The sequence below is a fragment of the Acinetobacter sp. F16 genome, assembly GCF_052712855.1.
The window spans coordinates 1-57,671 of record NZ_JBRATK010000008.1; the positions used below are offsets into that span (position 1 = coordinate 1).

48 protein-coding genes and 1 riboswitch (1 of these 49 running past the window's edge) are annotated in these 57,671 nt (G+C 43.1%); of the genes, 13 read left to right on the plus strand and 35 right to left on the minus strand.

What is annotated here, in order from left to right:
* Positions 1–122: 122 nt before the first annotated feature.
* On the minus strand, positions 123–1,820 hold the full coding sequence (locus tag ACU0NF_RS06350; protein ID WP_445660516.1) for a GGDEF domain-containing protein: 1,698 nt from the start codon (positions 1,818–1,820) through the stop codon (positions 123–125).
* A 154-nt stretch (positions 1,821–1,974) separates the two neighbouring features.
* Positions 1,975–2,829, minus strand: a complete 855-nt coding sequence (gene blaOXA, locus ACU0NF_RS06355; RefSeq protein ID WP_445660517.1) for a class D beta-lactamase — start codon at positions 2,827–2,829, stop codon at positions 1,975–1,977.
* Between the two features lie 1,101 nt (positions 2,830–3,930).
* On the opposite strand from blaOXA, the gene omp33-36 reads away from it, so the two are divergent.
* The gene (gene omp33-36 / locus ACU0NF_RS06360) at positions 3,931–4,869 is read left to right on the plus strand and encodes a porin Omp33-36 (RefSeq protein WP_445660518.1); all 939 of its coding nucleotides are present in this window, start codon (positions 3,931–3,933) and stop codon (positions 4,867–4,869) included.
* 76 nt (positions 4,870–4,945) lie between these two features.
* Here the strand turns inward: omp33-36 and ACU0NF_RS06365 are convergent, their stop codons facing one another.
* From ACU0NF_RS06365 to ACU0NF_RS06380, 4 genes are all read right to left on the minus strand, one after another.
* Complete coding sequence (locus ACU0NF_RS06365) at positions 4,946–6,916, minus strand: BCCT family transporter (protein ID WP_445660519.1); 1,971 nt, start codon at positions 6,914–6,916, stop codon at positions 4,946–4,948.
* A gap of 174 nt (positions 6,917–7,090) precedes the next feature.
* Positions 7,091–7,783, minus strand: a complete 693-nt coding sequence (locus tag ACU0NF_RS06370) for an ion channel (protein WP_445660520.1) — start codon at positions 7,781–7,783, stop codon at positions 7,091–7,093.
* Positions 7,784–8,114: 331 nt separating this feature from the next.
* Positions 8,115–9,830, minus strand: coding sequence for a cation acetate symporter (locus ACU0NF_RS06375; RefSeq protein WP_171536288.1), 1,716 nt, complete (start codon positions 9,828–9,830; stop codon positions 8,115–8,117).
* 1 nt (position 9,831) lies between these two features.
* Positions 9,832–10,164 carry a DUF485 domain-containing protein gene (locus ACU0NF_RS06380; protein ID WP_370983699.1) on the minus strand — a complete coding sequence of 111 codons (333 nt, stop codon included), beginning with the start codon at positions 10,162–10,164 and terminating at the stop codon, positions 9,832–9,834.
* Positions 10,165–10,349: 185 nt separating this feature from the next.
* Here ACU0NF_RS06380 and ACU0NF_RS06385 point away from each other — a divergent pair, with 185 nt between their 5' ends.
* Together ACU0NF_RS06385 and ACU0NF_RS06390 are read left to right on the plus strand one after the other, a co-directional pair.
* A complete protein-coding gene (locus ACU0NF_RS06385) occupies positions 10,350–13,841 on the plus strand; it encodes a hybrid sensor histidine kinase/response regulator (protein ID WP_445660521.1) in 3,492 nt (1,163 codons plus the stop codon).
* A gap of 417 nt (positions 13,842–14,258) precedes the next feature.
* On the plus strand, positions 14,259–15,026 hold the full coding sequence (locus ACU0NF_RS06390) for a hypothetical protein (RefSeq protein ID WP_370983701.1): 768 nt from the start codon (positions 14,259–14,261) through the stop codon (positions 15,024–15,026).
* A 99-nt stretch (positions 15,027–15,125) separates the two neighbouring features.
* Here ACU0NF_RS06390 and ACU0NF_RS06395 read toward each other — a convergent pair whose 3' ends face one another.
* The gene (locus ACU0NF_RS06395; protein ID WP_370983741.1) at positions 15,126–15,776 is read right to left on the minus strand and encodes a response regulator; all 651 of its coding nucleotides are present in this window, start codon (positions 15,774–15,776) and stop codon (positions 15,126–15,128) included.
* Between the two features lie 377 nt (positions 15,777–16,153).
* Here ACU0NF_RS06395 and msuE point away from each other — a divergent pair, with 377 nt between their 5' ends.
* The 3 genes from msuE to ACU0NF_RS06410 all read left to right on the plus strand — a co-directional run bounded on the left by msuE (position 16,154) and on the right by ACU0NF_RS06410 (position 18,791).
* Positions 16,154–16,888, plus strand: coding sequence for an FMN reductase (gene msuE, locus ACU0NF_RS06400; RefSeq protein WP_131384889.1), 735 nt, complete (start codon positions 16,154–16,156; stop codon positions 16,886–16,888).
* A 29-nt stretch (positions 16,889–16,917) separates the two neighbouring features.
* On the plus strand, positions 16,918–18,036 hold the full coding sequence (sfnG, locus tag ACU0NF_RS06405) for a dimethylsulfone monooxygenase SfnG (RefSeq protein ID WP_445660522.1): 1,119 nt from the start codon (positions 16,918–16,920) through the stop codon (positions 18,034–18,036).
* Positions 18,037–18,176: 140 nt separating this feature from the next.
* Positions 18,177–18,791 carry a riboflavin synthase subunit alpha gene (locus tag ACU0NF_RS06410; RefSeq protein WP_445660523.1) on the plus strand — a complete coding sequence of 205 codons (615 nt, stop codon included), beginning with the start codon at positions 18,177–18,179 and terminating at the stop codon, positions 18,789–18,791.
* Positions 18,792–18,877: 86 nt separating this feature from the next.
* Here the strand turns inward: ACU0NF_RS06410 and ACU0NF_RS06415 are convergent, their stop codons facing one another.
* Together ACU0NF_RS06415 and acs are read right to left on the minus strand one after the other, a co-directional pair.
* Entirely contained in the window at positions 18,878–20,059 is a 1,182-nt protein-coding gene (locus tag ACU0NF_RS06415) for an acyl-CoA dehydrogenase family protein (RefSeq protein WP_445660524.1), read from the minus strand.
* A gap of 131 nt (positions 20,060–20,190) precedes the next feature.
* Complete coding sequence (gene acs, locus ACU0NF_RS06420) at positions 20,191–22,134, minus strand: acetate--CoA ligase (protein ID WP_445660525.1); 1,944 nt, start codon at positions 22,132–22,134, stop codon at positions 20,191–20,193.
* A gap of 242 nt (positions 22,135–22,376) precedes the next feature.
* On the opposite strand from acs, the gene ACU0NF_RS06425 reads away from it, so the two are divergent.
* Both ACU0NF_RS06425 and ACU0NF_RS06430 read left to right on the plus strand, forming a co-directional pair.
* Positions 22,377–23,003 (plus strand): DUF805 domain-containing protein, encoded by a 627-nt coding sequence (locus ACU0NF_RS06425; RefSeq protein WP_235943479.1) that lies wholly within the window; start codon positions 22,377–22,379, stop codon positions 23,001–23,003.
* A 110-nt stretch (positions 23,004–23,113) separates the two neighbouring features.
* Positions 23,114–24,094, plus strand: coding sequence for a mechanosensitive ion channel family protein (locus tag ACU0NF_RS06430; RefSeq protein ID WP_131384899.1), 981 nt, complete (start codon positions 23,114–23,116; stop codon positions 24,092–24,094).
* Here the strand turns inward: ACU0NF_RS06430 and ACU0NF_RS06435 are convergent.
* The 5 genes from ACU0NF_RS06435 to prfB all read right to left on the minus strand — a co-directional run bounded on the left by ACU0NF_RS06435 (position 24,068) and on the right by prfB (position 29,121).
* On the minus strand, positions 24,068–24,781 hold the full coding sequence (locus tag ACU0NF_RS06435; RefSeq protein WP_445660526.1) for a 16S rRNA (uracil(1498)-N(3))-methyltransferase: 714 nt from the start codon (positions 24,779–24,781) through the stop codon (positions 24,068–24,070). The genes ACU0NF_RS06430 and ACU0NF_RS06435 overlap by 27 nt on opposite strands.
* Positions 24,782–24,984: 203 nt before the next feature.
* Positions 24,985–26,265 (minus strand): 3-deoxy-D-manno-octulosonic acid transferase, encoded by a 1,281-nt coding sequence (locus ACU0NF_RS06440; RefSeq protein WP_445660527.1) that lies wholly within the window; start codon positions 26,263–26,265, stop codon positions 24,985–24,987.
* A gap of 110 nt (positions 26,266–26,375) precedes the next feature.
* The gene (locus tag ACU0NF_RS06445; protein ID WP_445660528.1) at positions 26,376–27,452 is read right to left on the minus strand and encodes an alkene reductase; all 1,077 of its coding nucleotides are present in this window, start codon (positions 27,450–27,452) and stop codon (positions 26,376–26,378) included.
* A gap of 38 nt (positions 27,453–27,490) precedes the next feature.
* A complete protein-coding gene (locus tag ACU0NF_RS06450) occupies positions 27,491–27,793 on the minus strand; it encodes an ArsR/SmtB family transcription factor (protein ID WP_131267738.1) in 303 nt (100 codons plus the stop codon).
* A gap of 232 nt (positions 27,794–28,025) precedes the next feature.
* A protein-coding gene (gene prfB / locus ACU0NF_RS06455) for a peptide chain release factor 2 (RefSeq protein ID WP_370983711.1) occupies positions 28,026–29,121 on the minus strand; the annotation gives its coding sequence in 2 pieces (ribosomal slippage) (positions 28,026–29,048 and positions 29,050–29,121; 1,095 coding nt in all).
* A gap of 81 nt (positions 29,122–29,202) precedes the next feature.
* Here prfB and ACU0NF_RS06460 point away from each other — a divergent pair.
* The 3 genes from ACU0NF_RS06460 to ACU0NF_RS06470 all read left to right on the plus strand — a co-directional run bounded on the left by ACU0NF_RS06460 (position 29,203) and on the right by ACU0NF_RS06470 (position 31,560).
* Positions 29,203–29,472: a hypothetical protein gene (locus tag ACU0NF_RS06460; protein WP_445660529.1), complete on the plus strand. Its 270-nt coding sequence runs from the start codon at positions 29,203–29,205 to the stop codon at positions 29,470–29,472.
* Between the two features lie 323 nt (positions 29,473–29,795).
* Entirely contained in the window at positions 29,796–30,584 is a 789-nt protein-coding gene (locus ACU0NF_RS06465; protein WP_445660530.1) for a putative porin, read from the plus strand.
* 175 nt (positions 30,585–30,759) lie between these two features.
* Positions 30,760–31,560 (plus strand): putative porin, encoded by an 801-nt coding sequence (locus tag ACU0NF_RS06470; RefSeq protein WP_445660531.1) that lies wholly within the window; start codon positions 30,760–30,762, stop codon positions 31,558–31,560.
* 44 nt (positions 31,561–31,604) lie between these two features.
* On the opposite strand, the gene recJ is transcribed toward ACU0NF_RS06470, so the two are convergent.
* From recJ to ACU0NF_RS06520, 10 genes are all read right to left on the minus strand, one after another.
* The gene (recJ, locus tag ACU0NF_RS06475) at positions 31,605–33,308 is read right to left on the minus strand and encodes a single-stranded-DNA-specific exonuclease RecJ (protein WP_445660532.1); all 1,704 of its coding nucleotides are present in this window, start codon (positions 33,306–33,308) and stop codon (positions 31,605–31,607) included.
* Positions 33,309–33,965, minus strand: coding sequence for a pyridoxamine 5'-phosphate oxidase (pdxH, locus tag ACU0NF_RS06480; RefSeq protein WP_445660533.1), 657 nt, complete (start codon positions 33,963–33,965; stop codon positions 33,309–33,311).
* A 16-nt stretch (positions 33,966–33,981) separates the two neighbouring features.
* Positions 33,982–35,313, minus strand: a complete 1,332-nt coding sequence (glmM, locus tag ACU0NF_RS06485; RefSeq protein WP_131384917.1) for a phosphoglucosamine mutase — start codon at positions 35,311–35,313, stop codon at positions 33,982–33,984.
* Positions 35,314–35,439: 126 nt separating this feature from the next.
* The gene (guaB, locus tag ACU0NF_RS06490) at positions 35,440–36,906 is read right to left on the minus strand and encodes an IMP dehydrogenase (RefSeq protein WP_131267746.1); all 1,467 of its coding nucleotides are present in this window, start codon (positions 36,904–36,906) and stop codon (positions 35,440–35,442) included.
* 176 nt (positions 36,907–37,082) lie between these two features.
* Positions 37,083–37,448 (minus strand): YkgJ family cysteine cluster protein, encoded by a 366-nt coding sequence (locus tag ACU0NF_RS06495; protein ID WP_445660534.1) that lies wholly within the window; start codon positions 37,446–37,448, stop codon positions 37,083–37,085.
* Positions 37,449–37,544: 96 nt separating this feature from the next.
* Positions 37,545–38,342, minus strand: coding sequence for an MBL fold metallo-hydrolase (locus ACU0NF_RS06500; RefSeq protein WP_445660535.1), 798 nt, complete (start codon positions 38,340–38,342; stop codon positions 37,545–37,547).
* A 182-nt stretch (positions 38,343–38,524) separates the two neighbouring features.
* Complete coding sequence (locus ACU0NF_RS06505; RefSeq protein WP_131267749.1) at positions 38,525–39,100, minus strand: TMEM165/GDT1 family protein; 576 nt, start codon at positions 39,098–39,100, stop codon at positions 38,525–38,527.
* 72 nt (positions 39,101–39,172) lie between these two features.
* A riboswitch (yybP-ykoY riboswitch) is annotated at positions 39,173–39,315 on the minus strand.
* A gap of 191 nt (positions 39,316–39,506) precedes the next feature.
* The gene (locus ACU0NF_RS06510; protein ID WP_445660536.1) at positions 39,507–41,555 is read right to left on the minus strand and encodes a 2-oxo acid dehydrogenase subunit E2; all 2,049 of its coding nucleotides are present in this window, start codon (positions 41,553–41,555) and stop codon (positions 39,507–39,509) included.
* A 2-nt stretch (positions 41,556–41,557) separates the two neighbouring features.
* Positions 41,558–44,272 carry a pyruvate dehydrogenase (acetyl-transferring), homodimeric type gene (gene aceE, locus ACU0NF_RS06515; protein ID WP_445660537.1) on the minus strand — a complete coding sequence of 905 codons (2,715 nt, stop codon included), beginning with the start codon at positions 44,270–44,272 and terminating at the stop codon, positions 41,558–41,560.
* 327 nt (positions 44,273–44,599) lie between these two features.
* Positions 44,600–45,280: a M23 family metallopeptidase gene (locus ACU0NF_RS06520; protein WP_131267752.1), complete on the minus strand. Its 681-nt coding sequence runs from the start codon at positions 45,278–45,280 to the stop codon at positions 44,600–44,602.
* A 108-nt stretch (positions 45,281–45,388) separates the two neighbouring features.
* On the opposite strand from ACU0NF_RS06520, the gene ACU0NF_RS06525 reads away from it, so the two are divergent.
* Positions 45,389–45,829: a DUF721 domain-containing protein gene (locus ACU0NF_RS06525; protein WP_131317146.1), complete on the plus strand. Its 441-nt coding sequence runs from the start codon at positions 45,389–45,391 to the stop codon at positions 45,827–45,829.
* Positions 45,830–45,926: 97 nt separating this feature from the next.
* Here the strand turns inward: ACU0NF_RS06525 and lpxC are convergent, their stop codons facing one another.
* The 9 genes from lpxC to gshB form a co-directional block, all read right to left on the minus strand.
* The gene (gene lpxC / locus ACU0NF_RS06530) at positions 45,927–46,829 is read right to left on the minus strand and encodes a UDP-3-O-acyl-N-acetylglucosamine deacetylase (protein ID WP_445660538.1); all 903 of its coding nucleotides are present in this window, start codon (positions 46,827–46,829) and stop codon (positions 45,927–45,929) included.
* Between the two features lie 122 nt (positions 46,830–46,951).
* Positions 46,952–48,142, minus strand: coding sequence for a cell division protein FtsZ (gene ftsZ, locus ACU0NF_RS06535; RefSeq protein WP_131384039.1), 1,191 nt, complete (start codon positions 48,140–48,142; stop codon positions 46,952–46,954).
* A gap of 161 nt (positions 48,143–48,303) precedes the next feature.
* Positions 48,304–49,566: a cell division protein FtsA gene (gene ftsA, locus ACU0NF_RS06540; RefSeq protein WP_131267756.1), complete on the minus strand. Its 1,263-nt coding sequence runs from the start codon at positions 49,564–49,566 to the stop codon at positions 48,304–48,306.
* A gap of 71 nt (positions 49,567–49,637) precedes the next feature.
* Positions 49,638–50,492 carry a cell division protein FtsQ/DivIB gene (locus ACU0NF_RS06545; RefSeq protein WP_445660539.1) on the minus strand — a complete coding sequence of 285 codons (855 nt, stop codon included), beginning with the start codon at positions 50,490–50,492 and terminating at the stop codon, positions 49,638–49,640.
* Positions 50,493–50,495: 3 nt separating this feature from the next.
* Complete coding sequence (locus ACU0NF_RS06550) at positions 50,496–51,425, minus strand: D-alanine--D-alanine ligase (RefSeq protein ID WP_445660540.1); 930 nt, start codon at positions 51,423–51,425, stop codon at positions 50,496–50,498.
* Between the two features lie 56 nt (positions 51,426–51,481).
* Positions 51,482–52,930, minus strand: coding sequence for a UDP-N-acetylmuramate--L-alanine ligase (gene murC / locus ACU0NF_RS06555; RefSeq protein WP_131384045.1), 1,449 nt, complete (start codon positions 52,928–52,930; stop codon positions 51,482–51,484).
* A gap of 13 nt (positions 52,931–52,943) precedes the next feature.
* Positions 52,944–54,044: an undecaprenyldiphospho-muramoylpentapeptide beta-N-acetylglucosaminyltransferase gene (gene murG / locus ACU0NF_RS06560; protein ID WP_370983727.1), complete on the minus strand. Its 1,101-nt coding sequence runs from the start codon at positions 54,042–54,044 to the stop codon at positions 52,944–52,946.
* Positions 54,045–54,389: 345 nt separating this feature from the next.
* Positions 54,390–55,511: a phytanoyl-CoA dioxygenase family protein gene (locus tag ACU0NF_RS06565; RefSeq protein ID WP_445660541.1), complete on the minus strand. Its 1,122-nt coding sequence runs from the start codon at positions 55,509–55,511 to the stop codon at positions 54,390–54,392.
* 14 nt (positions 55,512–55,525) lie between these two features.
* Positions 55,526–56,467 (minus strand): glutathione synthase, encoded by a 942-nt coding sequence (gshB, locus tag ACU0NF_RS06570; RefSeq protein ID WP_445660542.1) that lies wholly within the window; start codon positions 56,465–56,467, stop codon positions 55,526–55,528.
* A 117-nt stretch (positions 56,468–56,584) separates the two neighbouring features.
* Between gshB and ACU0NF_RS06575 the strand changes: the two genes are divergently transcribed.
* Positions 56,585–56,782, plus strand: a complete 198-nt coding sequence (locus ACU0NF_RS06575; RefSeq protein ID WP_445660543.1) for a DUF3565 domain-containing protein — start codon at positions 56,585–56,587, stop codon at positions 56,780–56,782.
* Positions 56,783–56,784: 2 nt separating this feature from the next.
* Here the strand turns inward: ACU0NF_RS06575 and ACU0NF_RS06580 are convergent, their stop codons facing one another.
* Together ACU0NF_RS06580 and pyrE are read right to left on the minus strand one after the other, a co-directional pair.
* Entirely contained in the window at positions 56,785–57,462 is a 678-nt protein-coding gene (locus tag ACU0NF_RS06580; RefSeq protein WP_445660544.1) for a hypothetical protein, read from the minus strand.
* A 72-nt stretch (positions 57,463–57,534) separates the two neighbouring features.
* Positions 57,535–57,671, minus strand: partial view of an orotate phosphoribosyltransferase gene (gene pyrE, locus ACU0NF_RS06585; RefSeq protein ID WP_445660545.1) — the end only. It continues 514 nt past the right edge of the window; only the last 137 of its 651 coding nucleotides appear in the window; its start codon lies beyond the right edge, outside the window — the gene reads right to left on this strand; the stop codon is at positions 57,535–57,537.

Sequence of the window (57,671 nt, forward strand, 5' to 3'; positions counted from 1 at the left end):
CGTGACATGTTGGAAAATTTAATTTTAGAAGGGAGATATAAGATATTTTAATTGAATAGATGAGAAGAATGAAATATGTACATCAAATGAGGACACACCCTAGTGTTTTAAAAATTAATTTCTCACCCCGCCACTTTATTTTTCCCATTTTCTTTTGCTTGAAATAAAGACTTGTCGGCTGTTTCAAGTAATGTCATCCAAGATGCCGCACCAACCGCCACACCCGCACTCACCGAAATCTGAATATTTTGATTGATCTCGGCAATGTAGAGTTCAGAGCTACAAATCTCCTCAAGAATTTTATTCGCAACAACCAAAGCATCCTGAAAATCAGCCTGTTCAATTAACACCAAAAATTCATCACCGCCATAACGCACGATCAAATCCGAAGTACGCACATTAAATTGTAATTTTTCCGCGACTAGCCTAATAACTTCATCACCAACAATATGCCCAAATGTATCATTTACATATTTAAAATCATCAATATCAAAAATAATCAGGGCTGTTTGAGTAAATTTTTCAGGTTTCTTTTCCAAATACTTAATGTATTCATCCAAAGCCAAACGGTTAGATACACCCGTCAAATTATCAGTATTGGCAATGTTTCTGAGCTGAAATTCTAAAGCATCGCGTTGCTGCAGTACGCGTTTCAATTTTTTAATTGCTTGTAACAAAGTCACCGGATCATTAGATAATTCATTATATTCACTATCAACTTTATGCTGTGCCAAACGAAGAATTGTATTTCTGGCTTTAATTAAAGGTTTAAAGACCCCATTTCGCGCATAGATCATGGTAAAACCTGCGGTAACCAGACAAATGATTGCCACCAGCAGCGTTAGAACAAATTGTCGTTGTGCCTGCTTTTTCTGGTTCTGAGCAACGCTAACACTGTAATCAAGAATATAGGTTTGCAAATTCACCACCGTTATGAACTTATCAACTATGGCTTCTGTGAGTTGCGTACCCGTTAAGGAATAAGCCTGATTGTGCATACTTTCATTAATCAAGCCAGCAACCAGTGGAATACCTTGATCTAAAAACTGATCTTTTACTTGTTGATGCAGAGCTAAATATTCTGGGGTCTTACCCTGCTCAGGTTGTATGGTATTGATCAAGCCCCATAAATAATGTGCCTGATGTTGAGTCTGTAATGATCGGGCCAGATTATCTTCAGGTATTTTTTCTGCAAAAGTGATGGATGCCATGATATTAGATGCAATTCGTCCTGCCTGATCGCGTAAATCTGCCAGAATTAAAATCAGGGTGTAGGACTCAGAAGAGGTCCCCTTCGCTACCGAGTGCACCAATACATTTTTTAAAATTTCATGACAACTATCCCATGCCGTGAACATCTTCTTAATCGCATCATCAAGCTGTTTTGAATTATGTTCAGATCGGGGCAAAGCAGCATACGCATCTACAGCTTGACGACCTTGCTGTAAGGTCACCTTTAAATTGGAAGATAAGCCTTGTGTCGGAGCCGAAAATCCTGCTGTGGTTAAAATCTCTAAGGTTTGCTCAATTTGTAAATCGACTTCTTTTCGATACTTATGCAACTCGTTTAGATTTGCCGCCAACTCATCAGGGGAACTTGACATCACCTTATTCGCAGGCGCCCGTTCGCGCGAAACTTTATTGGCTAAATCGGCAACCGCACGCAGTGCAGAAATTTCTGTCAAGGCGCGATCTGCTTTTTGATAACTCTGATAACTACTGACAATCAAAGGAACAGAAAGAAAAAGCAGTGAGAAGATAATGATGACCATCGACAAGTAAAGCCGTTGACTAATCTGTTCCGAACGTAATTTATACATAGATTCAGTACGCCCCACACAAAAACAAATGGTCAATCATCATCATGTTTCGCTTATAATACAAGCGTATATATTACATGATTTTTATATTAATAATTCTTTCTTATCAACCGTTTATCCTTTTTTTATAAAAATATATTATTGGTACTTCTCTCTAACGAAGATAAAACAATAAGCCGAGCTTATCTAAAATATTTAGACTCAATTGCTTGCGCTCCCCCACATCATCATGATCCTGCATTTCCAGATTTAAAACGAAAGCGATGATCTGTCCATTTGGCTGTTCCACCCAACCTGTATACCAGCCGACTTGTGGCTGTACATCCATTCCCCAGCCAGTTTTAGCATACAGTTTTGTATCCCCGCGACGCTCTATAAAAAGCATCTCTTTCACCTGTTGCTGTACAGCAGCATCAAAAGGCAATTGTTCTGTTGCCAGTTGATAGGCAAATTTTGCTTCCTGTTCAGGGGTGATTTTTAAAGGGCCCACCAGCCAAAAATTATCAACCTGTTGACCAATCTGTTGATTGCCAAAACCAACACGTTTTACTTCTTGCTGCATTAATTGTAGACCAATACGTCTGGCCAGCTCTTGATAAACAGGAACCGCAGACGCCTGCATTGCCTGCCCCAAAGTCATGTCTTTTTCCCATGCAGCAAAACTACGTTTCTTGCCATCCCATTTAAAAACTTCTGTCGTAGTCACTTTGTGATGCTGTAACCCAATCAAGGCATTTAACATTTTGAAGGTTGAAGCTGGAATATAGGGAGAATTGGCACGTGTTAAAGAATTTCCATAACGATTCAACTGATGACCATCGTAAGTCATAAAGACTGCTTGTTTATTTGCCTGATTTAACAGTGTGGCAATATCTTCTGATCGTGCAGAGGTTAATTTTGATTGAGATTTCATCACCGCTTTACTCAAATTCTGTTCTGTTCCCGTCTGGCAGGCACTTAATTGCATCAAGACAATTAAGCAGCTTAAGTAAAACAATCCCTGTTTCATCTCAAAATTCCGAAAGAATAAATTCTCTATTTTTATCAAATCTGGGCACATCATTTTGTATAAATTACGCATCGCTAAAATATTTTTATTATAGGTGTAAGAAAATATTTACACATGCCACAAATAAGTGCATAATGCACCGCATTAGGGCAAGTCAAAATCATTCCTCAGCAGGTTTTTTGATTTTTCCGAGATTTTTGGCTAAAAAACCCCAGTTTTCATAGGAAACTGGGGTTTTTTATTACTAAATTTAAGATATGACATAAAGCTTATATCAATAACGCACTTTATTGGTGCAATAAATTCTAAAAATAATTCAAAATGAACATTTTTTCAAATCTTCTGTTTTATAGTAAAGCAGTGATCAAAAAATAAAAATTAATAGTCTGTGGGTTTTGAGGTTGTGCTGATATTTAGCTAATTTTTATTAAATATGAGAATTATTAAATATGAGAACTCAGCCAGAGCAAGATTATTTTGGGTAAAAAAAAGCCCAACCTTGGGGAAAGTTGGGCATATAAAAACAAAACTTGTTTATGGAGAATCAGATCATCATCACATTATTCCAATGCAATATGACTTGATAGATATATTATGGTAAAAATCATAAAATAAGTAAAGCCTATTAAAGTAGTATGGTTTTATATAAATCACAGTAATCTCAAACAAATGTGAAATATTTCACATATTAGAGATTGATATGGGTATTTTTTAAACAAAAAAATAGCCATTTCAAGGTACCTTTATTGATTTAGTTCATAAAATATTACAAATATGATAATAAGCTCACCTTATACCAACATATATAAATTATTTTTTTACAATTAACGAATACAAGATAACCTAATTTTACATTGTAAAAAGTAACTTATTCCGTTTATTAATTTTAATCAAAATAAACAATTTTAATCCATATAATCCTTTGTTATAAAAAAGTTTTTGGAATTTATAAGGTAAAAGTCGGATTGTATAATTATCACTCTACATGAGGTTTATAGTAATATTCCAATAAAATAATGTTCTTTTAGTTCATTGACTTAATGTATTGTTACAATACAATGCCTACTGTTTAATCCATTTTTAATAGAACTGGTAATTATTATGAAAAAACTCGGTTTAGCCACTGCTTTATTATTAGCCATGACTGGTGCTCAAGCTTATCAAGCGGAAGTTCAAGGGACTGTAGGCTACTACGATGCTGAATTAAATGATGGTAACTATAATGTAGGGGCACAAGGTACTTACTACTTTAAAGATATCGATACATCTAAAGGACCGTTGGCTGAAGCTGCTTTCTTAAACCAAGCAAGCAGTATTTCTGCTGGCTATAACTTTGGACAGCTGACAGCTGACATCAACTCTATTACTGTTGGAGGCAACACAGCAGCAGTAAATGAAGAATTTGATGTAGAACAACATTCTTATGGCGTTAAGGGTGAAACCTACATTCCTACAAGTGTTGTACCTGTATACGCAAGCGCATCTTACAACCATTCTAAAACTGATGCTAAAAACGATTTTACAACTTTGCGTCAAGACGATGACTCTGGCGATCGTTACGCACTTGAGCTTGGTGCTTTAGTTGCGCCAAACTTCTTGGTGGCTGTTGGTTACACCAGTGCTACAGAAAGGGATTCATTCGATACTTTTAACATTTTAAATAACGGCCTAATGAGCGCTTCTATGGAAGCTCGTTCAATCAATAGCGATCAAGATGCAATTACTGCACGTACTAAATATGTAGGTCCAATCGACGGTACTAACATGTCTTTGGGCTTTGAAGCAGGTATCGTTTACGGTGAAGATACTCTTTACAACTTAAAATCTGACCTTTACTTAACACCTAAATTCAGTGTAGGCGCATCTTATGCTGAAGGTAGCTACAAGAGCCCAACTCTTCCTACCTCTGCAACTGGTGTCAATGTAAATTACTTCGTTACACCTGCTATTGGCTTAGGTATGAGCTATGTATATGCAAATGGTGAAAATGGCGCAAACGATGCTCAATTGGGTGGCGTAAACGCTAAATTCCGTTTCTAATTGCTGATTAGATTCTGAATAGAAAAAAGGACGCTTTAAGCGTCCTTTTTTATGACTGCTTTATGACTAGCTGAATTTATTCTGGGGTGCGCACCAGACTTAAAAAGTGTAGATGGCGTTCATATTGATCAATAATGTCTTGTAATAGATCATCTGAAGTCCAATCCATCACATCATAGTTCTGACCGCCTTCTTTTAAAAAGACTTCCGCCTGATAATAGCTTATTTCATCCGCAGTCATTTCTGGCATAAAACTCGGCGGAACCGTTTCTCGTATCACCACCTGGTAGATAAAATTAATTTCATCATGATGATCGACTCTTAATTCCAGGCCATCGGCAACCGAGCGAATGGTCACTGTTAACTTACGACGCTGAAACTCTTTTTGCACGCTTTGAAAGGCCTTGGATACTTCAGTTTGAATATACTGGTTCACCTCTGTTTCAGTATGCGGATAATGCATAATCAGGCCTAAACGCTGCTGCCAACTACGTGGGTTTTGAATCGCTCGTGGGGTAATACGTGCTTCTTGCAATGCATTCATTTTGATGACATCCAGACGCAAGGCTTTCACTAAACCCCAACAGATCAACAGCATAATAAAAGTAACCGGCAAGGCACTCATCATGGTGGCTGACTGTAATGCACCGAGTCCACCCACCAGCAGTAACACAATCGCCAATACCGCCATCAATACGGTCCAAAACAGTCTTTGCCAAATGGGAGAGTTTTCAGATTTTGCAGTTAAATAGTCGGTCACCAGTGCACCGGAATCTGCAGAAGTCACAAAAAACAGCATCACCAGACAGGTTGCCAATAAGCTCATGACGCTTGAAAAAGGCAAGCTGTGCAAGAACGCGAATAGTGCGACCGATGAATCTCGTTGAACTGCCACAACCAGAGAATGATTGGCTTCATGCAGAATGCTATATAGCGCGGCATTTCCCATGAAACCCATCCAGATCAGGGTAAAACCAGTCGGAATCAGCAAAACACCGACAATAAATTCACGAATAGTGCGTCCTTTGGATACCCGGGCGATAAACATCCCCACAAATGGTGACCATGAAATCCACCATGCCCAGTACATAATGGTCCAGCCGCCAATCCAGCCATTAGGTTGATAGGCATATAGATTAAAGGTCATCGCAAATAAATTTGAGACGTATTGCCCGGCATTTTGAATGGTGGTTTGCAGTAAATAAATAGAAGAGCTGGCAAAAAATACGAACAGTAATAAAGTCAGCACCAAAATTAAATTCAGTTCAGATAGCCGTTTAATTCCCTTATCTAGGCCTAAAAATACAGACATTGAAGCCATGGTGCTGACCACAATAATCAGGATCACTTGGGTACTGGCTGACTGTTGAATTCCAAACAGGTAGTTCAGCCCCGAATTAATTTGGGTTACCCCAAAACCCAAGGTGGTGGCCACACCGAAAACTGTTCCAATCGTGGCAAAGGTATCTACTGCATCCCCGATCGGACCATAAATTTTTTCACCAATGATCGGATATAAAGCAGAACGAATTTTAAGTGGCAGATTATGGCGATAAGCAAAATAGGCCAGTGCCAATCCCACCACGGTATAAATTGCCCAGGCATGAAAGCCCCAATGAAAGAAAGTCACGCGCATGGACTGCTGTGCGGCTTGAATCGTTTCGCCCGCCCCTTCCGGCGGTGAGACATAATGCATTACGGGTTCGGCAACCCCAAAGAACATCAGGCCAATCCCCATGCCTGCTGTAAATAACAGAGCAAACCAGGAAGCATTGCTATAATTGGGCTGGCTATGATCGGGGCCCAGCTTGATTTTCCCCATGTCCGATAACGCAATATAAATCAGTAAAATAAGAAATATCGCGACCGATAACACATAGAACCAGCTAAAGGAATCTGTGACCCATTGATTGAGATTTTTGGTAATCAGCTCAAATGAGTTTGGGGCTAAAACAACCACAACCAGAAAGATAGAAATAATAGCGACGGTACTAAAAAACACATTTGGATTGACGTTAGCAAACCAGGATGGATTTTTGGAAGGCATACATCCTCCATTTTATATTTTAATTAATGGGATAGACCAAACGGTCAAACAGAGCATTTATCGAAAGATAAATAAAAGACGAGTTAAGCAGAACTAAATTAAAACTCAAACACATCATAAATTAATGACATAAGGCATGCAGTTACATTCCTGTAACATAGTCACAATTTTAGATTATTTATTGGTTTTATTCTGATTGGGTAAATGGGCAATGTATTGCAGGGCGATTAAACGCGAAACAATCAGTGCCAAGTACATGACACCAAAAAACATTTGCAGCATTGCCAGCACACGTGCAGGTGCACTCATCGGCATTAAATCGGACAAGCCGGTTGCCGACTGCAAACTAAAACTTAAAAACAATAAATTCAGCCAGCTTTGTAAACCGCTCATATTTGGATTATGAAAACTATCCGGCACCAGTAGCTGACAAATGTTATATAAAAAGGCAAAACCCCAAGCAAGCAGCGTAAATACCGCAGCGGCAGCGAATAGCTCATCCCGGGTTAAGTAACGGTCTTCAAACATATAACGCAATAAACCATAGGCGGCACTAAAATAAGCGGCAGCCTCGAAACCATGCGCAGTCACTTGAATCATAGGATGATCCAGGCCCAGTAAAATCATTGAAGAAAAAATGACCGCACCACCGACAAAACTCATTCCTAAAATCGTAAACATCGGTGTTTGCCGGATAACCTTGGCAATGACCAGTAAAACCAGAACCCCTAAAAGCCAGGTCAAGGTTCGATAAGTGGTACTGTAATTGCCCGCTACAGATAATATTAAAATGATAAATTGCAGCAAGATCAGCCACGCTGAAGGTAATAAGCGAAAAATCTTCCACACATCAATAAGCGCCTGCATTTACCACTCCAAGAGATTGCCGTTTTTGTTTATCATGCTGTTTTCTTTCTTTTTGATCGGATCAACTTAGCATGAATGAGCGAGCATACGAATGACACATTTGTATGAATATCTGGATGAAGAGTTGGATGAAAAGCTAGATAAAAACCATCGAAAAGAATTCGTCAGCTCATGCGCTAGATTAAATTTCGGGACAATATGTGGAAAATAAAAAAGCAGCTTCAAAAAACGAATTAAATTCAAAACCATATTCTTTAATAAAGCTTAGCTTCAATCTCCAGACAATAAAAAAGTCCCCGCAGGGACTTCTTTATGGTGTCAATTTTGAGTCTTAGTGATCAGATGCACCTGATGCGCCAATACCCGTCATTGAACGAACATACTGTGCGTCAAACGCCTTACGCTCTGCTTGTGCACGTGCTGAATTATCAGTCACCGAGAACAACCAGCAGCAGAAGAACGACAATGGCATTGCAAAGATTGCAGGACCATTAAACGGATTGATTGGTGTATCAGAGATGCCTAATGTATCTACCCAAACGGCTTTAGACAGCACAATCAGCAGCACTGCAAGCCCAAGACCTACCACACCGCCAATCACCGCACCGCGCGTGGTCAAGCCTTTCCAGAACATTGACAGCACAAGTACCGGGAAGTTGGCACATGCAGCTACCGAGAATGCCAAACCGACCATGAAGGCAACGTTTTGTTTCTCGAACAAAATACCCAAAATCATCGCAAAAATTGCAAGACCTAAAGTCGCGATTTTTGACATGCGAAGTTCAGATTCAGGCGTAGTACGACCTTTTCTGAATACGTTTGCATACAAGTCATGTGAAATTGCTGAAGCACCAGACAAGGTCAAACCTGCCACTACGGCAAGAATCGTTGCGAATGCCACCGCTGAAATGAAGCCCATGAACAGGTCACCGCCAAGCGCATCACTCAAGTGCACCGCAGCCATGTTGTTACCACCCACTAGCTCTAATTTGCCAGTAACGGCCATTTTCGCTACATCAAGGAATTGCGGGTTATTCGATACATACATAATCGCACCGAAACCGATGATGAAGGTTAAAAGGTAAAAATAACCAATGAAACCTGTTGCAACAACCACTGATTTACGTGCTTCTTTCGCATCTTTCACTGTAAAGAAACGCATTAAAATGTGCGGTAAACCTGCAGTACCAAACATCAATGCCAGACCGAGCGAGATTGCATCAATCGGATTTGCCGCTAACTTACCTGGTCCCATGATATTGCCGGCTTCAGCCAAACTAACATCATGTACTTTAGAGAAGATCTGGATCGATTGTTCAAACATTTCAGTGAAGCTAAAGCCCACGCCTTTCATGACCATAAATGCCATAAAGGTCGCACCTGAAAGTAACATCACCGCTTTAATGATCTGTACCCAAGTGGTTGCCAGCATACCGCCGAAAATCACGTAAGCCATCATTAGTAGACCAACAATCACGACTGCGATGTTGTAGTTCAAACCAAACAGCAGTTTGATCAGCTGTCCTGCACCAACCATCTGAGCGATCAGGTAGAACGCAACCACAACCAATGAACTGATCGCAGCCAAAGTACGTACTGGCTTTTCTTCCAAACGGAAAGACACCACGTCAGATAAGTTGAATTTACCTAGGTTACGCAGACGTTCAGCAACCAGGAACAATACGATTGGCCAACCCACCATGAAACCAAGGGAGTAAAGTAAACCGTCAAAACCTGAACTGAACACAAGTGCAGAAATACCAAGGAACGACGCGGCTGACATATAGTCACCGGCAATCGCTAAACCGTTTTGAAAACCTGAGATCCCGCCACCGGCAGTATAGAAATCGGTAGTACTGGTGGTTTGCTTCGCGGCCCATTTGGTAATCACCAATGTGAAAGCAACAAAGATCACGAACATGATGATCGCGTGCCAGTTGGTTGCCTGCTGTTCAGCAGCTCCGAGATCCGGGCCAGCCATAGCCATACCCGACATCAGCAGTGTTGATGCTGCAAGGGCTTGAGCCTTCAATGAATTCCATTTCATATTAGTGCGGTCCTTTTTCATTCGCAATTGCTTCCACTTCTCTCATTGCTTCTTGTGTTAATGGATCTAGCTTGTTGTTAGCAATATAGGAATACACACCGCAAAGTAGAAATGATAATACGATGATGCTTAGACCCAGTGGCATTCCCCACGTTGTTACACCACCGCTAAAAGAACTCATTAAGAATTCTTTGTTATAACCGACAAGCAGCATAAAACCCACGTAGACGAACAACATAATTGCTGTAAGTGTCCAGCTCAGTGTGCTTTTTTTACTGACCATCTGTTTAAATTTCGGATTCTGTAGAATTTGCTCTACCTGTCTCTCATCCATAACCCATGCTCCTGTTTGCGCCCAGCCTTAGGCACTATTTTTTAATTCGAATTATTACGTTGTATAACTTAACAATCTTGTTGGGTAGTTGTAATTAATACTTTGGTCGTTAAATTTTGATCAATTAAAGCGGTCAGATTATCAGATAGGGTATCATTACGACATAGTTTCACACTGTAGGCAATATGAACAGCTGGCTCATCATCGGGGTTCTCGCCCTCTATATCGCATTACTTTTTATCTGTGCATTTTTTGGGGAAAAACACGCGAGTCGATTAAGCACCCGTGGTCGCATGCTACTTTTTAGTTTAACTTTAGGGGTTTATTGTTCATCCTGGACATTCTATGGCGCAACCGGTGCCGCTGTTCGTGAAGGCATTATCTTCCTGCCCATTTATCTGGGACCCTTGATCTTTGTCGGAGTCGGATACGATATTTGGCGACGCTTGGGCCGAGTGCGTCAGCATCATGCCATTTCCTCCATTGCCGACTTTGTTGCGGCCCGTTATGGCAAAAGCGGGACATTGGCCTCTCTGGTCACCATTCTTGCCGTCATCGCCATTATTCCCTATTTGGCCTTGCAGCTCAGAGCGATTGCCTTAAGTGCTGCGGTGATTCTGCAACAGGACTCTGGCATAGAAAGCACCACCAATGGCGTGCTGTTCTTGACTGGGGTATTGGCCATTTTGGCCATGATTTTTGGCACCCGGCAAATTGCCAATACCGAACAACATGGCGGTTTAATGTTGGCGGTTGCGTTTGAATCCTTTGTCAAATTATTTGCTTTACTCTGTGTTGCCTTGTTTTTTGTGTTTGATTCTCCGGACAATTTAAAACAAATTTCAAGTGATGTTGCTGATACCTTTAAAGAAGTTCAACTGTTTGGTGTGCCGGAAACGTTTTGGGTACAAACGGTATTGGCAGCACTGGCGGTCATTTGTTTGCCGCGCCAATTCCATGTGGCTGTAGTTGAACTACGCGATGAAAAACATATTCGTGGGGCACGTCGCTGGTTTGCCACTTATCTGATTCTGACCACCATCGCGATTATTCCCATTGCCAGCTGGGCATTACATGCCGCACCGCAATTTTTAGCCATTCCCGATGTGGCTGTTCTGTCCTTGCCGCTCAGTTATAACCAGGACTGGTTGACGTTATTGGCTTTCCTGGGTGGTTTTTCTGCATCAACAGGCATGCTGTTGGTGTCCTCGGTCGCTTTGTCGATCATGCTCAGTAATGACCTGATTATGCCGGCACTCTGGCGCACGGGCATACTTTCACGTCACGATAAACGTCTGCCTTTGGTACTGAAATTTACCCGTCGCATCTGCATTTTAGCCGTCATGTTATTGGGTTTCCTGTTCTTCCATTTCTTTAATGACATAGACCAGCTCTCTGTTTTTGGTTTGCTCGCGTTTAGTGCCGTGGCTCAATTCTCCCCTGCCCTGATTGGTGGACTGTATTGGCGTGGCGGCAGTAAGCAAGGGGTCTATGCCGGTCTGATTACCGGCTTTGTGATGTGGGCATATACCTTGCTATTTCCAACTGTGCTGCGTAGCTTGCCTGCGGAATATAGCCAGTTTACCCAGCAATTGCTGAGTCTGGGACCTTTTGGGATTAACTGGTTACGCCCAGAAGCCTTGCTCGGTTTTCAGTCCTTTGCGGCATTGACTCATGGTGTGGTCTGGTCTTTAGGTCTGAATATTCTGCTCTATGTTTGGGTATCTCGAATTTTCCGCCCAAGTATTGCAGAACAGATTCAAGCGGAAAGTTTCTTCTATTATGAAACCAAGCCCTTACCTTCCCACAGCACGACCAGTGACATTAATTACCTGCAGCATGATGTTGCCCGTCTGAAAGTGGGCGATTTAATTGCCCTCGCCAAACGGATTACTGGCGAAGGCCCCACAACAAAAGCCTTCCGCCAATTCTGTGCACAAAACAATGTCATCCTGAATGAAAACAGCAGTGCCAATGGCATGTGGTGGCGCTTCACCGAGCAATATCTGGCAGGAACCATCGGTTCAGCTTCCGCACGTACCCTGCTCACCACTGCAATGGTGAATAATGGTTTAGCCCTCGGTCAGGTGGCGAATATTCTGGATCAAGCATCACAATGGCAGCGTTTTAACCAAAACCTGATCATGACCATGATCGACCATATGACCCAAGGGGTCAGCGTGGTGGATGAAAATATGTGTCTGGTGGCGTGGAATAATCAATATCTAAAACTGTTCGATTATCCAAAAGACATTGTCTATGTCGGCTGCCCAATTGCAGATTTAATTCGCTATAACGCAGAACGTGGTGAATGCGGTCCGGGTTCCGTTGAAGAACACGTGCGTAAACGGATTCACTGGATGGCGATGGGCAGCGCGCATGAATTTGAACGGATCCGTAAAGATGGCCGGGTGATTCAGATGCGTGGCAACCCGATTGAAGGCGGCGGTTTCGTCACCACTTTTGCCGACATTACCGCATTCCGTGAAAATGAAGCCGTGCTTGAAGGACGCGTTCAGGATCGAACCCAACAGCTTGCCAATGCACTTTCCGAGCAACAACTGGCACGCGAACAAGCCGACCGCGCCAATATGTCAAAAAGTCGCTTTATTGCAGCAGCCAGTCATGACCTGTTACAGCCTATGCATGCCGCGCGTTTGTTTAGTACAGCTTTAGAACAAAGCGTGCAGTCGGATGAAGACCGCAAGACATTACAACAACTGGATCGTGCCTTGCATGGTGCAGAAAGCATGTTGTCTGCCCTACTGGATATTGCGCGTTTAGAAGGGGGTACCATTCAACCCAAGCGTCAATCATATCCCCTGCATGATTTGCTCAGCGATTTAGAACTGCAATTTAAATCCATTGCGGCGCAACGTGGCATTAAACTCAGTGTGCATGATGCCCAGTTCTGGATTGATACCGATCCGCAGTGGATTCGCCGTATTATTCAAAACTTTGTCAGCAATGCCTTGCGTTATACCGCTAAAGGCAAGGTGATTGTCGGCGTACTGCGTTCTGCAGAAAAACCTAACAATATTCGTATTGGTGTATGGGACACCGGTCCCGGTATTGCAGAAGAACAGCGCATTAAACTGTTCCAGGAGTTTGAGCGCTGCGGTCATACCTCGCCTTGGGGTGAGCAAGGTCTGGGACTCGGCTTAGCTATTGTGCAACGTATGACCAGCCTGCTGGACTACCCGGTACATGTCTATTCTGAATATGGCAAAGGTTCTTGCTTCATCATTGAAGTGCCGATTGTGGAAGCTCCAAAAGTGGTGGCCACTCCGGTTCAGGCGACTCCGCTGAAAAGCAAGGCCTATAAAATTTTATGTTTAGATAATGATGAAACCATTCTGGAAGGGATGTCTACATTATTGACTAAATGGGGCTATCAAGTGTTTAAGGCGACTGAGCCTGAACAGGCGCTAGAACTGATTCAGCAAGAAAACATTCAAGTGTGGCTGGTCGACCAGCATTTGAATAACGGCAAGATTGGTCTCGATTTCATTCTGGACAATCGTCAAGAGCAAGTTCCTGTGGCATTGATTACCGCAGATTCAGATCCTGAACTGCCCCAACATTTGAAAGAACAGAATATTGTGCTGCTGAAAAAACCGTTAAAACCGGCCTCACTTCGTTCATGGTTATCGGGATTAAAAATCTCCAGTCCTTAAGCCTAAACTGTAAAATCAGACGTCCATTTCACCTTACTGAAATGGACGTTTTTTTACACAAATACACCTATAATTACGAGTACTGGCAATTTAATTTTCCATTTAGGCAAAACTGTTCAAAAAGTCTTATTTTAAAGGCTGTTATATTGACCAAAAACTCCACCCTGGTGTTTGCTATGGCAAAGAACATCAAAATTAAAATATACACTTGTATAACTAGTTACAATTTAATAACCAATTATTATTAAAAGCATTTTTTTGACAAAAATCCACTCTATAACTTTAGTCGTATTCCGTTCGTCGCCATCCTGGCTCATATATGAGAGCAACAAATGATCAGTTTAATCGCTCTATCAGTATGCATGTCAAAACGCTGCCCAAGGAACTGATCATCATAGAAAAATACAGGAGTTTAAGATGAACATTTCTGAAGCCGGAAGCCATGGCGTAGATCAATCGCAACAATTTTACCGTCAATATGGTGCCAATGCGCTGCTGCCTGAGATTCAATGGACGGAACTATTTAAGCCCAGCCACTTAAAAGACACGCATATTCAGGCATTAAACACCTTGTATCAAAGTGCTGTTCCGCTTGCATTACAGGTATTCGATGAATTGAATTTTGATGTATTCAGCCCTGCAGCCTATAAACCGCAAGGCTTGGGTTTATTTGACCGACTTGCTGAACAAGAAGATAAGCTGATCCAGTCCTTAAAAGCCGAATCTCAAGACTTAAGCGACGCAGTACGTCACCAGATTTGGAGCATGCTATTGCGTGGGGGGGCGGTGCTAGTGTTTAAGGCATGGCTGGGCAAAGTCAAAACCGATGAGGATCTGCTTGACACCACTCAATTTGATGAATTGTCTGATCTGCTTTTTATCAAGACCCCACCTTTGGAATTGGCACAACACTTAGATGTAAATGCCCATGCCAATGAAGATCATATCTTCCTGCTCTATGGCAGTGATGTCTATTTAGACCGTTTTAACAGCTTGGAAACTGCGGCTTTATTTGTCGATTTAGGCGTATATGATGCGGCATTTTTAAGTTTACGAGATGAAAGCGTGGCTGAGTATCTAAAAGAAAAAGCATATGTCTCTCAAGAGCAAATTGATGATCTGCAATGTGCATTAAATCCATTATTTTGCACAGACCATACTCCCAGACAAAGCTATGTCGCCTAATATAAAGCGCTAAAGACTTTGACTTTTAAAATATCCATCCCAATAAAAAAGGCACTTAAATCAAGTGCCTTTTTTTTGTTCAATGCTGTGTTCAGCAGATTACATTTTCTTTTCTTCAATATTTAAAGCACTGATTGCCAATACCGCCTGGGTACGGTTTTGCACACCCAATTTACGGAAAATGGCAGTGACATGCGCTTTAATGGTTGCTTCAGAAACATCAAGCTCATAAGCAATCTGTTTATTCAGTAAACCTTCAGCCACCATCATCAATACACGGAATTGTTGCGGTGTCAGCGATTGAATACGTTCTGCCAGCGCAGTTTCATCTGCTGCACGAGGGTCAAAATTCAGATTGGCAGGCAAGTTTGGCGGTAACCAGATGTCACCTTCCAACACTTGGCGAATCGCCTCACCAATATGACTTGGATGTGCCGATTTAGGAATATAGCCCATTGCGCCATGCGCAATGGCACGTTGAATAATTGAAGTTTCTTCATGCGCAGAAACCACAATAATTGGGATTGAGGGATATTGTGCACGGACGTGAACCAAAGCTGAAAAGCCCGAAGCGCCTGGTAAATTTAAATCCAATAAAACCAAATCCGGTTCTGGTCCGTTATCTAAGCGTTCGTACAACTCATTTACTGCAGCTGTTTCATGAATTTGAGCTTGCGGTAAGCTGTAACGAACGGCCTGAATTAAGGCATGACGAAACAGCGGATGGTCATCAACGATTAAAATATTCATAAGCGACATGAAGGATCTTGTGCACAGTGGTTACTATTCTAACCATAGTCACGCATTTAAGGATATGCAAGATCTCACTATTTTTGCATTTAAGCCGATATTCGCAGTAACAAACCGCTAAAATTCTGCATTTTCTTAATTTCTTTAAATCTAATCACTTTTTCATATAAATTTTATCGTATAAAGCAAAATGCTTATTAATAATCAAGATAAACCTATAAATCAAAGCATTAACTACTCTTTAGCGGTGAGTTAAGCACAATTTTCTGTATATCTTAAAATCAGATAACTTTTCTGTATTTGCTTATTTTACAGCATATGCCAACTGTTGATTAATAAACACATTCCGAGATTTTATTGTTTTAGGTTGTTCCGAGATGTCTATTTCAACTGCACAAAAACCACTTAACATTGTTGCTGTATCTGGCGGCTTAAATAATCCATCCAAAACTGAAGCACTGGTTCAAGCCATTCTGGACGAATTGGGTGAAGCAACTCCGATTAATGTCCATTTCATTAAATTTAGCGAAATTGGCCAGTTAATGGGCGGTGCGATTTACCGCAATCAATTACCACAGCGCGTACAAGATGACTTGGCTGCCGTAGAAGCAGCAGATGCGCTGATTGTAGGTACGCCAGTATACCGCGCATCATTTACCGGTTTATTTAAACACTTTTTCGATTTTGTAGAACAAACCGCATTGGTAGATGTGCCTGTGCTACTTGCAGCTTCAGGCGGTTCTGAACGTCATGCCTTGGTTCTTGAACACCAGTTACGCCCATTGTTTAGCTTCTTCCAGGCGCAAACTTTGCCAATCGGTGTTTACGCGACTGACCGCGATTTCACGCCTGAATACACCATTCACAGCGAATTCTTGCGTGACCGTATCACTTTGGCAGTGGCTCGTGCGCTTCCAATCCTTGAATGGGCGCCGGCAAAAGGTCAACGTGCAGAAGTAGTCAAAGAGAAAACCCAACAAGCCAACCAAAATCTGGGCATTAATAAACAAATCGAGCAGGAAGAAGTGCTTCCTTCTGCGGCAGTGCCAAGCCTAGATGCAGCAGAATCACGCTTGCACAGCAAAAAATCGCCGAAGACTCAAGTCGCTTAATCAGCGGCTTCCAACTCGAGGGTTTAAATATGTCACAACAACAAGCACAGCAAGACAACAATGTAAAATTTGCCTATTGGGTACCCAATGTCAGCGGCGGTTTCGTGGTCAGCAACATCGAACAGCGCACCGACTGGAGCTATGAGTATAATGTCCGCTTAGCCCAAGCGGCAGAAAAAAGCGGTTTTGAATACGGCTTGACCCAGATTCGTTTTGCTTCAAGCTACGGCGCAGAAAACCAGCATGAATCGGTCAGTTTCAGTCATGCGCTATTGGCGAAAACTGAAAAAATCAAACTGATTGCAGCAATTCTACCGGGACCTTGGAAACCTGCTCTGGCAGCAAAACAATTGGCCAGCATTAACCAAATGACCAATGGCCGTATCGCGATTAACGTGGTCAGTGGCTGGTTCCGGGGTGAATTTGATGCAATTGGCGAAGAATGGCCAGAACACGATCAGCGTTATGCCCGTTCAGAAGAATTTATTCGCAGCTTACGAGGCATTTGGAATACAGATCACTTTAATTTTGATGGCAAGTTCTATCAGTTTAAAGATTACACGCTACGTCCCCAGCCATTACCAAACAAGCCGGTTGAGATTTTCCAAGGCGGCAGTTCACGTGCAGCGCGCGATATGGCAGCAAGCGTATCCGATTGGTACTTCACCAACGGCAACACGCCTGAAGAGCTGAAAAAACAGATTGACGATATTCGTGAAAAAGCCAAAGTGAATAACCATCAGGTAAAAATTGGTGTCAATGCCTTCATCATTGCCCGTGATACCGAAGAAGAAGCCAAAGCCGTGCTGCAAGAAATCATCGACAAGGCCAACATCAAGGCAGTAAAAAAATTCGGTGATGCCACCCGCGAAGCCGGTGCGTCCACTGCTGAAGGTGAAGGCAACTGGGCAAAATCAAGCTTTGAAGATTTGGTGCAATATAACGATGGCTTTAAAACCAACCTGATTGGTACACCGCAGCAAATTGCTGAACGTATTTTGCTGCTTAAAAATATCGGTGTCGACCTGGTTCTTTCTGGCTTCTTGCACTGTATTGAAGAAGTGGAATATTTTGGTCAGAAGGTATTGCCTTTGGTGCGTGAACTCGAAGCAAAGCAGGCCGAACAGCTGCAGGCGAAATCAGCTTAAGCCATCCCATTATAATAATAATGCTTTACCCCACTTCATCTCCTCAGGACTCGGCCTGAGGGTTTTTTTTTATGCAAACACAGTAGTCAGATTCCAGATTGCTCCTTACAATCGAAGTCATCTGAATAAGGAAAATGTCAATGTATACAGGTATTGTTCAAGGCTTGGAAAAAATCATTGAAATTAAAAAAGGTGATGGTTTTATTACGATTGTGGTGAGCAACCAGCATCACTTTTTTGCCGATGTCTTTATTGGTGCAAGTGTTGCCATCAATGGCACATGTCTGACAGTCACCACCATTGATGCTGCACTGAATCAAATTCATTTTGATATTTCTGATGTCACTTTGGCACTCACCACCTTAAAGAATTTAAAAGTCGGTGATGCGGTCAATATTGAACGCTCTGCCAAAGTCGGTGCAGAAAATGGCGGGCATAACCTGTATGGACACATCGAAGGCACTGCAATTGTTAAAGCCCTTGAACAGCGCGGTGAGACTTTCCACATTGACCTGCAGATTCCAGGCAGTAATATCAAATACTTCTTTCTAAAAGGTTTTATAGGGCTAAATGGTTGCAGCCTCACCGTCAACCGTGTCGATCGTGAAGCGAGTGAAATTTCGATCGATTTGATCCCCGAAACGCTGCGCTTAACCACATGGAAAGATGCCAAAGTCGGTGATGAAGTAAATTACGAAATTGACCAAATGACCCGAACCTTGGTGGATACACTGGAAAATATCCATCAGCGTTAAGCTTTTTTGTTTTCATTTGTCTTGCTTCGAAATATAAAAAAAGCCTTTCTCTAAAGGCTTTTTTGAGTTTTGGATAGGCAGCTACATCAAGAATAGAAACTTGGATCAGGCACTTTAGCGGTCAACACCCACTCGCCCACTTCCTGATATTTATAATCAATCGGGTCATGCAGCGTCTGGGTACGGACATTGCGCCAGAAACGGTCTAGATTCAGTTTGGCTGTGGTGGCACGTGCGCCCATCACCTGAAAAATATTTTGTGTGATATATAGCGATGTATTGGTCGCAGCAATTTTTGCAGTGGCAATGGTAATACTGACTTCACCGCGTTGCTCGGCTGTTAGGTTCTCGCCTATATCCCAGGCTTTCTGCAAAGTCTCTACCGCTTTATTGGCCAGTAAACGTACCCCTTCCAATTGCACATAAAACTCGGCAAAGTGCTTTTGCGTGAATGGATCATTGACTGCATTTTCAGCCAAAGATTTTGACCAGGCTTTCTGGTTTTGCACAGTTTGCTTGGCCGTTTCAAAAGCACCTTCGGCCACACCCAAAAACATATGCACAAAAATCAGCTGTGCCACCAAAGGTCGTAAGCTCGAATACGGCGTACTCAGCGGTCCCGGATTGAGCAGCAATTCATCTTCTTGAATTTTGACCTGCTCGAAATGACTACTGCCACTGTCGGTTTGGCGTTGTCCCATATTGTTCCAGTCACCCAAGAAACTGACCCCGTCACGCGCAGTCGGAATCACCCCAATCAGTAATTTTCCATCCTCGTTATAACCTGAGCAAAGCAGTACATCTGAATCCATGGAACCTGAACAAAAGCTTTTATCGCCATGAAAGATATATTCATGTTCAGAGATTTTAACTGCTGTGGTGCGTCGGTCCAGCGGATTTAAAGTATTGCCCCAAAACAGGTTTTCTTGAGCAGTTTGCTGAAACCATTTGCCATATTGTTCAGGTTGTGAAAACAGTTGCACCGTCGCAATCAGTAAATGATGAAAACCATAGACATGCGCGAGTGAACTATCGACTTGAGCAATCGTCTGAATGGTTTGAAAAATTGTTTTCCACTGTGCCCCTTGCCCACCATACTGGGTTGGAATAGACAGACCCAATAAGCCACTTTGACGAATTAAATCACGCTCGGATTTTGGGTTGCCGCCCTGCTTGTCACGTTCTGCAGCAGTGGTTGCAAACTGTGCGGCCAGTTGTCGGGCGATCTCAATCGGTTGAGCGGAGGTTAGCGGTGTTGAAGCATTCATAATATTGTCTGATTATTCCTGTATTTTTAGCTTAGCAGATGATGTTTTGCTGCTTTATCTCAATGCCTGAAGTGCTTATACGCAAAATAAAAATACCGCCTGCAAAATACAGGCGGTATGAATAAAATGACTTACTTGTCGGGGTAGACGGTCGCAATCAGATTGTCCACCACTTGTGGATCTGCCAAGGTTGAAGTATCACCCAAGCTATCCAGTTCATTGGCGGCAATCTTTCTTAAAATGCGGCGCATGATTTTACCGGAACGGGTTTTCGGTAAAGCGGGTGCCCAATACAAAGCGTCCGGTGTAGCGACGGGTCCTAATACCTTGCGTACCCAGTTGACCAGTTCTTTACGTAGCTCGTCAGATTCCTCAAAATCGGCCTGCAAGGTCACAAATGCACAGATGCCCTGACCCTTAATATCATGAGGCATGCCGACCACGGCAGCTTCTGCAACATGCTCATGCGCCACCAGGGCACTTTCGACTTCTGCCGTGCCTAAACGGTGTCCGGAGACATTTAACACATCATCAACGCGTCCGGTAATCCAGTAATAGCCATCCCGGTCACGGCGTGCACCATCTCCAGTGAAATAGGTTCCCGGATAAGTCGAGAAATAGGCTTCAATAAAACGTTCAGGATCGCCCCAGATGGTGCGCATCTGACCCGGCCAGGAATCCTTGATAATCAGGTTGCCTTCCGCCTCGCCTTCCAGCTCTTTCCCTTCAGCATCGACAATCGCCGGTTGGATGCCAAACAATGGTCGGGTGGCAGAACCCGGTTTTAAATCGGTTGCACCCGGTAAAGGTGAAATTAAAATCCCGCCTGTTTCGGTTTGCCACCAGGTATCGACAATTGGACAACGGCTTTCACCGACCACGGTGTAATACCAGTTCCAGGCTTCGGGGTTAATCGGCTCACCGACAGATCCGATTAAACGCAAGCTACTGCGGTCACTCTCACGGACAAAGGCATCGCCTTCACGCATCATGGCGCGAATTGCCGTTGGGGCGGTATAGAGGATGGTGACATTGTGCTTGTCGACAATATGGCCGGTACGTGCCCAGGTCGGATATTGCGGTACGCCTTCAAACATGACGGTAGTCGTGCCGTTAGACAATGGCCCGTATAGCACATAGGAATGCCCGGTAATCCAGCCGACATCTGCAGTACACCAGAACACATCATCCTGCTTGATATCAAACACTTCACGGAAAGTCGAGTTCACATAAGTCAGATAGCCACCGGTGCTATGCAGCACACCTTTTGGCTTGCCGGTTGAACCCGAGGTATACAGGATAAATAAAGGATCTTCCGCATTCATCGGTTCAGGCGGGCAAATTTCATTGACCGACATGATTTCCATGTGATACCACAGGTCACGTCCCTCTTTGAGTTGAACCGGATTGCCGGTACGGTGCACCACAATTACATTTTGAACGGACTCGGTTCCCTGCACGTTAAGTGCCGCATCAACATTTTCTTTCAGTGGAATCGGCTTGCCGCCACGCATGCCTGAATCGGCAGTAATCACGATTTTCGCCTGGCTGTCTTCAATCCGGCTGGCCAATGAATCGGGAGAAAAACCGCCAAAAACCACACAATGCACTGCACCAATTCGTGCGCAAGCCAGCATGGAAATGGCCGCTTCGGAGATCATCGGCATATACAGCACTACGCGGTCGCCTTTGGTCACGCCATGTTTTTTTAATACATTGGCAAAACGACAGACTTCATCATGCAGTTCTTTAAAGGAAATAATTTTATGCCGTGAAGGATGATCGCCCTCCCAAATAATCGCAGGTTTATGTGGATGTTCTTTTAAATGACGGTCCAGACAATTGGCACTCAGGTTCAGCTGTCCATCGGCAAACCATTCGATCTTGAAATTATCCTTGTCGAAACTGGTATTTTTGACTTGGCTAAAAGGTTTAATCCAGTCCAGTTTGTTGGCCTGTTCTGCCCAATATTCATCAGGCTGATCAATGGATTTCTGATAACGCTCGAAATATTCAGACTCATTGGTGCGAGCGGTTTTTTTAAATTCTTCTGGTACAGGATAGATCTCTTTCATAGGTACTTCCTTGCTCTTTTCATCTCATCACGAGATGCCATGCCACGTTCTTGATTTTATTGACTGCATATCCACAGTATGACGATTATTTTTCAACCACTTCAATCATGCTTTGGTCGTAGTTTGTTTATACAATTTAAAACACAGACTGCTTATCGTATACAACAAAAAAAATGATCTTGTTCGTATCTGATCTGTTCATTTGATCTTATAATTTAACAAGAAAATGCTTTCACTGCTTTATGACCACCTCTATTTTCTTACCCCATTCTTATCCGGAAAAGCATATGAACCCGCAAGACTCATCTCCTTTTTTTTCCCGACCTCAACCGGTCAAGGCAGATAATCCGCTCTCTCCAGAAGGGCGTTTCGGTCGTTTGAGTTCAATTGGCTGGTATGGCTTTGTCCATTTAATTACCTTCTTTGCCACCATTGCACTGAGCCTGACCATGGGTCTTTTCAACCTGAATACCCTGTCGGTGGACAATCAGTTTGTGAATACCTTAACCGGAATCGCAGGCCTCGGCTTCGTAGTGATTTTGGTGCTGTATATCTATTTCCTGATCGTGATTACGGTACGCCGTTTGCATGACCTGAACCGCACTGGCTGGCTGATTTTGCTGTTTCTGGTGCCACTGCTAAATATTTTTATGGGTTTGTACCTGCTTTTGGGTTCGGGTACAAAAGGCATCAACAACTATGGTTTGCCGCGTGAAACACCGGTCTGGGAAAAAATATTGGCCTGGTTGATGATTATCATCACGGTGTTAAGTTTCCTGGCTTCAGGCAGCATCGTGTCGTATATGTTTGGTGCCGGTGAACTGGAAATGCCACAAGAAGTGATCCAAAAAGGCACTCAATACTTTTAAACAGGCTGACAGTTTTTTCACAAAACTAGCGGGAATACCACATATTGCTGGTTAAATTATTGCTGAGTTTCAGGCAAAATAGCGCATAATTTTTATGATTCGGAAAACCAGTGGCTGAACAAAACAATGCCTTGAGTGAAGTGACCCAAGGCACCTCAGACCTGTTGCACGAAGCAGGCGAAAAAACCGCACAAACCGTGCTTGAACACACCACAAAATACAATGATGCCTATTCGACCATCGATAAATTTGTCGAGGCATTCTGGGAACGTTTACCCTATATCTGTATTGCACTTGTGGTGTTTACGATTTTCTATTTACTGTCAAAACTGTTTAAATTTTTTGTCCGTAAAGCTTTAACAGACCGCACCTATACCAAACAGAATCTGGTTCTGGTACTCAACCGGGTGGGCAGTTCAGTCATTGTTTTCTTTGGTTTCCTGATTGCCATGGTCATTGCCATTCCGGGATTCACCCCGGGTCAGCTCATGAGCGCATTGGGGATTGGTTCGGTCGCGATCGGTTTCGCATTCAAGGACATTTTCCAGAACCTGCTTTCCGGTATTCTGATTTTGCTGGGCGAACCGTTCAAGATTGGTGATGACATTATTGTATCGGGCATGGAAGGTACGGTGGAAGATATTCAGATTCGCGCAACTTTCTTACGTTCACCCGATGGACGTCGTATCGTCATTCCAAATGCAACCGTTTATACCAGCGCAGTGACTGTGAATACGGCATATACCCGCCGCCGCTGTGAATTTGCTGTAGGGATTGGCTATGAAGATGACATCCAAAAGGCCAAAGATATTATTATTGCCATTCTGGATAAAGATCCAACGATCCTGAGCCAGCCTGCGTTTAGCGTGAATGTAATCGCACTGGCTGACTTCTCGATTACTTTAAAAGCGTTCTGGTGGGTGGATACGACTGAAACAGGGATGGGAACGTCGATCAGTGCTGTACAGGAACGGGTGATTCAGGCCTTTGCCGAACATAATATTTCTATTCCTTATCCAGTACAGGAAGTCAAAGTCTATCGTGGTGAAGGCCATGAAGATGCTTCAGCCCGCGCTAAACAGCCGACCTAAAACATAAGAAATAGCCGTTTCAGTACGGAGAATACGGTTGCCGAGGCTTACTGCCTGGCAGCCGTTTTTTATCAGTAAATCGACCTCATAGGGAATAAAACCGCCTTCGGGTCCAATCACAATCGTACATGGATGATCAATCGCAAACGGCATTTTCATCTCTGCATAAGGATGGGCCACATAAGCCGGACACTCCGCTGTAATTAAACTGGGCAGCACATCTTCGACAAAAGGCTTAAAGCGTTTATAGATTTCAATTTTGGGTGCAACCGTATCCCCGGCTTGTTCCAGACCCAGCGTTACATATTGATCTAACTGCTGTAAAAATGGCGTTTGCCAATAGCTTTTATCGACTCGATAACTATGCAAAAGAATAATTTTCTCTACGCCCAGCGTGACACTGTCCATAATTAAACGGCGTAGCACTTTAGGACGTGGCATGGCCACAATTAAAGTCACCGCTAGTTTCATTGGCACAGCTTCTTCTTTGACTGGTTTTAATTTTATGGCTTGCTCGGTCACTTCGACAATTTCAGTCAGGTAGCGTTTCCCTTCACGAATCCCCACTTTTAATGTGTCTCCGACTTTCACATCAACATGCTGTTTTAAATGTTCAAGCTGACGTTTCGAGGTAATCGACCAAATTTCTGATTCAGTTTGGCGTGGGTCAAGGAGGACGATGTTCATAATCTTCAGCTACAGAATAGTTCAATACAATAAGATACGCGGAAGGCGACAGGGATGTCGCCCGCTGATCTATACAGCATGGATGCTGTATCAGATCAGCAAAGGATTTTTGCTACTTTTTATCCCTCAAAAGTAGAGATTGCCTACGAATCAGCATTTAAATTTTTCTGTCAAAATGAGACCGTATGGTGCATTTGAAATATTTAAATATACTGATCAATCACCGCAATATGCTTCGCCAGAGATCCTGTATTTTTAAGCATGATCTGCTGTGCCTGTTGATTCAGTTGTTCTGCAGCCACCTGATCATTTAACAGTTCAATTAAAACCTTCGCCGCCTGCTCTGCATCATTTACAACTTTTACCCCATCCACTGTGACGAACTCATCGACAATGGTCTGGAAGTTTAAGTAATTTTTACCTAAAACAGTCGGCACATTTAATGCAACCGGCTCTAAAATATTATGTCCACCGCCCGGTTCATTCAATGAACCGCCAACAAAGCAGACTTGGCTTAAAGCGTACCACAACCACATCTCGCCCATACTATCGGCTAAATACACTTGGGTATGGGGTTCAATAACCTCACCTAAACTGCGACGTTGAGTGTTTAGATCTAAGTCTTGTGCAATCTGAAATACCTCGTCAAAACGTTCCGGATGCCGTGGCACCACAATCACCACAATCTCTGGATGTTGCATCAGATAAGGCTTTAACGCATTCAGTAATTTTTGTTCTTCTGGCACATGCGTACTGGCAATGGTGATAATTTTACGTGCTGCTAAATTCCAGTCTTGTTTCAGTTGCTCAGCTTTTTCGCTAAAGCTTTCAGGTGCATGAATATCAAATTTAATACTGCCCAAGAGCTGACTTTTATTTTCAGGCATGCCCAAATTTAGGAAACGGTCTAAAGTCGCCTGGTCTTGTGCCAATAGCTGGTCTAAACCACTCAGCATGCCTCGGCTAAGCCCTGGAACCTTGCTATAGCCTTGGGCGGATTTTTCCGACAGTCGTGCATTAATCAGTAAACATGGCACTTTAAATTGCTGGGCCTGATCAATTAAATTCGGCCAGATTTCAGTTTCCACCAAAGCCAATAATTTCGGTTGATATTTTTGATAAAACGCCTGAACTAATTTTTTCTGATCGGCAGGTAAATACACCGCCTGGAACAGATGCTCATAGGGTGCTTTTAAAAACAGGGATTTGGCCCTCGCCTGTCCGGTCTTGGTGGTATTGGTCACCAAAACTGCATGACCCAATTTTAAATAATGTTCAATTAAGGGCTGCGCCGCATTGGTTTCGCCCACAGACACCACATGAAACCAGATTGCATGCAGGTTTTTAGGCTGCTGGAATGGTCCAAAACGCTCAAGACACTCTTGTTGCAATTGCTCCATATTCAACGCACGTTTTTTGATCCGCCATTGATACAATGGTTTAATGACTGATAATGCTGCGTTGTACCAAAAAGGAGTAGCCAAACAAGTTGCCTCAAATTGTGTTCAATCGGCAAAATATAACAGAGCAGCCTTCACATGTTAATGAATTCTGCTCCGCGCAATGATTTATTCTGCTTTATTTATCTATCAACTTAACTTTCAGCTAGCTGTTTATTCAAGAAAGGATAATCGATATAACCTTCTGCCACATCGGTTCCAATCATATTTTCAAACTTCAATTCATTCAGCGCTTCATCTTCCACCAAACGCTCGAAAAGGTCAGGATTGGCAATATAGGCTTTACCAAAAGACACCGCTTCGGCTTTACCTGAGCTCAATAATTCAAGCGCATCTTCACGGCTTAAACGCATATTGGCAATATACGGCACACCATTTGAACGTGCTTTCATGTCCAGGCTGATGCTGTCTTCTGCCAAGTATTCACGGGTAAAGAAGAAAGCAATGTTACGTTTACCCAGTTCTTCCAGTACATAACCAAAAGTTTCTTTCGCATTGGCATCGCCCATATCATGCTCATCGCCACGCGGTGCCAGATGCACACCGACACGACCTGCGCCCCAGACTTCAATCAGGGCATCAACCACTTCTAGCAAGAAACGGGCACGGTTTTCGACCGAACCACCATAAAGATCGCTACGTTTATTGGTTGAACTTTGCAAGAATTGGTCAATCAGATAACCATTGGCCGCATGCAATTCCACCCCATCAAAACCGGCAGCTTTGGCATAAATGGCAGACTGTTTATATTGCTCGGTAATGGCATGAATTTCTGAAATTTCCAGTGGACGCGGCACTACATATTCACGTTTTGGACGCAGCAAGCTGACATGACCCGCCTGTTTGACATCACTGGCAGAAACCGGCGTTTCACCGTTTAATAAATCAGGATGTGATACACGACCGACATGCCACAATTGCGCCACAATCAAACCGTCTTTGGCATGTACGGCATCAGTCACCTGTTTCCAGCCTTCAACTTGCGCATCGCTAAATAAACCCGGTGTTTTTTCATAACCGTTGGCTTCTTCAGAAATCACGGTTGCTTCTGAAATGATTAAACCTGCGCTGGCACGTTGTGCATAGTACTCGGCCATTATGGCAGTCGGTACACGGTCAATTGTGGCACGGCTACGTGTTAATGGTGCCATCACGACACGGTTTTTAAGTTTAAGTTCACCAAATTGAATCGGTGTTGAAAAATCTGTCATCCAGCAATCCTCTTACAGCTTGCCTGGACTGATTTAGTCTAAAGCGCGTGCTGTAAATGTTGTAAAAATTCTTGGATCAGTGCTTCATTACGCGAGAAATAAGACCATTGCCCATATTTGGTCACATGAATCAGCCCTGCCTGTTGCAGCACAGATAAATGATTGGACATGGTCGATTGAGAGATATCGGCAATTTTTTCCATCTGCCCTGCGCACACGCCACGACTAAAATCATTTCCGCACTCTTCAGTGGAAATGTAACGCTCAGGTTCTTTTAAACATTGCAGAATCTGACGTCTAATCGGGTTGGCTAAGGCTTTATAAATTGCTTCTGTGTCCATCTCATTTCACTCATGTCATGATCAGCACCTTACCAAAAATCATTATATCGAATTTATACGATATTAATATCGAAATTTATCGATATTGTATATTCATTTTGTAATTTGCTGCAATCTTGTACAACTTCACTCTATTCTAACATTGTCTGATTGATGAGTTACCTTCACTCAAGCAACCAAATTTTAAAGCTAAAAAAACAGAGGGCCAGCCTCTGTTTTTCAAGCAATAAACTTATAAACCCTGTTTTAAACTGGCTTCAATAAATTTATCCAAGTCACCATCCAGCACTGCACCGGTGTTCGAGCTTTCCACACTGGTCCGCAAGTCCTTAATACGTGAATCATCCAGTACGTATGAACGAATCTGGCTACCCCAACCGATATCGGACTTGGTATCTTCCAGCGCCTGTGCAGCATCATTACGAATTTGCATTTCACGTTCATACAGTTTTGCACGTAACTGTTTCCAGGCATGGTCACGGTTGGCATGTTGTGAACGCTGGTTCTGACAAGCCACCACAATACCTGTCGGTGCATGGGTTAAACGTACCGCAGAGTCAGTTTTGTTAATGTGCTGACCACCGGCACCGGATGCGCGATAGGTATCGGTACGGACATCGGCTGGGTTGATATCAATTTCAATGTTGTCATCGACTTCCGGTGAAACAAACACCGCAGAGAACGAGGTATGACGACGGTTACCCGAGTCAAATGGAGACTTACGCACTAAACGGTGAACCCCCGATTCGGTACGCAACCAACCATAGGCATATTCACCATCTACACGAATAGTTGCAGATTTAATCCCGGCAACATCACCGTCAGATTCTTCCATCAATTCTGCTTTAAAGCCATGACGTTCAATCCAGCGCATATACATGCGAAGCAGCATTGAAGCCCAGTCCTGTGCTTCAGTACCACCAGAACCCGCCTGAATTTCCACATAACATGGGTTTGGATCCATCGGGTTACTGAACATACGACGGAATTCAAGTTTTGCCAGTTCCGACTCAGACGCATCTAATTCTGCTTGCACATCTTCAAGCAGACTTTCGTCGTCTGCTTCAACCGCCAAATCAAGCAACGCTTGCGCATCTTCTAGCTGGGTCGATAAACCTTCAAGTACATTGAGTACATTTTCAAGCTCGCCTTTTTCTTTGGCCATCGCTTGCGCACGACTTTGGTCATTCCAAATCGCCGGATCTTCTAACTCGCGGAGAACCTCTTCTAAACGCTCTTTTTTCAGATCGTAGTCAAAGATACCCCCGTAGTGTTTGACCACGGTCGTTTAAGTCTTTTAATTGGTTTAGATAAGGATTAATTTCCACGTGAATTACTCTCAATCAGAATACTAGGCTTAAATAGCTGTCAATTATAACACAGAGCATGGATGCAATTTTAGAGGGCTAATGCGCAATAAAAAAGCTCAGTTTTTGAATGTAGAAGCTGATGGCGCATTTGGCGATGAGGATGAAGTAACAATTGCTGTAGACTATTATTTCGACCCAGCCTTTAGCTTGGGTGCTGCATATCATATTCAAGATGATGGTGAAGACGAGGTCGATTTCTTCTCGATTCCTTCCAAATATTTCATTAATGCTAACTTTGCAGTGGGTGGTGAAGTAGCTTTTGGAGATGATGTACTGACATTTAATATCAATGCAACATATCGTTTTTAATTGAGCAATAAGTCATAAAATAAATAGTTAAAAACACTTTCAAATGAGAGTGTTTTTTTAATGCTAACTCACTATTTTGTTACAAAATACTAAAGATTTTATTAAAAATTCACATAAATCCATGAACTCTCCACAATCTTAATAAAAGAAAACATTTAAATAATTATATATATTTCAAATACTTATTATTAAAAAATTACATAAGATTACGTTAGCAACATTGAGTAACCTTGCAAGGATTGACCCAGATTCATTTTGGTCTAGACTAAAACTTGTAACAAAAAATGTATTAATTTTAACCATAAATTTAAGGGGTAGTATCCATGAAAAAATTAGCCATTGCTTCAGCACTTCTTTCTGCTCTAGCAGTAACAGGTACAGCAAACGCATACCAAGCCGAAGTAGGCGCAGCAGCAGCTTACGTTGACCCAGACAATGGCAGTTCAGGTAGCGCTTTAGGTGTAAATGGTACTTATTACTTCAACCCCGTTCAAACTCGTAATGCCCCACTTGCAGAAGCAGCTTTCCTTGACCGTGCAAGTAACGTAAATGCCCAAGCAACATTTGCTGATCGTGGCGATGTAGATGACAACACTTATGGTGTTGGTGCTGAAATCTTCGTACCAAATTCTGACTTTTACTTAAGCGGTAATGTCAGTCAAAATGAAACTGAACGTTTCAATGTATTAGGTCAAAAATATGACTTTGATACCACTTATTATGCCGCTGAAGTTGGTTACCTTCCAGCTCCAGGCCTATTAATTGCTGCAGGTCTTAAAGGTTATGACAACGATAACGATGATGGTGTAGATCCAACATTACGTGCTAAATATGTAACTACTTTAAGTAATGGTAAAGACATCAACCTAGAAGCTGGTGCTGCTTTTGGTGATCTTGATGAGTATAACTTAGCTGCCGATTACTTCATTGATAAAACACTAAGCGTTGGTGCTGACTATCATAACAATGACTTAACTGATCAAAGTGAATTTGGTGTTAATGCCCGTAAATTCATTAACCAACAAGTCAGCCTTGAAGGCCGTGTTGGTTTCGGTGAAGTGGGTAATAATGACTACAACTCATTTGGTGTAGCTGCGAAATACCGCTTCTAATTGATCTAAAATAATTTAAATGAAATAGCCCATCTTCGGATGGGCTATTTTTTTGTTCTAAAATAAAGCATTTAGGTGTTTTTTGCACATTGACGGGGCGAATATAAACTGTACAATTTGTTACAACTGTTCATAAAACAGTCATATTTTTATAACAAAACCGAGATACTCTAAAATGCTTAAAAAACTTGCTTTTTCTGCTGCACTATTTGCTACTTTGGGAACCACTCACGCTTATCAAGCTGAAATTAATGCTGGATATGAAAACACTGATATTGAAAATTTAGGGGATTTAGACACCATTTTTATTAATGGTAAATATTATCTTAATGGGGTTCAGGTAAAAAATGCTCCTTTAGCAGAGGCCGCGTTCTTAAGTAAAGCCAGCAATATAGGTCTGGGTTATGCTAATGCAAGTGGCGACGGAGATGAGGATATTGATGCACTTGGGATCAACGGCGAGTTTTTTATTCCAAATACACAATTTTATGTAAGCGCTGCTCTTAACCAGACCGATTTTGGTGATGAAGATAATACCGGTTATGCTATTGAAGTCGGTTACTTACCTATTGAGGGTTTATTATTAGCTGTTGGGGCAGCTAATGAAAACGTAGATCCTGTACAAGTTGCTAACTATGGATTTACTGCAACTCTTTTAAATGCTGTAACCGTAGGTGATGATACAGCTCTGTCTTTACGTGCCAAATATGTGACTTTAATTGGTAATCACTATGCCAATTTTGAAGGGATCTCATATATGGGTGATGAAACGACTTACCGCTTGGGCGCAGACCTTTATATCGATCCAACATTAAGCGTAGGTGTATCAATTGCTGATTCTACTGCTGATGAGTCAGATACTCTTTTTGGTGTTCGTGCTCAAAAATTCTTTACTCCAGCCATTGCTGCGGGCGTAAACTATACAACTACTGATGGTGCTGATTCTTTTGGCATTAACGGTACATTCCGCTTCTAATCCCTCAGATTAAAAGTCAAAAACCGCTCAAATGAGCGGTTTTTTTATTGTTCTAAATGCATGACACGCAGTTGTAAACTCACGTTGCCATTAAATTCATTTTTATCGAGTTCATAGACCAGACGAACACTATCATGCATGGCATCAAACTCGAATTTTTCACTGGCATTAAAGGCAATTGCTTCTACAATTTGACCATTATCCAAAGCTAAACGCAGTTTTAAATGGGTTTCTTTCAACCAGCGATAATCTAAAACTTTGAATACACCTTCAAAAATCGGCGATGGAAATTTTTGTCCCCATGGGGTTAAATTTTGCAGCAAATCAACCGTATCAATTTGAAAAATTGCCGTCGGCAATTCACCATCGGTCCATAAAGTGGCATGAAACAGCGATTCATCCATAGTCGAGATTAATTGCTCAAAAGCCTGTTTGAATTCTTCAAAATGCTGTTTCTGGATGGTTAAACCCGCTGCTGCTGCATGTCCACCAAAATGACTGACCAAATGCGGATATTGTTCCGCAATCAGTTCAATCGCATCCCGAATATGCACGCCTTCTATTGAACGTGCAGAACCTTTGATATGAATGCCATCATCATCTGCGGCAAAAACGATGCTTGGACGATGAAACTGCTCTTTTAAACGGCCTGCCACAATGCCAATCACGCCTTGATGCCAATGTGGTTCAAATAAAATTAAAGCTGCAGGTAAATCTGCCTGATCCAATTTCAAGCTTGCTAATTCAGATAAAGCCTCTTGCTTCATCTGCGCTTCAACCTGGCGACGCTCAACATTCAATTGATTCAACTGCTGTGCGAGTGGATAAGCAGTTTGCATATCGCTCGCCATCAAACATTCAATACCAATGTCCATGGTTTCCATGCGCCCGGCCGCATTAATTCGAGGACCAAGTACAAAGCCTAAATCTTGTGCCTTGAGTTGAGATGGCTCTCGCCCTGCAATATCCAGTAAAGCACTAATCCCTGCACGGCACTGATTTTGCTGAATCCGTTTAACCCCGGCATCCACCAAGATCCGGTTGTTATAATCCAGACTTGCAACGTCTGCATAAGTGCCCAGTGCAACCAGATCTAAATACTGCGCTACCTTGGAACTTGATTTTCCTGATTTACTTCGGTGACTCGACAGGTTGGCAAGCAAGTAAAAAGCAACACCCACCCCAGCCAAGGCTTTACTTGGAAAGTCACAGCCTAGTTGATTTGGGTTCACCACCGCTTCGGCCGTAGGTGTTTCCTTGGTGGTCAAATGGTGATCGGTAATAATGACCTGCATGCCATGTGTTTGGGCTTGCTTAACCCCAGTATGACTGGAAATACCATTATCAACCGTAATCAGTAGGTCTGGCTGATAGCGGCTAAAAGCCAGATCTGCAATTTTGGGCGTTAGACCATAACCATATTTAAAACGGTCTGGAACCAAATATTCAACATTGGCGCCCATGTCTCTTAAAGCGAGAACCATCAATGCAGTGCTTGTTGCGCCATCTGCATCATAATCGCCAACAATGACTATTTTCTTATTTTCATCAATGGCTTGATCCATAATTTGAATGGCTTGCTCTAAACCTTTCATATTTGGAGCGAGTAAATGTTTCAGTTTAAGTTCGAGTTCTTGTTCGGATTGCACACCACGGCGCGCTAAAATTTGCGCAATAAAGGGCGACACGCCCTGAATATGTTCAGGGCGTGTAATGAAAGGTCTTTGCTGAATCAGTGTTTTTGGCATTTAAGGCATGAGCCGTTGTAATTTCCATGTACCGTCGATTCTTTCATAACTCAAGCGGTCATGTAAACGGTTTGGACGACCTTGCCAAAATTCGTAATAATCTGGCTGCAAACGATAGCCACCCCAGAATTCAGGTTTGTCCAGCTCCTCCTGATTAGCGACCTGCTGATGCAGATCCCAGAAGCGCTGCTGCAATTCTTCACGGCTGGCGACCACACCACTTTGTGGAGTACTGATATGAGCGGCGATCTGACTTTCACGTGGACGTTTATGATAGTAGTCAGTCGATTCTTCTTCCGAAATTTTAATGACTTTACCGCTAATCCGGATTTGACGTTCCTGTTCCTGCCAGTAAAACAGCAATTCAGCATACGGATTTTCGGCCAGATCCAGACCTTTCTGGCTGTCATAATTGGTATAGAAGTCATAACCCGCTTCAGCAGCACCGCGCAACAACACTGTACGTACATGTGGACGGCCCTGTGCATTTGTAGTCGCCAGTGACATGGCATAAGGTTCATGTAGCTGTGCAGCTAGTGCATGATTAAACCATTGCAAAAATTGCATATGCGGATTGGGATTGACCTGATCTTCGTATAACTCGCCCTTTTGATAGTTTAGACGCAGTTCACTCAGATCCTTAATCAGATCACTCATTCGCTCTCCCCCCTATTTAAGCCGCGTTGGCACGTACAGCATCAGCCAATGAATTTGCTAGTGTAGTTACCTCTGCAAGATTCTCGCCTTCAACCATGACACGAATCACTGGTTCAGTTCCTGATTTACGAATCAGTAAACGACCACGACCTTTGAGCTGTTGCTCCGCTTTTTCAAATTCAGTTACCAGTGCAGGCACCGCATAGGGATCAAACATTGCTTCTAAACGAACATTCACCAAAACATTAGGCAATAAATGGAAGTCAGCAACCAATTCATGCAAGGCTTTTTTCTGTTCAACCATGACAGTCAACACTTGTAAGGCTGCAATAATCGCATCGCCTGTGGTGCTCTTGTCCAGAGTCAGAATATGCCCTGATGGTTCACCGCCAATCACCCAGCCATTGTCATCCAGTGCTTGCAGCACATAACGGTCGCCTACGCTGGCACGTATAAATGGAACTTGGGCTTTTTCGAGTGCCAATTCAAGTGCCATATTGCTCATCACGGTCCCGACAATCCCTGCAGGTTTATGACTCGCTTGTGTGGCAAGAATATAAAGGATGTTATCGCCATCGACCAACTGGCCATATTTATCCACCAAAACCACGCGGTCGGCATCGCCATCAAAGGCAATCCCCAAGTCGGCTTGATGTTCAAGCACTGCTTTTTGCAGGTTTTCCGGATGGGTTGAACCACAGTCTTTATTGATATTTAAACCATCAGGTTCGTTATACAGTGCAACAACTTTAGCACCCAATTCTTTAAATACCGAAGGTCCCACGTTATACGCAGCCCCATTGGCACAGTCCACCACAATCTTTAAATTACTCAAGTCAAAATGGTAAGGGAATGTTGATTTACAGAACTCGATATAACGGCCGTTGGCATCTTTCACACGAACGCTTTTACCCAGGTTTGCGGTATCTTCAATTTTTAATTCTTTTTCAAGTTCTTGATTGATTGCTTCCTGAACTTCATCTGGCAGTTTTTTGCCTTCGCTTGAGAAGAATTTAATTCCGTTATCAAAATAAGGGTTATGGGAAGCTGAAATCACAATGCCTAAACTGGCATGCAAAGCACGGGTTAAATGGGCAATCGCCGGGGTGGGCAATGGCCCCAACAAATGAACATAAACACCTGCAGCATTTAGACCCGCTTGTAAGGCAGATTCTAAAATATAGCCAGATAAACGGGTATCTTTGCCTAAAACGACGATGGGTTTAGTTTTCTTGCTATATTGCTTTAATACCTTCCCCGCAGCAAACCCGAGCTTAAGCGCAAATTCAGGTGTAATTGGAAGTTCCCCAAACTTTCCGCGAATACCATCTGTTCCAAAATAACTCATTTTCTACTCACTTCTTATACAGGTGTGATGATATTCATCATCCAATTTTATCCGCAATTACTTTACACCAAAATCAAAAAAGCCGTCATATAAATGACGGCTTTTCATGGCTTTGATTACTAAAAATCAACCAACACGGTAGTTTGGCGCTTCTTTGGTAATTGTCACATCATGCACATGTGATTCAGACATGCCAGCTGAAGTAATTTTGACAAATTTCGCATTTTGACGAAGATCTTCAATCACTGCAGAACCGGTATAACCCATAGATGAACGCAAACCGCCCATCATTTGGTGCACGATATTACCCATTGGGCCTTTGTAAGGCACGCGACCTTCAATGCCTTCTGGAACCAATTTTTCAGCACCGGCTTTAGAGTCCTGGAAATAACGGTCTGCAGAACCAGTTGCACCTGCCATTGCACCCAATGAACCCATACCGCGGTAAGCTTTGTAATAACGGCCCTGGAAGAATTCAACTTCACCCGGCGCTTCTTCAGTACCTGCCATCAATGAACCGACCATGATGGTGCTTGCACCTGCACCAATGGCTTTTGCCATATCGCCAGAGAAGCGAATACCACCGTCAGCAATCAAAGGAATCTGTTCTTTCAATGCATTGGCAACGCTGTCAATGGCAGAGATTTGTGGCATACCAATACCGGCAACAATACGCGTAGTACAGATTGAACCCGGACCAATACCCACTTTAACCGCATCAGCGCCTGCATCAAGTAAAGCCAATGCAGCATCACCTGTTGCGATATTACCGCCAATCACTTGAACTTGCGGATAGTTGGCTTTAACCCAACGAACACGTTCAATTACACCCGCAGAGTGACCATGCGCTGTATCGACAACAATGGCATCCACACCTGCTTCAACCAATGCTTCAACACGTGCAGGAGTTTCAATGCCTGTACCGACTGCAGCACCAACACGCAGACGACCTAAATCATCTTTACAGCTGTTTGGATAAAGCTCTGCTTTACGGAAATCAGTAACGGTAATCAAACCTTTAAGTTCGTTGTTGTCACCAACCACCAATACTTTTTCAATACGGTTTTTTTGTAATAAGGCCTGGATATTTTCTTTAGATTCGTTTTCACGAACAGTTACCAAGCGGTCTTGCCCAGTCATGATGTTGCTAACGGGTTGCTCTAAATTGGTGACGAAACGTGTATCACGCCCCGTCACAATACCGACCACTTTGCCATCTTTAACAACAGGCACACCGCTGATATTGTTGGCTTGAGTCACCGCGATCAATTCACGAACCGTTGTTTCTGGAGTCACAGTGATAGGATCTTTCACCATCCCTGCTTCGAATTTTTTCACACGGCGTACTTCAGCTGCTTGAGCAGTAATATCCATGTTTTTATGCAGGATGCCGATACCACCGTTTTGCGCCATCGCAATTGCCATACGTGATTCTGTCACAGTATCCATTGCAGCTGAAACAAGGGGAATATTCAGATTAATGCCACGAGTAAGGCGTGTCTTTAAGGAGACATCTTTTGGGAGAACAGTTGAGTAGGCAGGGAGTAATAAGACATCATCGAAGGTTAGCGCTTCTTGAACGATGGTCAACATAACAGTCTCACTGGTAATTTCCGTGCGCTATTATAAACAAAAAATACAGGTTTATTCATGCTAATTTCAAAGCGCAATGCAAAATAAATTTACATTAATGAATATTTACGCGGTTTTTTGTTCAAAAACAGCCACTCTGCTGCATGATGCTGCTGAAGATTTAATTTTATGGACGATTAAATCACCTGATCAAAATCATCGTCATTGCTTGGTTCTGTTGTTTCAACAGGGATAAACGGAATCATATTGTAGGCACGGCGGGCTTTATTACATTGCTCATCGGCAATTTGTACTTCTTTACAGCTGGAACTGCGCACGGTATAAATTGCACAACTGACCTGTTCACCAATTTTTCCCTCGAGCGCCGCACAATAGGGCTGTGCCTGATTGGTACCTTGCATACACGAATAAACCGCAGTGAGCGGTTCGATATACTGCTCCGGCATGGCAATGCCTTCCGCCCAATAGAATGAAACCCGGAAATGAGCACAACATGCCCCACAACTCAAACACGCATCCTGCGTAGTAACTTGAGACAACATTTTTTAAATTCTCGTCATCAAAGGTTTAATTTTTAGTGAGAAATTTTAAAAAATGTTGCTTTTATACACAAGAAAAATTAGTGAACAGCAGAGATATTATTCGGGGCAGGTAAATACCGTTTCATCCATCAAGTCGATCCCACACTCTAAAGTTTCAATCCAATCCAGGAACTGGTTAATCTGCTCTTTACCTATAAATGGCGTACCGTGCTGTGGCACGATCATTTCAATATCCATAGTACGAACCATATTCACCCAAAGACGAATCACTTTATTTGAACACATATAGCGCTGGTGAAAGCTTTTCATCTTGGGAATATGCGCTGCAAAATTTTCCAGTGGTTTAGAAGCATCATCCACCATCGATGCACCCATATCGCCTGAAAACAGAATTTTTGCAATTGGATCATAAAACTGGAAGTTGCCAACCGAATGCAGAAAATGCGCTGGAACAACAATAATACGTGATTCGCCCAAAGGAATGATCCCACCATGGTCTGGCAATTCAATCAGGCGTTCCAGCCATCCCCCTTTCATTCGGTCACTCATAAAGGCCGAGTTCAAATGCGGTAAGAAACGCGCCCAGAGTTTAGATGCCACCACTTTAGCTTCGGTATACACCAACCAGCGTGGCATCGAAGTAATAATATCGGGGTCTTGGTGTGAAGCCATCACATAGTCAAGATTAGCCAGGCGGGTATATTTGTTCAGTTCCATGGTCAGTGGGACATAGGTTAAATCCCCACCTGGATCCAGCACTGCGGCACGTTCATTATCCAGAATTAGAAATTGGTTGGCTTGTACACCCTCACCTTTGACCAGACTGGTAAAGCTAATACATTTATGTGTGCCATTATCAAATAACACTTGTGATGTAGTGCGATCAAATGCCATAACCCATTCCCCAAAATATTGCTGTAAAAGTGCATTTTTTAATGCCATACAACATATAGGGAATTAGGGTGATTTACAACAAAGATATATTGAAATATTGTCAGATTTATCAGTAAATTGTACCACATTTAACCATAAAAAATCCCGACCAAAATGCCAGGATTTTTCACTACTATTCAACTTTATAAGAAGTAATGTTGCACCAAAGTAGCAACACCAATGATCAAGAATATGCTCGCACCAATTTTATGAATCAGTGGAATTGGCAATTTATCCGCCAGCTTGTTTCCGACAAAGACTGCCGGTGCATTGGCAATCATCATCCCAATGGTGGTTCCTAGCATCACCCAGAATACACTGTCAAAACGCGCAGCCAGAGCAACGGTTGCCACTTGGGTTTTGTCGCCTATTTCCGCCAGGAAAAACAGCACAAAGGTTGCACCAAACACGCCATATTTTTGCCATTTATTAATATTATCGGTTTCATCTTCCAGTTCGTCTGGAACAAGCATCCACAGTGCCATCGCGATAAAGCCAACCGAAACAATCCAAAGCAACACGACTGGGCTTAATACCGTGGTAATCCACTGGCCGAGAACAGCCGATATACCATGATTCAATAAAGTGGCAAATAAAATGGCAAGCAGGATAGGAACAGGTTTTCGAAAACGGGCTGCCAGCAACAAGGCTAATAACTGGGTCTTGTCACCCATTTCAGCGAGGGCAACAATAGCGGTTGAGATGAGCAGTTCATACATGTGATCTTTCTCTGGCTAGCAAAATTTGCCGATGACTTACCGCTCCTGCTAGCCAAAATCTGCGGAGTGATAAATCAAAGGTCTTGCCAACAAAAAAAGCTTTGAGAAAAGCTGAATTGGTTCTTTGCTATGATGACCATGTTCTGTTGAACAATTATGTTGACCATCACCTTTTTACATTGCGTAAAAAGCGGCTACTCCCCAATGAAGTGCGGTGATTTTAATCGCAAAGCTGTTTTTTATCAACTCAATTTGCTGACTGGCTTTTGACTTAAGATGAAAAAAATAAAATTAAGCGATGAAGATTGGATGAATCGTATCTTCCCGACATTTTCATGAGCTTTATCTGTGCCCATAAAAAACCCTGCCGAAGCAGGGTTTTTATGAGTCATGCTTTATCAACTAATTAGAGCAATAAAGTACGAATATCCGCTAAAAGCTTGGTCAATTTATGGGTGAAACGCGCAGCGTCAGCACCATTAATCACACGATGGTCATAAGACAATGACAATGGCAGCATCAGGCGTGGATCAAAACTTTCACCATTCCATACCGGTTGCATGGTTGCAGGTGAAATACCCAAAATCGCCACTTGAGGCCAGTTCACCAATGGGGTAAATGCGGTACCGCCAATTGAACCCAGACTGGTAATGGTGAAATTCGCACCTTGCAAATCTTTCGGTGATAATTTTTTCTCACGCGCCTTTTTACTTAATTCACCCAGTTCAATCGCAATTTGCTTCACTGATTTTTGGTCCGGGTTACGCAGTACAGGCACAGTCAAGCCATCAGGCGTCGCTACAGCAATCCCCATATGGATTTCATTGCGCAGCAATACTGATTTTTGATCATCCGCCAAATGACCTGCAAAATACGGCTCTTCTTTTAAAAGATGCGCCAGAGCTTTGGCAATGAAAGCCAAAATGGTCAGGCTAATGCCCTCTTTCTTGAAGTTGCCTTTCAACTCGCCGCGCCAAGCTTCAAGCTCGGTAATATCGGCTGCATCAAACTGGGTGACTTGAGGAATGAAGTTATTCAATGACAGTTGCGGAACAGAAACCTGTTGCAAGCGTGTCATGGCTTTTTCTTCAGTACCGCCAAAAGCACTAAAATCAGGAAGTTTAGGCAGACCGGAAACTGGTGCTACAGCCTGTGCGACTGGCGCTGCTTGAGGTGTGGTTAACTGTGTTTTCACATAAGCAAACACATCTTCTTTCATCAAGCGGTCATGGGCACCTGATGCTTTCACTTGGGATAGCACCACACCGAGTTCACGTGCCAGTTTACGTACTGCAGGACCGGCGTAAACTTTGGCATTTGCAGCACTTTGCTCTTTGCTCAGCTTATCGGAACCCGATGCAGCCACTAGAGCCTGTGCCTGTTCCGCTGAAGCTGATTTAGCAGGAGCAGCTTCTGGTTTAGGTTCTGTCTTAGCTTCTGGCTTAGACTCTGATTGAGTTTCTGCTTTTGCAGCCGGTGCGGCTTGAGCAGCTTTGGCTTCAGCTTCAATGGTTACCAAAGCCACGCCTTGGCTGACACTTTGGCCCACCTCAACATGAATCGCTTTAATCACACCGGCAGTTGAGCTTGGCACTTCAACCGTCGCTTTATCCGACTCAACCACAATGATGCTTTGATCCGCTTCAACCGTGTCGCCAACTTTCACTAAAATTTCAGCAACAGTGGCTTTGTCCACACCCAGATCAGGCACGGTAATTTCAATTGCACCACTTTGAACCGGAGCAGCTTCTGCCACAGGTTCAGATTTCATTGCAGCGGCTGGTACGTTTTCTGCTTTTGGAGTCTCAACTACAGTTTCAGCCTGAGACTCACCAGCAACTTTGACTTTAATCAGCACCACGCCTTCTTTTACCGTGTCGCCTTCATGAACTTCAATGCTTTCAACGCTACCTGAAACTGAACTTGGCACTTCTACTGTGGCTTTATCGGATTCAACCACGACAATGCTTTGGTCAACATCAATGGCATCGCCGACTTGTACCAGAATTTCGCCCACCAGCGCTTTTTCTACGCCAATGTCCGGAACCTGAACTTCAACAATGCTGCTCGATGCAGCTGTAGAAGCCGGGGTAGAACTTGCTGCCTGATGCGGCTGATGCGATGTCAGTTCCTGCATAATCTCCTGATCAGGCAGTGACGTTGGGGTATTTTCCGAAGTCTTTTCTGAAGCATCCGCCTCTTGGACTTCAGTTGCTACACTAGATGCATCTTCCGATTCAAGCTCAACCAATGCCACGCCTTCAGTGACATTATCACCCAGATTAACCAAGATGCTTTTCACCACACCTGCTGAAGTGCTCGGCACTTCAACAGAGGCTTTATCCGATTCCAGCAAAACCAGGCTGTCGTCCACATCAACGGTATCGCCCACTTTGACCAAAATTTCTGCAACGGTGGCTTTATCGACCCCAATATCAGGTGTTTTGATTTGCATGCTTAGTTCTCCTCACCTGTTGGCTCTTTATAATCCGCAACCGCTTGAACTTCGGGATGGGTTTGAGGCGCCCACGCTACTGGACGGTCGGTATCTAGCTCAAAGCTTGAAATCGCATCCTTGACTAAACGCGCATCCACTTCGCCTTCATCGGATAATTTTTTCAATGTCGCAACCACAATGTGCGCTGCATCGACACCAAAGAAACTGCGCAAATTGCCACGCGTATCTGAACGGCCATAGCCATCTGTACCTAAAGTCACATATGGACGGTTATCCGGAAGATAGGCACGGATTTGTTCGCTATAGGCGCGCATATGATCGGTTGCAGACACCACAATGCCATCGGTACCGCGCAATTGCTGAGAGACCCAGCATTCTTGTGTTTCTTCCGCCAATGGGTGCAAGCGGTTGTATTCTTCAACGGCCATGCCATCACGTGCAAGTTCGTTGTAGCTGGTTACGCTCCACACGTTTGAATTGATCTGGTATTCATCACGCAGGATTTTCCCAGCTTTAATCACTTCACGCAGAATCACGCCTGAACCCAATAACTGAACAGTGGCTTTTTCATCTTCTTCAAGCAAGTACATACCACGTTTAATGCCTTCCTCAACACCTTGTGGCATTGGCGGATGCTCGTAGTTTTCGTTCATTACTGTCAGATAATAGAACACACGTTCCTGGTTGACATACATGCGTTGTAAACCGTCATGCACAATCACCGCAAGTTCATAACCGAAACATGGATCATATGCCACGCAGTTTGGAATGGTGCCGGCAAGAATGTGCGAGTGACCATCCTGATGCTGCAAGCCTTCACCATTTAATGTGGTACGGCCTGCTGTTGCACCGAGCAAGAAACCTTGCGCCTGAGCATCGCCCGCAGCCCATGCAATGTCGCCAATACGCTGGAAGCCGAACATCGAGTAGTACATGTACATTGGAATCATCGGCAAGTTATTGGTTGAATAACTGGTGGCCAATGCCGCCCATGCACTCATCGCACCGGCTTCATTAATTCCCTCTTGCAGCATGTGACCATCTTTAGCTTCACGATAGTTCATCAGCTGTTCTTGGTCTTCAGGGGTGTATTTCTGACCATGTGCAGCATAAATACCCAACTGACGGAACATGCCTTCCAGACCAAAAGTACGCGCTTCATCGGGAACAATCGGCACCACACGGTCTTTAATGGCTTTTTCTTTTAATAATGCAGAAATTAAACGCACCATCACCATCGTTGTTGATTGCTGCTTGCCATTTGAACCTTTTAACACGGCATCAAATACAGACAACTCAGGAATTGGCAATGATTCACTTTCTTTACGACGCGCTGGCAGATAACCGCCTAAAGCTTCACGACGCGCCTTCATGTATTTCAGTTCTGGCGAGTTTTCGCTTGGACGATAGAATGGCACTTCTTCAAGCTGTTCATCGGTAAATGGCAGGTTAAAACGGTTACGCACATATTTTAAAGATTCAAGCTGCATCTTTTTAATCTGATGCGTTTTGTTGACTGCTTCAATTTCTTCAGACAGACCATAACCTTTGACAGTTTTCGCCAGGATGACCGTTGGCTGACCTGTTGACTTCATTGCTTCAGCATAAGCCGCATACACTTTATATGGATCATGACCGCCGCGATTTAAGTTATCAATATCTTCATCGCTGAGGTCTTTCACCAGCTCTTCAGCTTCAGGATATTTACCGAAGAAGTGTGCACGGGTATATGCCCCACCTTTCACTTGGTAACGTTGATAATCACCGTCTACCGCTTCATCCATAATCGCTTTCAGCGCGCCAGATTTATCTTTATCTAGTAGCGGATCCCAATGGCGACCCCATACCACTTTAATCACGCGCCAGCCGGCACCACGGAACAGTGATTCAAGTTCCTGAATAATTTTACCATTACCGCGAACAGGACCATCTAGACGTTGTAAGTTACAGTTCACCACCCAGATCAGGTTATCAAGCTTCTCACGACCCGCAAGTGAAATCGCACCGGTACTTTCTGGCTCGTCCATTTCACCATCGCCCAGATAAGCCCAAACTTTACGGTCTTCTTCTTTGATCAGGCTACGGTTCATCAAATATTTTTGAATGTGTGCCTGATAGATCGACATGATTGGACCCAGACCCATCGATACGGTCGGGAACTGCCAATAGTCTGGCATCAAGTAAGGATGTGGATAACTTGGCAGGCCATTTCCGTTCACTTCGCGGCGGAAGTTACCCAATTGTTCTTCGGTCAAGCGGCCTTCAAGAAATGAACGTGCATATACGCCCGGCGCACAGTGACCTTGATAATAGATCATGTCACCGCCGAAATGATCATTGCCTGCACGGAAGAAATGGTTAAAACCGACATCATACAAGGTGGCTGAAGAAGCAAAACTGGCCAGGTGACCACCGAGATCGTCACCGGTTTTATTGGCACGCAGTACCATGGCCAAAGCATTCCAGCGAATCAATGCGCGAATGCGGCGTTCCATGTCTTGGTCGCCCGGCATTGCCGGTGTTTCTTCAACTGAAATGGTGTTGAGATAAGGAGTATTTAGACGCTGAATGGGAACATGGGTAGCGATTGCGCGTTGGTAGAGCTTTTCAAGCAAAAAGGCCGCTCGCTCCGTTCCCATGTGCTGTAAAACCGAGTCGAAAGCATCTTGCCATTCTTGGGTTTCTTGCGCGTCAGTATCACCATAAAACGCCATATTCCACCTATTCCTTGAACCTATATATATTCTCTATATGTACCATACTTTAGCCGGCTTCAGTTATTGCCACAGCTGAATACGGAATAGCACTATTATTTAGATAATAAATACCCATTGACTATTCTTTACGCAATAAAACAAAAAACCGCCAATATAGGCGGTTTTTTATACAATAAGTATTCGGTACAATGATAATATAAGACTTAGAAGCTATGGCGGCTTTTTACTCTACTCTTTAATTGAATTACCACATTCTTTAACAATCGTTACAACTCTTTAAATTAAAACCGACACAATGGGTTTTAAGAGTTGTCACACTCAGTTTTATGGCAACATGGCTAAATAAGCAGATGGGTTTTTACGCTGACCGTCTTTGACTACTTCATAATGTAAATGCGGACCGGTACAACGACCTGTACAGCCGACATTGGCAATATGTTCACCTGCTTTTACCTGATCACCGACACGGGCGATTAGACGAGATGCATGGGCATAACGCGTTAAATAGCCATTACCGTGGTTAATTTCAACGTATTGACCATAACCGGTGCCCCAGCCTGATTTAGTGACAACACCCGGGCCAGTGGCATAAATAGCCGTACCACTTGGTGCAGACATATCCAAACCTGAATGGTTTTCAGCGCGGCCACCCATGGTACGACCACCATAAGTTGAGCTTACGCGTTTCATATCAGGAAGTGGATGAGCTACCAACCAAGAGTAAGGATTGTTAGAATAGCTTTTTGAGGTGCTTGAACCGTATTTTTTTGCGAGCGATTCATTGTTCAATTCAACAGTTTTTTCACGTAATTTGACGCTCATTTTTGTTTCAGCAGGAATATCAATATCATTTGATTCTGCATATGAACCTTGAGCCAAAGTACGGGTCAACTGTTCAATACGATCTGTTGATACGTCAGAATTTAGCTCTACCAAATCGGCAAAAGCTACGGATGCGGCAGACGCTGCCAATGAAAACGCTAATAAAATACGTCTCGTATGCATAAAAAACCTCTTTTAACTGTTCTTAGTTAATGTCCTTGCGTGATCTCTTCCTTGATATCTACTGAAAGGAGCGCATAAGATTAAGACACAAATATGTAGGAACAATGTATGTCTGAACCGGTCAAGCTCTTCCAACAAACAAGAAAACACTTAAAAACAGGAAACTTTACGTTTCTCTCTACACAAGTTGCTGCATGGCAGAAACTTACAAAACTTATTCAACCCTTGTTGCCCCAACCAGAGCAATGGCAAGTTGTATGTTATGAAAATGGCATTTTGACGATTACGGGTGCAAATCAAGCCATGATTAGTCAACTGGCATATCTTCAAAAGCAATATATTGTTCAACTGTCACAATTGCCCGAATTCAAAGATTTGCATAAACTGCAAGTTCGTTTAAGAATTCAAACACAGACACCTCTCAAGCCTGAAGCACTGACCAGATCCCTTAGTCCAGATACCCAAGATTTAATTCGTGGTGCTGCTGACTTTGTGAGCGACCCTAAGCTTAGCCAAGCAATGCTACGTTTGGCAAGCAATAAAAAGTAACTGACATTTTGATGTCTTTGAAATTAGTCACAAATTCCGTGACCTGTTTAACACTCACGTTTGTTATATTATAACACAGCCATTAAAAGACAATGACTTATGTCACACTCACATAAGAAATTGGACATTGCGTTTCGTCATCAAATGTTACAATTTCGTAACTCGTTGGGTCACTTTTAACATTACGTAATAATTGATTATTTAAGGCATGGCCCGATTTATAGCCATCAAACTTTGCAATAACTTGATGTCCAAGCAAATATAAATCGCCCACGGCATCCAAAATTTTATGCCTTACAAATTCGTCCGAGAAGCGCAGCCCTTCCTCATTGACCACGCCTGTTTCATCTACTCCAATCGCATTTTCCAGACTCGCGCCTAAGGCCAGGTTATTGGCTTTAAGATAGTCTAAATCTTTCATAAAACCGAAAGTACGCGCTTCACTCACTTCATAAACGAAAGTTTCGGTAGAAAAGTCGATGGTTGCAGACTGGTATTCTTTTTTAAATGCAGGATGATCAAAATCAATGGTGAAGTTCAGTTGAAAGCCTTCATGAGGATGAAACACAGCACGTTTATCATCTATCAAGGCTTCAACAGGTTTTAGAATTTTGATGAATTTTTTCGGCGCATTTTGTTCTTGTAATCCGCCTTGCATGAGCAAATAAATAAACGGACCTGCACTACCGTCCATAATCGGCACTTCAGAAGCAGAAACTTCGATAATCAGGTTATCAATTCCCAATCCGGCAATGGCACTCATGACATGCTCAATGGTGCCGACCTTGGCATTTTCCTGAACCAGATTCGAGCACATAAATGCTTCTTGAATCAGCATGGCATTGGCTTGAATGTCGACAGGTGGATCTAAATCGATACGTCGAAATACAATTCCCCCATCCACATGGTGCGGCACAAAGTTAATCAAGACTTTTTGCCCACTATGAAGACCGATACCGCTCGCTTTCACGACACGTTGCAGGGTTCGTTGTTTCAACATTTTTTCTATCATCTGCTCATAAAACCGCTATACGTTAGCATATTTAGCCATTGATAAAAAACAAAAAGGCCGTATTACTACGACCTTTTGTAAATCTGTAAACCAGAACTCAAACGATTAGTTTATTTACGTTGTTGATTTTTCAAATAATCTTGAATACTCATTGGTGTTGGACGTGCTGCACCTACTGCAGGAGCAGGCGCTGTACCGGCATCATTGTTTTGACGCTGAATTGCAGGTACATCATCATCTTCAACAACAGCATGCGCAACATGGTTGGCTGGACGGGTTGCAGACTGAGAGGATGGACGTTTCACCGTATCCGCGGAATCTGCCGAATTACGGGTCAAGCCGGTTGCAATCACAGTTACACTCAGTTCATCGCGCGCATCTGGATCAAATACCGTTCCGTAGAACACTTGACCTTCGTCCAAATCGACAATCTGATTGACCACATCGGTAATTTCTTCAATTTCACCGAAAGTCACATCATCACCACCGGTCACGTTAATCAAAATACCTTTGGCATTCATGATGGTGACATTATCGAGCAATGGACTACGAATGGCCTGTTCAGCAGCTTGACGCGCACGTGTTTCACCACGACCTGAACCTACACCCATCATCGCATAACCACGTGTGCTCATGGCCGTTTTCAAATCGGCGAAGTCAAGGTTAATGTGACCTGGACGAACCACAAGATCAAAGATACTACGTACCGCATTGAGCAATACGTCATCTGCTTTCTTGTACGCGTCTTTCATTGAAATATCGCGGAATACCTTAAGCAGACGCTGGTTAGGAATGATGATTAACGAGTCAACATGTGCTTCTAAAGCTTCAATCCCTTTTTCAGCAGATTGCTGACGACGTTTCCCTTCAAAGTTGAAAGGTGTAGTCACCACACCGACGGTCAAAATGCCCATTTCTTTGGCAATTTCAGCCACAACTGGCGCAGCACCAGTACCTGTACCACCACCCATACCCGCAGTTACAAACACCATGTCTGTACCTTCAAGGTGTTGGCGAATGATTTCACGGCTTTCCTCAGCAGCAGTTTGACCCACTTGAGGATTTGCACCTGCACCCAAACCGCGTGTGCTTTGCTCGCCTAACTGGATTTTGAATTGGGCATTCATACGGTCTAAAGCCTGTTTGTCCGTGTTAGCACAAACAAATTTCACACCCTGAATGTCTGACTCGAGCATATGTTGTACAGCATTACCACCAGCACCACCTACACCAAATACAGTGAAACGGGCTTGACCGTTGCTATCGTTTTGATCATCTTCTAAAAATTCAAATGAGGCCATGACCTTTGGATTTCCTAATTCGTAATTGGCAGTCACTTAAGCCCGTATACTGCCTTGATCTTAATAAAAAATTATGTTTTAGGATGCTGCCCAACTACACGCTTGTCAAGTCCAAGCCCTTAGACGTACAACTTCCTAACAATATTCCCAATAAATTCAACTTAAAATATCGATTTTAACTGATTATTTAATGCCGACCATGCTCGACCTACTCGCTTAAAAACTGACAGTTTTTCAGGATCAGTAGATTCTACAATGGTATCTTGCGTGTCACTTTGGCTAAACATCAATAATCCGGCAGCTGTTGCATATTGCGAACGACGCAAAGCTGCCTGATTTTGCTCTTCAGCATATACCTGTACCGGAGGATTTCCTAAATGTGCCGAAACCCCTAACATGTGACGTGCCAGATTCACCATTCCTTCGATTTGGCTTGCATCACCTGTCAGTACCACACCATGGTATAAACCATGAATCGCACCGTTACGTTGTAACTCTTGATGAACTTGAGTCAAAATTTCTTCATAACGCGCAATAATAATTTCCGCCAATTCAATCCGGCTGATGGTTTGTGGACCATCAATGCCCTGGAATTGAATCATATGATCAGGTTTCACCACTTTCAGGTCAACACAACCATACAATAACTTGATTCGTTCCGCTTCTTCCGTCGTGGTCTGCAACACTGCAGCAATGTCACGCGTGACATGCTCGCCACCACGTTGCAAAGTATGCGTCAATGCAAGGCGGCCATCGAGATATACCGCAATATTGGTGGTACCTGCACCAATATCCACCAGGCATGCCCCATACTCTTTTTCATCTTTGAGCAGGCTTGCTTCAGCGGTTGCCAAACAGGACACCACCATTTTCTCGACGCCAATATTGGCACCTTTAAGCGCACGATCCAGATTCTGCATGGTACTGATTGGCAGCATCATGAGCTGATAATGCCCGATCATGCTATGTGCCGACATGCGAATCGGATTTTGTACCCATTCTGCCGAATCATCCAGTTCAAAGCCCAAAGGTACTGCACTCACCAGATAGTGATCTGAAGTCAAATGACTGGCTTTGGCCAACTCTAGCGCCCGAACCACTTCACTGGTGGTAATGGTATGGTCGCTATTTTCAATGGGCGTGCGACCTGATGCATAAAAGCTTTTTAATTCTGCACTTGGAATGGAAATCCACGCGGAATGCACCCGGCATTCAGCCATATCTTCTGCTTCTTGTACGGCATTCTTGATTGCAGTAATGACTTTATCGAGACTTACAATTTTCCCTTTATTCATGCCTCGGTTACGAGCGGTTGCCATCCCAATCACTTGGATATTGTCTGGCGCATGTACCTTACCAATCAAAACTGAAACTTTGTGTGTCCCAATGTCAATCGCAACAACCGAGGGAACAGCTTCATTCATTATCTACTACTACCATTACGTGTTTGGTTGATTTATGGCCATAAGCCTCTATTTTATATAAAGCCGTTCGATTATGGCTTTACCGTTCTTGCATCTGCAATGCTTGTGTCATCAATCGTTACAACAAAATGACCATTTATAATACTTGGAGGGGTTGAATTCTTCCATTGTATCGCCAATCCATTTCGATAACGTAAGTCAATTGACGAGATTTTAGACCAAACCGGTTTTAAATCACTTTGTGCCAGATGACTCAAGCGTTGAAGTTTACTCATAGTCTGATCTTGATCCACGATAACGCGCAAACCCGAATCAAACTGCATAAACCAGGTCATGCGTTCTGTTAAATATAATTCTTTTAAACGAACATTGACCGGCAGGAATAACTGATTAATTTCATTGTAGCGACGCATCATCATTTTGGACTGAGAGGTTGGGCCGTGCAGCAATGGCAATTTTTGATTATTTTGCGGAATCACTTCTGCAAAAATATCACCACTGTCACTTAACAGTCGCCCAGTTCCCCAGCGTGCAATGGGATGACGCGGCATCACTCGTAACCGAATTGAATTAGGCCATGCACGTGATACCACTACGCGATCTACCCAAGACAACTCTAGCGCCTGATCTCGAATTTGTTCCAGATCAGAGGTAAAATAATTTGCTGTTACCGCTGGGGTAACATGCTTCATGACCTGACTGTTTTCGGCGTCTGAACGCGTACCCACAACATTGAGTTCCGCGACATGCGCATCGGTCATGACTGTATATAAACCATAGACCCCTACAGCCAATACCATGAGTGCAACCAGCAATAACAACCAGCCACCGGCATTCGCAAGCTTTTCCTTACGGGTCGGCGGCTTGTCATGTATGGATGTAATTGCTGCTCGTTTACGGCGCATTGAAGCAGGAAGTTGAGCCATGGTTTAGTGAGCCGCACCTGTCAAAGTTTGTTCCAAAATGGCAACGCAAAGCTCATCAAAGCTATACCCCACCGCTTTTGCAGCTTTAGGTACCAATGAATGACTGGTCATGCCTGGAACAGTGTTCACTTCTAGCAACCAGAAGTTGCCGTGTTCATCCTGCATGGCATCAATACGACCCCAGCCACTTGCACCCACAGCCTGGAAAGCACGCAAAGACAAGGCTTGTAAACGTTTTTCATCATCTTCGCTTAGACCGCAAGGAATGCCGTACTGCACATCGTTACGGTTATATTTGGCTTCATAATCGTAAAAAGCCACATCTTTTGGCGGCTCAAGACGAATTACAGGAAGCGCCTGACCATTCAGAATCACAATCGTGAACTCACGACCGGTAATCCATTTTTCAGCCATCACTACTGCATCATGTTCAGTGGCTTTTTCAATCGCGATGGCAAAGTCTTCAATCCGTTCAACTTTGCTCATACCGATGCTTGAGCCTTCATGTACCGGTTTGATAATAAAGGGCAAGCCAATACTGTCGACGATAGCATTCAGATCAGAATCTTTGGTCACAATACGGTAGGGTGCAGTCGGCAGTTCAGAACCTTGCCAAACCTGCTTGGTTTTAACTTTATCCATACCAATGGCTGAGCCTTGTACACCGGTACCGGTATACGGCAGATTCAACCATTCTAATGCACCTTGAATTTGACCGTCTTCACCGCCACGACCGTGTAAAACAATAAATGCACGATCATAGTTGACCAGTTCAGTCACGCTACGCTCTTGCGGGTCAAAAGCTTCTGCATTTACACCCGAGCGTACTAATGCTTCAAGTACAGCCTTACCACTATCTAGAGAAACCTCGCGCTCAGCCGATTTACCACCAAGCAACACGGCAACTTTGCCGAATTCTGAAGCATTTGCCACGTTTATATCCTTAAACTTTATAACTGAACGATCAAATTCAAAACCACATAAAGTGATTATTTTAAATACAATTTATTTTGTGCAAGCTCAATCGAGATAGCACCCACATTACCTGCGCCTTGCGTTAATAACAAGTCATTCGCTTTTAACACTTTTTGCACCGCATTTTGCAAATTACCTTCCACAGGATCAATCAAAATCGGTTCAACATCGCCACGTAAACGAATGCTACGCGCCAAGCTGCGGCTGTCCGCGCCCACAATCGGTTTTTCACCGGCAGGATACACTTCCAGCAATAGCAATTGATCGACTTGTGACAATACATCTACGAAGTCATCGAAGCAGTCACGGGTACGGCTAAAGCGGTGGGGCTGGAACATCATTACCAAACGACGGTCTGGATGGCTTTGACGCGCAGCTTTAATGGTTGCTTCCACTTCTTTAGGATGATGGCCATAGTCATCAACCAGTTTTACATTACCGCCTTCAAGCTCAAATTCACCTTGTACCTGAAAACGACGACCTACCCCACTAAAGCCTTCCAGTGCACGGCAAATTGCCGCATCAGACACGCCTTCATCCGTTGCCACACCAATGGCAGCCAAGGCATTCAGTACATTGTGCAGACCCGGCTGGTTCACCGTCACACGCAATGGCTCGCGATCTTTACGTAACACGGTAAAGTGCGTGCGCATGCCGTCTTGATCTACATCGACCGCACGAATGTCATTATCTTCGTTAAAGCCATAAGTTAAAAGCGGACGGCCAATACGCGGCATGATTTCGCGGACATTGGCATCATCACCACAAACCACGGCTAGACCATAGAATGGAAGTTTCTGTAAGAACTGTACAAAGGTATCTTTTAATACGTCGAAGCTACCGCCATAGGTATCCATATGATCGGCATCGATATTGGTCACAATTGCAGCCATTGGATGTAAATGCAGGAAGGTCGCATCAGACTCATCCGCTTCAGCCACAATATAACGGCTTGCGCCCAGTGCAGCATTCACGCCGGTACGATTCAGCAAGCCACCGATCACATAGGTCGGATCCAGGTTTTCTTCCGCCAGCATACAAGTAATGAGACTTGTGGTGGTGGTTTTACCATGGGTTCCTGCCACTGCGATGCCATGACGGTAACGCATCAATTCACCCAGCATTTCCGCACGGCGAACCACAGGAATACGGGTTTCAATCGCTGCCTTGATTTCCGGGTTTTCTGGATCAATCGCTGTAGACACCACCAGTACATTGGCATCTTTAATATTTTCAGCCGTATGGCCGATATAAACTTTAATATCGTTTTCTTCAAGTTGCGCAGTCGTTTTAGACGCTTTGATGTCAGAACCGGAAACTTTATAGCCCTGGTTTTTTAACACTTCCGCGATGCCACACATACCGGCACCACCAATCCCTACAAAATGAATGTGTTTGATACGGCGCATTTCAGGCACTTTAATTAACTTTTTCGCTTGCTCAGCAGGAGTAGATGGAGACATATATCACTCTAATTTACAATTCTTGAATTAAACGAACCACATGCTGGGTTGCATCGGGTTGTGCTTTTTGACGTGCTTTGACTGCCATTTCTGACAGCAGTTTGCGATTCATCAGTGGTGTTAGCAATTCTTTTAAACAATCCGCGGTCATGCTGGCTTGTGGGCAAATTTTCGCGGCATTAATACCTGCAAGGAATTTCGCATTTGCGGTTTGATGGTCATCCACTGCACTTGGCAGTGGAACAAAAACTGCAGCCACACCCGCAGTTGCAATTTCGGTCACCGTTAATGCGCCCGCACGGCAAATAATTAAATCGGCATCCGAATAGGCTTTGGCCATATCTTCAATAAACGGCTGTACTTCAACCTGTAATGTAGCAGGTGCATCACTATAACGTGCCTGCGTTGCGTCCTGATGGTTTTGACCACATTGATGAAATATCTGCAGCGGCACATCATCAAGTTGTTTCAATGCTTCCGGCACACGTTCATTCAATGCTTGCGCACCCAAGGAACCGCCGACAATTAAAATCTGTAAAGGCTTGTCCGCTTTTTCACGTTCTTGATAACGCCAAGACGGATTTAAAATTTCTGTAATTTCCTTGCGTACAGGATTGCCCGTAGTCACAATTTTTGCATTTTCAGCAAAAGTACCCGGAAAAGCCTGACACACGGTTTTGGCAATACGCGACAATTGGGTATTGGTAAAACCTGCAATCGCATTTTGCTCATGGATAATCACAGGGATCCCCAAAGCGCGTGCAGCCAGACCACCCGGTCCTGCCACATAACCGCCAAAGCCCACCACAGCATCAATCTTGAGCTGTTTCATGTAGCGCATGGCGCTTAAAGTTGCTTTTAAAATTTTCAAAGGTGCCAATAATTTACGCACCACACCGTTGCCACGGACGCCTTGGATATCAATTTGATAAATTGGAATATTGTGATTTTTTAACAGTCGATTTTCCATGCCTGTTGGCGTTGCAAGCCAAGACACCTGTACCCCTTGCTGCTGTAATTCTTTAGCAACAGCGAGCGCTGGAAAAACATGCCCGCCAGTACCTGCGGCCATCATCATGACATGTTTGGGCTTTGTTTGCGTTGCTTCAGTCACAGTCTAATTCTTCAATTCTAAAATATGGATAACGGGATACGATTTTAAGCGATCAATTGTAATCACAAACGCATAACCGCGAAAGGTTATTTACTTTTTTTCACGAAGTGCTTCATTGTTTTTTTCTACGGATTTAAAAGTTTAAACTAGTTTTATTATTAATCGAGGAAAAATATACAATTTAATGCATTTTTTATCCGTTTTTGTGATCTTGTTTTTGATCAGCCGATCAATTTAATACGCTTTCATCCCAAAAGTTTCATTAAAAAAGAGCCCGAATTGGACTCTTTTTTATCTCGTAATGATTCAATCAACTTAATCAAAAATATCCGGTCACTTTTACTGTTATTTGCTTTTTACGACCGCAGGCTCTGTTGCATATCGTTTACCGACTTTTTTCCATGGATTATTACGTTGATATTTTGCCTCTAGAAAATCCAGACCTTTCCAGTACAAGGGAACCAGTCTTTTATTCAGCACAGGTAAAGACAACGGATTTAAACCCACCCACGGCAAAAAAGGATTGCGGCGAGCATAGGCCCACAACTCAATCCGCGTCGATGCATGAGCTGATTGACCACGTGCATGAAATCCATAGGTATCGGCTACAACCAAGGTGTTGGCCTTCACTGCAAAAGCCTTGGGCTGCGCATAGCCCATAGAGAGCAGCTCTTCAGGTTTCACCCGGAAAGAACCACGGCGGGTCATGGTATCGGTCTTTTCAGTAATCGATAAAGCTTTTTGGTGTTCCCAGTTTAATCGCGATTGTGTGAGCTGATGTGAACCCGGCACATAGACAAAAGGCCCCTCATCTTCAGCGACATCAGTCAAAAACAGCCAGGCTTTTACCGTTGGATGAAAGGTATCGCTATGTAAATTGGTTTGAGGATCGGGACGAGCTTTACGTACATGCGATAAAATCACTTGTACATAATACATGGGCTGAACTTTAAAGCTTCCCACATAATTAATCAGACTTTTCCACTGATGACTTTGCAGCAATGTGTTTGTTGCAGGAAGTTGATTCAGCACTTGGTGATCCAGAGACATTCGACGAGTCACGGTATCGCCTTGCAAGGTTTCCCGGGTCTCGAATTTCGTCTCCAACAATTCCTGCTTTAACTGGTTAAATTCAGTATTGGACAGAAAATTTTCTTTTAAAATAAAACCGTTCTGCTGAAATTGCTCCACATCTTCTGCTGCAATAAATTGAGCAAGGTGTTGTCTACGCCGTTCTGCCAATTGAGCTGCTTTTTGCACTCGAAACCGATGTAATCCCAGCTGATTAAAGACAGGATTCCCAATAATTGAGTGCGATTCAAAAGATTTCGCTTCGCCAAAAAGTGTAAAAGCATCCCCCATCAGTTTAATTGGTTTTTCTTTGATCAAAGTTTTAATTTCATTGAGCGCAACTTGCATGCGCTCATCTTGAAAAAAACTTTTGATCTTTTTTAGCGTTATTTTCATGGATCAAACCTGGCTTATTTTAGACCCGCTTCTAAAACATCAAATAAATCATCCGCAATAGATGTACCAAACTGGTCATCAATTTCACGGATACAGGTTGGACTGGTGACGTTGATTTCTGTCACGTAATTGCCAATTACATCCAGACCGACAAAGACCAAACCTTTTTCTCTAAGATAAGGACCCACTTTTGCAGCAATCGCTTTGTCATTTTCAGAAAGTGGACGCGCTTGACCCAATCCACCTGCGGCCAGGTTGCCACGTACTTCGCCATTTTGCGGAATACGTGCCAAACAGTAAGGTACAGGTTCGCCATTAATCATCAAGATCCGTTTGTCACCTTCAACAATTTCTGGAATATAACGCTGCGCCATAATGGGTTGGGTCGCATTATTGGTCAACATTTCAATGGTAGACCCAATATTGATGCCATCTTGATATAAACGGAAAATGCCTGTACCGCCCATACCATCGAGTGGTTTTACAATGACATCCACATGCTCTTTCAGAAATTCGCGAATCAGCGCTTCATGTGAGCTTACTAAAGTGGGTACCTGAAGTTCTGGAAACTGGGTGGCAAATAATTTTTCATTACAGTCGCGCAGGCTTTGCGGTTTGTTAATAATCCATGCACCTTCGCGCTCTGCCTGTTCCAGAATATAAGTGGTATAGACGAAGTTCATATCGAACGGTGGGTCTTTACGCATCAACACCACGTCATAATCTGCAATCGATTCTTTTTTCTTTTCACCCAATTCAAAGTAATGGTTATAGTCTTCAAATACTTTTAAGGGTGAAATTAAACCGAAGGCTTTGCCTTGTTCGATATATAAATCTTGCTGTAACGCATAACCCAACTCATGTCCGCGACGGCTGGCTGCCCAGAGCATCGCCATAGAGGAATCTTTTTTCAGGTTTACATTTTCGATGGGATCCATCACAACAAGTACGCGCATATCGATCTGCTCATATATTTTTAAATTGAGAAAAGTATAGCGGAGTTTAATCTTTCTTTTTTCTCAATTTTGGTAAAGCTTTTATATGATTGTACAAAGCAGTTTCAGGAGCAGTTGATGCAACAGGCAATTATTGGTTTTCATTTGGATGAGGAAAATGACTGGGTTGCAGATTTAGCCTGTGGTCATGCACAGCATGTTCGGCATAATCCGCCGTGGCAAAACCGCCCTTGGGTGATCACTGAAGAAGGACGCAAAGAAAAATTAGGTGTGATGTTGGAATGCAAGAAGTGTGAGGATGTAACACTTTACTAAATTTATTTCATTTGCTTTCTAATTTGATGAATAGACAACCTTTTCTCTTTTTTGTTTCTTTCATTATTAATCTTTAATCTTCCCTGATGTTGAACTAACTGATTAGCTTTTTTCAATTCCGAAACAATATCTTTAAGACTTTTAGGAACAACTTCTTCAAAAGTTCCTCCTAAAGTGTAACTACCATCAAATTCCCTCATATCTAGTTCGAAGAATTGTTTAATGTGTTCACCTATATTATTTCTATAACTGACTTCTGCAAGAATCACTAATGTGAAAAATAATTCCAAATATTCTTCATTTCTTCTCATCAAATTTATATAAGAACTGAATTTATACTCATTAAGTGCAAGATAATTTATTCCTTTTATTATAAATTGAGGACGACTAAATTCATCTATGATTTGATTAATTTCCTCACGCTGAACATCATTCATCAAAGAATGAGGTCGTAAATTCAACTTAAAATCAAATGCACTACCTAAACCTACATTTGTAATTTTCAATCTAAGTAATGAAATACTCTGTGGCATAGATTCTAATTTAATATCTACAAAAGGTTCTGTTTGAGCCTTTCTTAATTTCCTATTTTCAATCCATCCTAAAAAAGTTGCTAATGTTGCACCACTTGCAACGATTACAGAAAAACTCGCAATTAATATACTTGGATCTATTTGCATTTTTATTATTCAAAAAAATAAAGCCCTATCATGGATAGAGCCTTATTAAAAATCAATAGCTTACATTAAATATTAGATACCATATTTTACGCGGTAAGCTTCCATTTTCGCTAAAGCGTCTTTCTCGCCTTTAGCATCTAAAAAGTCCATTAAATCTTTCATGGTAATTAACGCGTGAACTGGAATTTCAAGTTCTTTTTGCACTTCCT

Coding starts and splice junctions, on each gene's coding strand:
- ACU0NF_RS06350 (WP_445660516.1), bottom strand. CDS start 1,820: ATGTATAAATTACGTTCGGAACAGATTAGTCAACGGCTTTACTTGTCG.
- blaOXA (WP_445660517.1), bottom strand. CDS start 2,829: ATGAAACAGGGATTGTTTTACTTAAGCTGCTTAATTGTCTTGATGCAA.
- omp33-36 (WP_445660518.1), top strand. CDS start 3,931: ATGAAAAAACTCGGTTTAGCCACTGCTTTATTATTAGCCATGACTGGT.
- ACU0NF_RS06365 (WP_445660519.1), bottom strand. CDS start 6,916: ATGCCTTCCAAAAATCCATCCTGGTTTGCTAACGTCAATCCAAATGTG.
- ACU0NF_RS06370 (WP_445660520.1), bottom strand. CDS start 7,783: ATGCAGGCGCTTATTGATGTGTGGAAGATTTTTCGCTTATTACCTTCA.
- ACU0NF_RS06375 (WP_171536288.1), bottom strand. CDS start 9,830: ATGAAATGGAATTCATTGAAGGCTCAAGCCCTTGCAGCATCAACACTG.
- ACU0NF_RS06380 (WP_370983699.1), bottom strand. CDS start 10,164: ATGGATGAGAGACAGGTAGAGCAAATTCTACAGAATCCGAAATTTAAA.
- ACU0NF_RS06385 (WP_445660521.1), top strand. CDS start 10,350: ATGAACAGCTGGCTCATCATCGGGGTTCTCGCCCTCTATATCGCATTA.
- ACU0NF_RS06390 (WP_370983701.1), top strand. CDS start 14,259: ATGAACATTTCTGAAGCCGGAAGCCATGGCGTAGATCAATCGCAACAA.
- ACU0NF_RS06395 (WP_370983741.1), bottom strand. CDS start 15,776: ATGAATATTTTAATCGTTGATGACCATCCGCTGTTTCGTCATGCCTTA.
- msuE (WP_131384889.1), top strand. CDS start 16,154: ATGTCTATTTCAACTGCACAAAAACCACTTAACATTGTTGCTGTATCT.
- sfnG (WP_445660522.1), top strand. CDS start 16,918: ATGTCACAACAACAAGCACAGCAAGACAACAATGTAAAATTTGCCTAT.
- ACU0NF_RS06410 (WP_445660523.1), top strand. CDS start 18,177: ATGTATACAGGTATTGTTCAAGGCTTGGAAAAAATCATTGAAATTAAA.
- ACU0NF_RS06415 (WP_445660524.1), bottom strand. CDS start 20,059: ATGAATGCTTCAACACCGCTAACCTCCGCTCAACCGATTGAGATCGCC.
- acs (WP_445660525.1), bottom strand. CDS start 22,134: ATGAAAGAGATCTATCCTGTACCAGAAGAATTTAAAAAAACCGCTCGC.
- ACU0NF_RS06425 (WP_235943479.1), top strand. CDS start 22,377: ATGACCACCTCTATTTTCTTACCCCATTCTTATCCGGAAAAGCATATG.
- ACU0NF_RS06435 (WP_445660526.1), bottom strand. CDS start 24,781: ATGAACATCGTCCTCCTTGACCCACGCCAAACTGAATCAGAAATTTGG.
- ACU0NF_RS06445 (WP_445660528.1), bottom strand. CDS start 27,452: ATGACAGATTTTTCAACACCGATTCAATTTGGTGAACTTAAACTTAAA.
- ACU0NF_RS06450 (WP_131267738.1), bottom strand. CDS start 27,793: ATGGACACAGAAGCAATTTATAAAGCCTTAGCCAACCCGATTAGACGT.
- ACU0NF_RS06460 (WP_445660529.1), top strand. CDS start 29,203: ATGCGCAATAAAAAAGCTCAGTTTTTGAATGTAGAAGCTGATGGCGCA.
- ACU0NF_RS06465 (WP_445660530.1), top strand. CDS start 29,796: ATGAAAAAATTAGCCATTGCTTCAGCACTTCTTTCTGCTCTAGCAGTA.
- ACU0NF_RS06470 (WP_445660531.1), top strand. CDS start 30,760: ATGCTTAAAAAACTTGCTTTTTCTGCTGCACTATTTGCTACTTTGGGA.
- recJ (WP_445660532.1), bottom strand. CDS start 33,308: ATGCCAAAAACACTGATTCAGCAAAGACCTTTCATTACACGCCCTGAA.
- pdxH (WP_445660533.1), bottom strand. CDS start 33,965: ATGAGTGATCTGATTAAGGATCTGAGTGAACTGCGTCTAAACTATCAA.
- glmM (WP_131384917.1), bottom strand. CDS start 35,313: ATGAGTTATTTTGGAACAGATGGTATTCGCGGAAAGTTTGGGGAACTT.
- guaB (WP_131267746.1), bottom strand. CDS start 36,906: ATGTTGACCATCGTTCAAGAAGCGCTAACCTTCGATGATGTCTTATTA.
- ACU0NF_RS06495 (WP_445660534.1), bottom strand. CDS start 37,448: ATGTTGTCTCAAGTTACTACGCAGGATGCGTGTTTGAGTTGTGGGGCA.
- ACU0NF_RS06500 (WP_445660535.1), bottom strand. CDS start 38,342: ATGGCATTTGATCGCACTACATCACAAGTGTTATTTGATAATGGCACA.
- ACU0NF_RS06505 (WP_131267749.1), bottom strand. CDS start 39,100: ATGTATGAACTGCTCATCTCAACCGCTATTGTTGCCCTCGCTGAAATG.
- ACU0NF_RS06510 (WP_445660536.1), bottom strand. CDS start 41,555: ATGCAAATCAAAACACCTGATATTGGGGTCGATAAAGCCACCGTTGCA.
- aceE (WP_445660537.1), bottom strand. CDS start 44,272: ATGGCGTTTTATGGTGATACTGACGCGCAAGAAACCCAAGAATGGCAA.
- ACU0NF_RS06520 (WP_131267752.1), bottom strand. CDS start 45,280: ATGCATACGAGACGTATTTTATTAGCGTTTTCATTGGCAGCGTCTGCC.
- ACU0NF_RS06525 (WP_131317146.1), top strand. CDS start 45,389: ATGTCTGAACCGGTCAAGCTCTTCCAACAAACAAGAAAACACTTAAAA.
- lpxC (WP_445660538.1), bottom strand. CDS start 46,829: ATGTTGAAACAACGAACCCTGCAACGTGTCGTGAAAGCGAGCGGTATC.
- ftsZ (WP_131384039.1), bottom strand. CDS start 48,142: ATGGCCTCATTTGAATTTTTAGAAGATGATCAAAACGATAGCAACGGT.
- ftsA (WP_131267756.1), bottom strand. CDS start 49,566: ATGAATGAAGCTGTTCCCTCGGTTGTTGCGATTGACATTGGGACACAC.
- ACU0NF_RS06545 (WP_445660539.1), bottom strand. CDS start 50,492: ATGGCTCAACTTCCTGCTTCAATGCGCCGTAAACGAGCAGCAATTACA.
- murC (WP_131384045.1), bottom strand. CDS start 52,930: ATGTCTCCATCTACTCCTGCTGAGCAAGCGAAAAAGTTAATTAAAGTG.
- ACU0NF_RS06565 (WP_445660541.1), bottom strand. CDS start 55,511: ATGAAAATAACGCTAAAAAAGATCAAAAGTTTTTTTCAAGATGAGCGC.
- gshB (WP_445660542.1), bottom strand. CDS start 56,467: ATGCGCGTACTTGTTGTGATGGATCCCATCGAAAATGTAAACCTGAAA.
- ACU0NF_RS06575 (WP_445660543.1), top strand. CDS start 56,585: ATGCAACAGGCAATTATTGGTTTTCATTTGGATGAGGAAAATGACTGG.
- ACU0NF_RS06580 (WP_445660544.1), bottom strand. CDS start 57,462: ATGCAAATAGATCCAAGTATATTAATTGCGAGTTTTTCTGTAATCGTT.